This window comes from Nocardia callitridis, from assembly GCF_039543305.1.
Taxonomy (GTDB): Bacteria; Actinomycetota; Actinomycetes; order Mycobacteriales; family Mycobacteriaceae; genus Nocardia; species Nocardia callitridis.
Genome location: NZ_BAABJM010000002.1, coordinates 1 through 57,671 on the forward strand (window position 1 = coordinate 1; position 57,671 = coordinate 57,671).

The 57,671-nt window shown below is 67.2% G+C and carries 48 protein-coding genes, 1 rRNA gene, 1 pseudogene and 1 riboswitch (1 of these 51 running past the window's edge); of the genes and pseudogenes, 22 read left to right on the top strand and 28 right to left on the bottom strand.

The features are described 5' to 3' along the window. Positions 1–115: ribosomal RNA gene (rrf, locus tag ABEA50_RS08820) — 5S ribosomal RNA — on the top strand; the annotation flags it as partial. A 60-nt stretch (positions 116–175) separates the two neighbouring features. Here rrf and ABEA50_RS08825 read toward each other — a convergent pair. Continuing rightward, positions 176–1,054, bottom strand: coding sequence for a helix-turn-helix domain-containing protein (locus tag ABEA50_RS08825; protein WP_345494740.1), 879 nt, complete (start codon positions 1,052–1,054; stop codon positions 176–178). Positions 1,055–1,171: 117 nt separating this feature from the next. Here ABEA50_RS08825 and ABEA50_RS08830 point away from each other — a divergent pair, with 117 nt between their 5' ends. Next, complete coding sequence (locus ABEA50_RS08830; RefSeq protein WP_345494741.1) at positions 1,172–1,963, top strand: SDR family oxidoreductase; 792 nt, start codon at positions 1,172–1,174, stop codon at positions 1,961–1,963. 1 nt (position 1,964) lies between these two features. Further along, entirely contained in the window at positions 1,965–3,047 is a 1,083-nt protein-coding gene (locus ABEA50_RS08835) for an NAD(P)H-dependent amine dehydrogenase family protein (RefSeq protein ID WP_345494742.1), read from the top strand. Positions 3,048–3,267: 220 nt separating this feature from the next. On the opposite strand, the gene ABEA50_RS08840 is transcribed toward ABEA50_RS08835, so the two are convergent. Continuing rightward, positions 3,268–3,840 carry a TetR/AcrR family transcriptional regulator gene (locus ABEA50_RS08840; protein ID WP_345494743.1) on the bottom strand — a complete coding sequence of 191 codons (573 nt, stop codon included), beginning with the start codon at positions 3,838–3,840 and terminating at the stop codon, positions 3,268–3,270. Positions 3,841–3,902: 62 nt separating this feature from the next. Here ABEA50_RS08840 and ABEA50_RS08845 point away from each other — a divergent pair, with 62 nt between their 5' ends. Next, positions 3,903–4,877 (top strand): SDR family NAD(P)-dependent oxidoreductase, encoded by a 975-nt coding sequence (locus ABEA50_RS08845; protein ID WP_345494744.1) that lies wholly within the window; start codon positions 3,903–3,905, stop codon positions 4,875–4,877. Positions 4,878–5,153: 276 nt separating this feature from the next. Here the strand turns inward: ABEA50_RS08845 and ABEA50_RS08850 are convergent, their stop codons facing one another. The 5 genes from ABEA50_RS08850 to ABEA50_RS08870 all read right to left on the bottom strand — a co-directional run bounded on the left by ABEA50_RS08850 (position 5,154) and on the right by ABEA50_RS08870 (position 10,219). Continuing rightward, positions 5,154–6,203, bottom strand: coding sequence for an aminotransferase class V-fold PLP-dependent enzyme (locus tag ABEA50_RS08850; RefSeq protein ID WP_345494745.1), 1,050 nt, complete (start codon positions 6,201–6,203; stop codon positions 5,154–5,156). A 58-nt stretch (positions 6,204–6,261) separates the two neighbouring features. Beyond that, positions 6,262–6,741 (bottom strand): nuclear transport factor 2 family protein, encoded by a 480-nt coding sequence (locus ABEA50_RS08855; RefSeq protein WP_345494746.1) that lies wholly within the window; start codon positions 6,739–6,741, stop codon positions 6,262–6,264. Positions 6,742–6,811: 70 nt separating this feature from the next. Next, positions 6,812–7,741: a hydroxymethylbilane synthase gene (gene hemC / locus ABEA50_RS08860; protein WP_345494747.1), complete on the bottom strand. Its 930-nt coding sequence runs from the start codon at positions 7,739–7,741 to the stop codon at positions 6,812–6,814. Between the two features lie 58 nt (positions 7,742–7,799). Then, on the bottom strand, positions 7,800–9,506 hold the full coding sequence (locus tag ABEA50_RS08865) for an FAD-binding dehydrogenase (RefSeq protein WP_345494748.1): 1,707 nt from the start codon (positions 9,504–9,506) through the stop codon (positions 7,800–7,802). A gap of 2 nt (positions 9,507–9,508) precedes the next feature. Next, positions 9,509–10,219, bottom strand: coding sequence for a TetR/AcrR family transcriptional regulator (locus tag ABEA50_RS08870; RefSeq protein ID WP_345494749.1), 711 nt, complete (start codon positions 10,217–10,219; stop codon positions 9,509–9,511). Positions 10,220–10,437: 218 nt separating this feature from the next. On the opposite strand from ABEA50_RS08870, the gene ABEA50_RS08875 reads away from it, so the two are divergent. After that, positions 10,438–11,454: a zinc-binding alcohol dehydrogenase family protein gene (locus ABEA50_RS08875; protein ID WP_425577631.1), complete on the top strand. Its 1,017-nt coding sequence runs from the start codon at positions 10,438–10,440 to the stop codon at positions 11,452–11,454. Positions 11,455–11,694: 240 nt separating this feature from the next. Here the strand turns inward: ABEA50_RS08875 and ABEA50_RS08880 are convergent, their stop codons facing one another. Beyond that, entirely contained in the window at positions 11,695–13,368 is a 1,674-nt protein-coding gene (locus tag ABEA50_RS08880) for a bifunctional metallophosphatase/5'-nucleotidase (RefSeq protein WP_345494751.1), read from the bottom strand. A gap of 127 nt (positions 13,369–13,495) precedes the next feature. Further along, on the bottom strand, positions 13,496–15,202 hold the full coding sequence (locus tag ABEA50_RS08885) for a threonine/serine exporter family protein (protein ID WP_345494752.1): 1,707 nt from the start codon (positions 15,200–15,202) through the stop codon (positions 13,496–13,498). 121 nt (positions 15,203–15,323) lie between these two features. On the opposite strand from ABEA50_RS08885, the gene ABEA50_RS08890 reads away from it, so the two are divergent. After that, complete coding sequence (locus tag ABEA50_RS08890) at positions 15,324–16,172, top strand: LLM class F420-dependent oxidoreductase (RefSeq protein ID WP_345494753.1); 849 nt, start codon at positions 15,324–15,326, stop codon at positions 16,170–16,172. A 31-nt stretch (positions 16,173–16,203) separates the two neighbouring features. On the opposite strand, the gene ABEA50_RS08895 is transcribed toward ABEA50_RS08890, so the two are convergent. From ABEA50_RS08895 to ABEA50_RS08905, 3 genes are read right to left on the bottom strand one after another with little or no spacing between them, the layout of a single operon-like run. Beyond that, the gene (locus tag ABEA50_RS08895; RefSeq protein ID WP_345494754.1) at positions 16,204–17,835 is read right to left on the bottom strand and encodes an ABC transporter permease; all 1,632 of its coding nucleotides are present in this window, start codon (positions 17,833–17,835) and stop codon (positions 16,204–16,206) included. Then, complete coding sequence (locus ABEA50_RS08900; RefSeq protein ID WP_345494755.1) at positions 17,832–18,773, bottom strand: ABC transporter ATP-binding protein; 942 nt, start codon at positions 18,771–18,773, stop codon at positions 17,832–17,834. The genes ABEA50_RS08895 and ABEA50_RS08900 overlap by 4 nt, the downstream gene beginning before the upstream one ends. Continuing rightward, positions 18,773–19,426 (bottom strand): TetR/AcrR family transcriptional regulator, encoded by a 654-nt coding sequence (locus tag ABEA50_RS08905; RefSeq protein WP_345494756.1) that lies wholly within the window; start codon positions 19,424–19,426, stop codon positions 18,773–18,775. Before ABEA50_RS08905 ends, ABEA50_RS08900 begins: the two co-directional genes overlap by 1 nt. A 118-nt stretch (positions 19,427–19,544) precedes the next feature. On the opposite strand from ABEA50_RS08905, the gene ABEA50_RS08910 reads away from it, so the two are divergent. Next, positions 19,545–21,521 carry an acyl-CoA dehydrogenase family protein gene (locus tag ABEA50_RS08910; protein ID WP_345494757.1) on the top strand — a complete coding sequence of 659 codons (1,977 nt, stop codon included), beginning with the start codon at positions 19,545–19,547 and terminating at the stop codon, positions 21,519–21,521. 5 nt (positions 21,522–21,526) lie between these two features. Here the strand turns inward: ABEA50_RS08910 and ABEA50_RS08915 are convergent, their stop codons facing one another. Both ABEA50_RS08915 and ABEA50_RS08920 read right to left on the bottom strand, forming a co-directional pair. Beyond that, positions 21,527–22,177 (bottom strand): phosphatase PAP2 family protein, encoded by a 651-nt coding sequence (locus ABEA50_RS08915; RefSeq protein ID WP_345494758.1) that lies wholly within the window; start codon positions 22,175–22,177, stop codon positions 21,527–21,529. Positions 22,178–22,236: 59 nt separating this feature from the next. Beyond that, positions 22,237–23,133: a nuclease-related domain-containing protein gene (locus tag ABEA50_RS08920; RefSeq protein ID WP_345494759.1), complete on the bottom strand. Its 897-nt coding sequence runs from the start codon at positions 23,131–23,133 to the stop codon at positions 22,237–22,239. A gap of 375 nt (positions 23,134–23,508) precedes the next feature. Between ABEA50_RS08920 and ABEA50_RS08925 the strand changes: the two genes are divergently transcribed. From ABEA50_RS08925 to gcvP, 7 genes are all read left to right on the top strand, one after another. Then, a complete protein-coding gene (locus tag ABEA50_RS08925) occupies positions 23,509–24,147 on the top strand; it encodes a CDP-alcohol phosphatidyltransferase family protein (protein WP_425577578.1) in 639 nt (212 codons plus the stop codon). Positions 24,148–24,249: 102 nt separating this feature from the next. Continuing rightward, on the top strand, positions 24,250–24,648 hold the full coding sequence (gene gcvH / locus ABEA50_RS08930) for a glycine cleavage system protein GcvH (RefSeq protein WP_345494760.1): 399 nt from the start codon (positions 24,250–24,252) through the stop codon (positions 24,646–24,648). A gap of 172 nt (positions 24,649–24,820) precedes the next feature. Further along, positions 24,821–25,306, top strand: coding sequence for an oxoglutarate dehydrogenase inhibitor Odhl (gene odhI, locus ABEA50_RS08935; RefSeq protein WP_345494761.1), 486 nt, complete (start codon positions 24,821–24,823; stop codon positions 25,304–25,306). A 170-nt stretch (positions 25,307–25,476) separates the two neighbouring features. Next, complete coding sequence (gene ftsR / locus ABEA50_RS08940) at positions 25,477–26,232, top strand: transcriptional regulator FtsR (protein WP_345494762.1); 756 nt, start codon at positions 25,477–25,479, stop codon at positions 26,230–26,232. A gap of 132 nt (positions 26,233–26,364) precedes the next feature. Continuing rightward, positions 26,365–26,838 (top strand): bifunctional nuclease family protein, encoded by a 474-nt coding sequence (locus tag ABEA50_RS08945; protein ID WP_345494763.1) that lies wholly within the window; start codon positions 26,365–26,367, stop codon positions 26,836–26,838. A gap of 204 nt (positions 26,839–27,042) precedes the next feature. Beyond that, positions 27,043–27,600, top strand: a complete 558-nt coding sequence (locus tag ABEA50_RS08950) for a MerR family transcriptional regulator (protein WP_345494764.1) — start codon at positions 27,043–27,045, stop codon at positions 27,598–27,600. Positions 27,601–28,100: 500 nt separating this feature from the next. After that, a riboswitch (glycine riboswitch) is annotated at positions 28,101–28,202 on the top strand. Between the two features lie 168 nt (positions 28,203–28,370). Next, a complete protein-coding gene (gcvP, locus tag ABEA50_RS08955; RefSeq protein ID WP_345494765.1) occupies positions 28,371–31,187 on the top strand; it encodes an aminomethyl-transferring glycine dehydrogenase in 2,817 nt (938 codons plus the stop codon). 20 nt (positions 31,188–31,207) lie between these two features. Here gcvP and ABEA50_RS08960 read toward each other — a convergent pair. Further along, positions 31,208–31,373, bottom strand: a pseudogene (locus tag ABEA50_RS08960) (FAD-binding protein); the annotation flags it as partial. A 273-nt stretch (positions 31,374–31,646) separates the two neighbouring features. Between ABEA50_RS08960 and ABEA50_RS08965 the strand changes: the two are divergent. After that, positions 31,647–31,997 (top strand): transposase, encoded by a 351-nt coding sequence (locus ABEA50_RS08965; RefSeq protein ID WP_345494766.1) that lies wholly within the window; start codon positions 31,647–31,649, stop codon positions 31,995–31,997. Here ABEA50_RS08965 and ABEA50_RS08970 read toward each other — a convergent pair. The 6 genes from ABEA50_RS08970 to ABEA50_RS08995 all read right to left on the bottom strand — a co-directional run bounded on the left by ABEA50_RS08970 (position 31,975) and on the right by ABEA50_RS08995 (position 38,577). Continuing rightward, a complete protein-coding gene (locus ABEA50_RS08970; protein ID WP_345494767.1) occupies positions 31,975–33,657 on the bottom strand; it encodes a substrate-binding domain-containing protein in 1,683 nt (560 codons plus the stop codon). The genes ABEA50_RS08965 and ABEA50_RS08970 overlap by 23 nt on opposite strands. A gap of 111 nt (positions 33,658–33,768) precedes the next feature. Next, the gene (locus ABEA50_RS08975) at positions 33,769–34,059 is read right to left on the bottom strand and encodes a WhiB family transcriptional regulator (protein WP_345494768.1); all 291 of its coding nucleotides are present in this window, start codon (positions 34,057–34,059) and stop codon (positions 33,769–33,771) included. Between the two features lie 27 nt (positions 34,060–34,086). Next, positions 34,087–34,638 (bottom strand): HNH endonuclease, encoded by a 552-nt coding sequence (locus tag ABEA50_RS08980; RefSeq protein ID WP_345494769.1) that lies wholly within the window; start codon positions 34,636–34,638, stop codon positions 34,087–34,089. Between the two features lie 956 nt (positions 34,639–35,594). Beyond that, on the bottom strand, positions 35,595–36,884 hold the full coding sequence (locus ABEA50_RS08985; RefSeq protein WP_345494770.1) for an acyl-CoA dehydrogenase family protein: 1,290 nt from the start codon (positions 36,882–36,884) through the stop codon (positions 35,595–35,597). Between the two features lie 2 nt (positions 36,885–36,886). Then, the gene (locus ABEA50_RS08990; protein ID WP_345494771.1) at positions 36,887–37,531 is read right to left on the bottom strand and encodes a TetR/AcrR family transcriptional regulator; all 645 of its coding nucleotides are present in this window, start codon (positions 37,529–37,531) and stop codon (positions 36,887–36,889) included. After that, complete coding sequence (locus ABEA50_RS08995) at positions 37,528–38,577, bottom strand: zinc-binding dehydrogenase (protein WP_345494772.1); 1,050 nt, start codon at positions 38,575–38,577, stop codon at positions 37,528–37,530. The genes ABEA50_RS08990 and ABEA50_RS08995 overlap by 4 nt, the downstream gene beginning before the upstream one ends. Before the next feature lie 273 nt (positions 38,578–38,850). Here ABEA50_RS08995 and ABEA50_RS09000 point away from each other — a divergent pair, with 273 nt between their 5' ends. Beyond that, positions 38,851–41,028: a malate synthase G gene (locus ABEA50_RS09000; RefSeq protein ID WP_345494773.1), complete on the top strand. Its 2,178-nt coding sequence runs from the start codon at positions 38,851–38,853 to the stop codon at positions 41,026–41,028. A 616-nt stretch (positions 41,029–41,644) separates the two neighbouring features. Here the strand turns inward: ABEA50_RS09000 and ABEA50_RS09005 are convergent. Further along, positions 41,645–43,120, bottom strand: coding sequence for an MFS transporter (locus ABEA50_RS09005; RefSeq protein ID WP_345494774.1), 1,476 nt, complete (start codon positions 43,118–43,120; stop codon positions 41,645–41,647). A 93-nt stretch (positions 43,121–43,213) separates the two neighbouring features. Here ABEA50_RS09005 and ABEA50_RS09010 point away from each other — a divergent pair, with 93 nt between their 5' ends. From ABEA50_RS09010 to ABEA50_RS09030, 5 genes are all read left to right on the top strand, one after another. Further along, positions 43,214–43,819 (top strand): TetR family transcriptional regulator, encoded by a 606-nt coding sequence (locus tag ABEA50_RS09010; protein ID WP_345494775.1) that lies wholly within the window; start codon positions 43,214–43,216, stop codon positions 43,817–43,819. 244 nt (positions 43,820–44,063) lie between these two features. Continuing rightward, the gene (locus ABEA50_RS09015) at positions 44,064–45,347 is read left to right on the top strand and encodes a serine/threonine-protein kinase (protein ID WP_345494776.1); all 1,284 of its coding nucleotides are present in this window, start codon (positions 44,064–44,066) and stop codon (positions 45,345–45,347) included. Then, positions 45,344–46,435, top strand: coding sequence for a hypothetical protein (locus ABEA50_RS09020; protein ID WP_345494777.1), 1,092 nt, complete (start codon positions 45,344–45,346; stop codon positions 46,433–46,435). Before ABEA50_RS09015 ends, ABEA50_RS09020 begins: the two co-directional genes overlap by 4 nt. Next, positions 46,432–48,045 carry a tetratricopeptide repeat protein gene (locus tag ABEA50_RS09025; RefSeq protein WP_345494778.1) on the top strand — a complete coding sequence of 538 codons (1,614 nt, stop codon included), beginning with the start codon at positions 46,432–46,434 and terminating at the stop codon, positions 48,043–48,045. The genes ABEA50_RS09020 and ABEA50_RS09025 overlap by 4 nt, the downstream gene beginning before the upstream one ends. A 7-nt stretch (positions 48,046–48,052) precedes the next feature. After that, positions 48,053–49,297 carry a CHAT domain-containing protein gene (locus tag ABEA50_RS09030; protein ID WP_345494779.1) on the top strand — a complete coding sequence of 415 codons (1,245 nt, stop codon included), beginning with the start codon at positions 48,053–48,055 and terminating at the stop codon, positions 49,295–49,297. A 598-nt stretch (positions 49,298–49,895) separates the two neighbouring features. On the opposite strand, the gene ABEA50_RS09035 is transcribed toward ABEA50_RS09030, so the two are convergent. Then, complete coding sequence (locus tag ABEA50_RS09035; protein ID WP_345494780.1) at positions 49,896–50,606, bottom strand: MmyB family transcriptional regulator; 711 nt, start codon at positions 50,604–50,606, stop codon at positions 49,896–49,898. Between the two features lie 784 nt (positions 50,607–51,390). Between ABEA50_RS09035 and ABEA50_RS09040 the strand changes: the two genes are divergently transcribed. Beyond that, positions 51,391–51,969, top strand: a complete 579-nt coding sequence (locus ABEA50_RS09040) for a hypothetical protein (RefSeq protein ID WP_345494781.1) — start codon at positions 51,391–51,393, stop codon at positions 51,967–51,969. A 6-nt stretch (positions 51,970–51,975) separates the two neighbouring features. Here ABEA50_RS09040 and ABEA50_RS09045 read toward each other — a convergent pair whose 3' ends face one another. The 5 genes from ABEA50_RS09045 to ABEA50_RS09065 all read right to left on the bottom strand — a co-directional run. Further along, a complete protein-coding gene (locus ABEA50_RS09045) occupies positions 51,976–52,632 on the bottom strand; it encodes a DUF305 domain-containing protein (protein WP_345494782.1) in 657 nt (218 codons plus the stop codon). Next, complete coding sequence (locus tag ABEA50_RS09050; RefSeq protein WP_425577579.1) at positions 52,629–54,206, bottom strand: LVIVD repeat-containing protein; 1,578 nt, start codon at positions 54,204–54,206, stop codon at positions 52,629–52,631. Before ABEA50_RS09050 ends, ABEA50_RS09045 begins: the two co-directional genes overlap by 4 nt. 147 nt (positions 54,207–54,353) lie before the next feature. Continuing rightward, positions 54,354–55,286, bottom strand: coding sequence for a polysaccharide deacetylase family protein (locus tag ABEA50_RS09055; RefSeq protein ID WP_345494783.1), 933 nt, complete (start codon positions 55,284–55,286; stop codon positions 54,354–54,356). Between the two features lie 33 nt (positions 55,287–55,319). After that, positions 55,320–56,384, bottom strand: a complete 1,065-nt coding sequence (locus ABEA50_RS09060; protein WP_345494784.1) for a hemolysin family protein — start codon at positions 56,382–56,384, stop codon at positions 55,320–55,322. Then, positions 56,377–57,671 carry the 3' portion of a hemolysin family protein gene (locus ABEA50_RS09065; protein ID WP_345494785.1) on the bottom strand. The gene runs 106 nt beyond the window's last position, so 1,295 of the gene's 1,401 nt are visible here — the last part of the coding sequence; the start codon falls outside the window, past its right edge; its stop codon occupies positions 56,377–56,379. The genes ABEA50_RS09060 and ABEA50_RS09065 overlap by 8 nt, the downstream gene beginning before the upstream one ends.

The window sequence follows — 57,671 nt, forward strand, 5'->3', positions numbered from 1 at the left end:
CGGTGGTTATAGCGGTGGGGAAACGCCCGGTCCCATTCCGAACCCGGAAGCTAAGCCTGCCAGCGCCGATGGTACTGCACTCGACAGGGTGTGGGAGAGTAGGACACCGCCGGAACAATTTTCACGAATGCCCCCCGACTTCGGTCGGGGGGCATTCGTCGTTTCCCGAGATTACCTAGGACCGCATTGCCGCGGACAATACTGCGCTTACCTCGCGGGCCGTGCTCGAAGTCGCCGAGATGTATTCGTCGCGCTCGGATTTCGTCGTCTCCGCGCGCAGCGGTCCAAGCTGCACTTCGTAATTCGCGATTCCGGACGCGTCGAGGACCGGCGCCGCGAGATAGCTCAACGGGAGTAGGTCCTCGGCGTCCAACTCGGCGATAGTGAACGGACGCGCGGTGAGTGTGGCCAACTGCCGTAACGCGCGTGCGCGCAGATTGGGTTGCAGTAACTGGGTACCCACCGCGCCGAGTAAATCGGCGAGCAACTCCACGGTTCCCGCGTCGTCGACCCGGGGGCGAAAAACAGCGACGCCGCGCTCACGCACCAGCGTGAGCAAGGCGCCCGCGCTCCGCTTGTCCTCGGCCGAAGCAGTTCTCAGCCAGGCGTTCTGCTCGTGGGCCTTGCGCCATGGCATCACACTCGCGCCCGCCGGGAACTGGAGCGGAATGCGCTGTCCGACAGGGAGTCCGGGGATGTTCCTGTCCGGGCCGTTGCGCACATCCAGGACGGTCAGGTGCCGGGGTTCGATGCGACTGAATGTGGCGCCGTGGCCGGTGCGTTCGGCCAGTCGGGTCAGGAGTTCGCCCACTCCGTGGGGGAGGGTGAGCGTTGCTATACCGGCGAGCGCTGGCCCGACCGTGTAGCCACGGTCCGGCATGCGTACCACCCACGACACCGTCGTGAGCTCATCGAGGATGGCGGCGGCGGTCGCGCGGGCGATCCCGAGGCGACCGGCGATGGCCGCGACACCGATCGGTTCTTGGGCACCGGCGAGCAAGGTGACGATCTCGGTGACGCGGCGGGTGGGCGGCGAAGCGGATCGGAGGGACATCGGCCATTCCTCGGTCTGGGGTCGAGCGGACAACCTACGATGTCGAATATTAGTCCGATAGACGACGAATATTCGACGGTCGAGGCAAGTTGCCCGACCGTCGGGGTGGGAGCACGGATGATTCTGGATCGGTTCCGTATCGACGGGAAGGTCGCGGTAGTGACCGGAGCCGGACGCGGGCTCGGCGCCGCGATCGCGGTGGCCTTCGCCGAAGCCGGTGCGAATGTGGTGATCGCCGCGCGGACCGAGAGCCAACTCGAGGCGGTGGCCGAACAGGTCGCGGCTACCGGGCAACAAGCGCACGTGGTCGTCGCCGACCTGAGTGACATCGAGGCGACCGCCGCGCTGGCCGAGGCGGCGGTGCAACGCTTCGGACGACTGGACATCGTGGTGAACAACGTAGGCGGTTCCTTGCCGAGTCCGCTGCTCGACACCACCCCGGAGGCATTGACCAGTGCCTTCGAGTTCAATGTGACCACAGCGCATTCCCTCGTGCTTGCCGCGGTGCCGCGCATCCTCGACACCGCGGGTGGCGGCTCGATCGTGAATATCACCTCGACCATGGGTCGATTGCCGGGCCGTGCCTTCGCCGCCTACGGCACCGCGAAGGCCGCGCTGGCGCACTACACGAAACTGGCCGCCCTGGATTTGAATCCGCGCATCCGGGTGAACGCCATCGCGCCCGGTTCGATCCTCACCTCGGCGCTGGAGATCGTCGCGGGCAACGACGCGATGCGGACCGAGCTCGAATCGAAGACCCCGCTGGGTGGTCTCGGCGAGCCCGCCGATATCGCGGCGGCGGCGCTCTATCTCGTCTCGCCCGCAGGCAAGTATCTCACCGGCAAGGTGCTCGAACCCGATGGTGGCTTGATCGCACCGAACCTCGACCTCCCGATTCAGGACCTGTGACATGACATATCGCGTAGTGCAATGGGGGACAGGCAATGTCGGTAAGCACGCACTGGCGGGGGTGATCGCCCACCCCGAGTTGGCGCTGTCCGGTGTGTGGGTCTCCGGGCCCGCGAAGGACGGGACGGACGCCGCGGTGCTCGCCGGACTCGACGAGACCGTCGGCATCACCGCGACCACCGACACGGCGGCGATTCTGGCTTCGCGTCCGGACTGCGTCGTCTACTGCTCGATGACCGACAACCGGCTGCTCGAAGCGGTGGATGAACTCACCCGCATCCTGCGAGCAGGCATCAATGTCGTCGCCTGCGCGCCGGTGTTCTTCCAATATCCCTACGGCACACTGCCGGACGAACTGCTGAAACCCGTGCAGGAGGCCGCGGCAGAGGGTAATGCATCGCTGTTCGTGAACGGGATCGATCCCGGCTTCGCCAATGACCTGCTCCCACTCGCGCTCGCGGGCACCTGCCTGCGGGTCGATCAATTGCGTTGTGTCGAGATCGTCGATTACGCCAGCTACGACAACCGCGAGGTGATGTTCGACATCATGGGTTTCGGCAAACCCATGGATGAGATCCCGATGCTGCTGCAACCGGGTGTGCTCGCGCTGGCCTGGGGTGGCACGGTGCGCCAACTCGCCGCGGGCATCGGCGTCACCCTCGACGAGGTGACCCAGACCTATGAACGGGTGCCCGCACCAATGGATTTCGACATCGCCTCCGGGCACATCGCCGAAGGAACCGCGGCGGCATTGCGTTTCGAGGTCAGAGGCATGGTCGGCGATCGGATGGTGACGGTGCTCGAACACATCACCCGACTACACCCCGACCTGTGTCCGGAGTGGCCGCAGCCCGCGCAGCGGGAGGGTTCTTACCGGGTGGAAATCACCGGTGAACCGAGCTACGGCATGGACCTGGTGACCTCGAGCCGCAACGGTGACCACAACTACGCGACGCTGGTGGCCACCGGCATGCGGATCGTGAACGCGATCCCCGCAGTCGTGCAGGCCCCGCCAGGTATCGTCACGGCGCTCGATCTGCCGCTGATCACCGCGCCCGCGGTGCACGAGGTCGGAAAGCGCTGAGAGGTCGGAAAGCGCTGATGCGGACGGGGTTCGGATGATCGAGTCCGCCCCGCACGGTCATAGCATCATCCTGGTGGTCTGGTGGTCTGGTGGTCTGGTGGTCTGGTGGTCTGGTGGTCTGGTGATCTGGTGATCTGGCGAGCGGTCTGGCGGCGCCGTCGGTTCCTTCGCTATGAGTACGCTCCGGCTTCTCGGCATGCTCGACCAGGCAGCGCGGCGCTCAGGGCACCAGGAGATCTACGGCGACCGCGAAGCGTTCGAGGTAGAGCTCCCGTGACGAAACTTGGTGTTTGATACCGATCGACGCGCTGATCATCGTCGGCGCTATCTTTGCGGCCGCCGCCGCACCCAGCTCGGCGGCGACCGCGTCCGTGATCAATTCTTCGAATTGTCGTGGCTTGGTCTCGATGATGGTGCCGAGGAGGTCGGGATCGTTCTCGATCACGGTCGCGACATCGCGGGTCATCGGACCGATGTAGCGACCGGCCCAGCGGTCGAACGAATCCAGCAGTCGGTCACGAAGCGACCGTTCGGGCTGCCCCAGAATCCGCGTGACGTCAGCGAGGTCTTGCTCCAGCGCCTGGACTACGGCGGCGCGGAAGAGTTCCGCCTTGGACGCGAACAGAAAATAGAGACCGGGGCGCGAGATGCGTGCCGCCTTGGCAACGTCTTCCATCGATGTCTTGCGGTAGCCGAATCGCGCAAAGGTGACGAGCGCCGAATCCAAAACGGACACACGACGATCCGCACCGTCGGTCGCGGTGGTCTCGCTGGGCGATTCCCGAGTGCTCATGGACTGATTCTATGGCGAGTAGTCCAACTGTACAGAAATGGCCTACTCAGTATAGTTGCGATATGACCTCCTCGGCTCTCATCACCACCTCTTTCAGCGCCGCCACCACCGCCGAAGAGGTACTCGACGGCATCGACCTCGGCGGCCTACGCGCGGTCGTCACGGGCGCCTCCTCCGGACTCGGTGCCGAGACGGCCCGCGTGCTGGCCGCAGCGGGTGCCGAGGTGGCACTGGCGGTCCGTAATCGTGCGGCGGGAAATGCCGCCGCGGACGAGATCGCGCGGTCGACCGGAGCGAGCCGACCGCGCGTAGTTCTGCTCGATCTCGCGAACCGCGGCACCGTCAGCGCGTTCGTCGACGCATGGCGCGGCCCGCTGCACCTTCTGGTCAATAACGCGGGGGTTGTCACTAGCGGCGTCGAGCGCACCGCCGAGGGTTGGGAGCTCCAGTTCGCGACGAACCACCTCGGCCACTTCGGGCTTGCCATGGGACTGCGGGATGCCTTGGCGCGAGGAGCCGAGGAACGCGCCGGGGCGCGGATCGTCTCGGTCAGCTCGACGGCGCACATGCGCTCCGGCATCGATTTCGACGACCTCCACTTCGAGCGCCGAAGCTACGATCCCCAGACTGCCTACGCCCAATCGAAGACCGCGAACTCTCTGTTCGCCGTGGAAGCGACCCGGCTCTGGGCGTCCGACGGTATCGTCGCCAACGCGGTGAACCCCGGCGGTGTCGCGACCGGGTTGCAACGCAACTTCACGACGCAGCAGAAGGAGTCGCTCGATGCGGCCGAGGCCGCCGGGGTTTTCACGTACAAGTCTGTCGGACAAGGGGCCGCGACCAGCGTCGTCGCGGCCGTCGCCGAACAATTCGCGCACACCGGTGGGCACTATCTCGATGACGCGCAGGAGGCATACACCGTGCCGAACGACGCCGAACTCGCTCGGCACCCGCACGGTGTGAAGGAATGGGCGCTCGATCCCGCTGCCGCGCAGCGCCTCTGGGCGGTCTCGACGGACCTTCTGCAAGGACCGTAGGTCGGTATACGCCTGTTCTGCGTCCGGAGACATCGACGGTTCTCGCGCCTGCTTGCCGCACGGCGACAAGTAATGCGAACAACCAGGTAACAGCCGCCGGTGCACTCCGCTCGTTTGTCCGACACTTCGATGGGATCGCCTCGGGATGTCGTCGCACGCACCTGTTCCTCGACACCGCACCGCCGCCGAGGGCTCAGGCGTGGGCGTCGCGGTATACCGCAGCGCGGATGCTTCGGTCGAGTCCGGAAGCGGTTGACGCCGAGAAGGTTCCGGTGATCAGTTCGCGCCGAGGACGTCCAGCGCGTGGTCGACGTCGGTGTCGTCGTTGTAGAGGTGGAACGAGAACCGCAGCCTGTGTTCGCGGGCGGAGAGCACGATGCCCGCCGCGCGCAGTCGGGCCGCGTCGTCGGGAGTGCCGGTGACGGAGACGATCGGTGCGGGGCTCGGGACGTGGTCCAGGCCGAGGGTGGCGAGCCCGGCGCGGAAGCGGTCGGCCAGGGCGAGGTCGTGTGCGTGGATGCGTTCGACGGTCAGCTCCCGCAACAGGGCCAACCCCGCGTGCGCGGCGATCACGCCCAACCAGTCGGGTGTCGCGTCGAATCGACGGGCGGTGGGCGCCAACTGCTTCGGGTCGTACATGTCGGCGGCGCGATCATTCGCGGAGTACCAACCGGGGGCGAGCGGCCGAATCGATCCCGCCGCGTGCGACCCCGCCGCGAAGAACGCGATGCTGCGCGTGCCGACCAGCCATTTGAACGACGCGCACACCCAGTAGTCGGCGTCGGTGAAACGCATCGGCAGCCAACCTGCCGACTGGGTGACGTCCACCAGCAGTCGTGCGTCGTTCGCGAGGGTGGCGGCACGCAAGGCAGGTAGGTCGACGGTGCGTCCGTCCGCGGACTGCACCGAACTCACCGCGACCAGCGCGGTCCGCGGACGCACCTGCTCGGCAAGATCCTCCAGCGCCACCGTGCGCACGGCCAGGTCGCCGCGGGTAAGGAAAGGCAGGGGGACGGAAGCGAATTCACCTTCGACGACCAGCACTTCGGCCCCGCTGGGCAGCGCCGCGGCAACCGGGCCGATGAGGCTCGCGACACTGGGGCCGATCGCGATGTCGTCGGCGCTGGCGCCGTCGAGCAAGTGCGCGAAGGACTCCCGTAATTCGGGGACGAGGGGGTCGTGGCCCCTCGGCGTCTCCAAGCCCGCAGCCCACCGCGTGGTGACAGTGTGCACGGCCGCGACCGCGCGTGCCGAGGGCAGGCCGTGCGAGGCGGTGTCGAGATAGGTGGTCTCGGGACTGAATTCGGCGGGAGCCAAGGCGGACATCCTGAAAGCCTCCGCCGTGGCCGAGCCGTCGTCCAGCACCACCGCCGCGAAAGTGGCCCTACTGTTGCGGCGCCGCCCACATATTGGTCAGCAGCCGGTGGCTGGGCGTGTCCGCGAGAGCCTGCATGGATTCGTAGATGCGTTCGTATTCGGTGGCGCTGATCCGCCAGTTGCCGTCGTCGTCGCGACGGTAGGTGTCGGTGTAGTACCCGGCGCCGCGAATCAGGATGCCCGGCTCGGTCGCGATGACGGTGTCCTCGAAAGCCCATGACCCGGTGGCGGTGTCGCCGGTCACGGTGATTTCCGGGTGGTTGGCGATGTGCACCGTGACGATCGCGGGTCCGATGTTCTCCCGCATGAAATCGGTGATCGTGTCCCTGCCGTCCAGGCGAAGCGGTGCTCCCAGTGCGTGGGTGCCGTAGTGGCCCACCGCATCAGCGATGAGCGTGTCGGCGAATTCGTCCCAGCGTTTCAGGTCGAGTGTGCGGAAATAGCGGTACTTCACCTGACGGACGGCTTCGATGGCGGAGTGATCCATCAGCACAGCGTGGCATGTGAACGTGGGCCGGGTGTCCGCAATCGCGGGGATTTCCCGTGCGCGGGACGAATCAGTGCGCGGTGGACTCGATGATCGCGCGTGCGCCCTGGCGAAGCAGGTCGGCGCCGACGAAGAAGCCGAGCGCCTGGGGGTCTTCGGGCACACCCCAGTGGTGCGCGTCCAGCCACCGCGTGCCGTCGGCATTGAAGACCTTGCCACGCAAGGTGAGTCGGCCGGTGCGTTCGGTGGTGGCCACACCCGCGATGGGCGAGTTGCAGTGCCCCTGCAGGGCGTGCAACATGGCGCGTTCCGCGTCGGCGTGCCGGTGGGTTTCGGCGTCGTCGAGTTGCGCGCCCAGTTCACGCAGCTGGGTGTCGGTATCGCGGCATGCGAGCAGGATGATTCCCGCGCCGATCGGCGGGCACATCGTCTCGAGATCGAGCGTCTCGGTGATGCGGTGCTGCTGTCCCACCCGGTACAGGCCGGAGACCGCGGCGATCAGCACATCCACATGCCCCTCGGCGAGGCGCTCCAAGCGGGTGTTCACGTTGCCGCGCAATGGCTTAACCCGCAGGTGCGGATAGTGCAGCCGCAGCTGCGCGCTGCGGCGCACCGAGCTGGTGCCGACGACGGAGCCTTCCGGCAGTTCGGCCAACGGCGCGCCGGTGCCGGTGATGATGGCGTCGTGGACGTCGTCGCGCGCCAGGTAACCGGCGAAGGCGATGCCCTCGGGCACCGGCACGTCGCCGGGAATGTCCTTGAGGCAGTGCACCGCCAGATCGGCCTGGTCGGTGAGCAGCGCGTGGTCGATCTCCTTGACGAACGCACCCTTGCCGCCGAGCTTGGCGAGGTCGCCCATCCACCGGTCGCCGGCGGTGGTGACCTTCACAAGCTCGTTGTCCACGCCTAATGCGGTGAGCGAAGCCGAAACCTGCTCGGCTTGCGCCACGGCCATCGGGCTGGAGCGGGTGGCGATACGGATGGTGCGCGCGCGCGACATTCCCGCAGTCTACTACCGACAGACGTAGACTTCGCGGCCGGTATCAGCCGGAGCTGCTTCAGGCGCGCTTCGCGGCCAGCGCTCGTCCCGCCGCGCGGCCGGAGAAGATACAGCCGCCGAGGAAGGTTCCTTCCAACGCGTTGTAGCCGTGCACGCCGCCACCACCGAATCCTGCGACTTCACCCGCCGCGTACAGGCCGGGGAACGGGCTGCCGTCGGGCCGCATGACCTGCGAGTCGAGATTTGTTTGCAAGCCGCCAAGGGTTTTGCGGGTCAGGATGTTCAACCGGACGGCGATGAGCGGGCCCTTGGTGGGATCGAGAATGCGGTGCGGTGCGGCCACGCGACCGGCCTTGTCGCCGAAGTACTTGCGCGCGTTGGTGATCGCCGCGAGTTGACTGTCTTTGCTGAACTTGTTGTCCAGTTCGCGATCACGCGCGACGATCTGCCGTTCCAGTGCTTCGTAATCCAGCTGCGGGCCGCGCGCGATCTTGTTCATACCGTCGACGAGCTCGTGCAGCGTGTCGGCGACCACGAAGTCGACGCCGTGCTGTTTGAACGCCTCCACCGGGCCGGGAGCGCCTTGGGCGACACGGCTTTTCAGGGTGAGCTTGAGGTCCTTGCCGGTGATGTCGGGATTCTGTTCGGAGCCTGAGAGCGCGAACTCCTTCTCGATGATCGCCTGGGTGAGTACGAACCAGGAGTAGTCGTGGCCGCTGGCGAGGATCTCGCGCATCGTGGCCATGGTGTCGAAGCCGGGGAAACACGGTGCTGGCAAACGCTTTCCGTTCGCGTCGAACCACAGTGACGAGGGGCCGGGAATGATACGGATCGCGTGGTCGGGCCACACCGGATCCCAATTCACGATGCCCTCGGTGTAGTGCCACATGCGGTCCCGATTCACCAGTGCGCCACCCGCGGACTCGGTGATGGCGAGCATGCGTCCGTCGACGTGCGCCGGAACCCCGGAGATGAGCGTTTCCGGGCACGGGCCGAGTCGCTCGCTGGGCCAGTTGCGGCGGATCAGTTCGTGATTGTGGCCGATGCCACCGGAGGTGACCACGACGGCTCGGGCACGGAACTCGAACTCCGCCACGGTGGTTCGCGAGGAGGCCCGACCGCGTTCGAGGTCGCTGGGTTCCAGTACTTTGCCGCGCACGCCGACGACGGCGCCGTCCTCGACGATCAGCGCATCGACGCGGTGGCGGAACTGGAAATCGACGAGGCCGCGTCGCTCGCCGTCGAGCACCGGCTCCGCGAAAACCCGCACCACTTCCGGGCCGGTGCCCCAGGTGATGTGGAAGCGCGGCACCGAATTGCCGTGGCCGTCGGCGAAGCCACCGCCGCGCTCGGCCCACCCGACCATCGGCGTCACTCGTAAACCGAGTTCGTGCAGGTAATCGCGCTTTTCGGTAGCCGCGAACCGCACATAGGCTTCCGCCCATTTGCGGCCCCAGTGATCTTCGGCAGCACGGTCGAAGCCGGCGGAGCCGAGCCAGTCCTGCAGGGCGAGATCGTAGGAGTCATGGATGCCGAGGCGACGCTGCTCCGGGGAATCGACGAAGAACAGCCCGCCCAGCGACCAGAACGCTTGTCCGCCGAGGTTGTCGCGGTTCTCCTGATCGAGAATTCGTACCCGGTGACCCGCCCGCACGAGCTCATAGGCGGTGACCAGACCGGCAAGGCCCGCGCCGACCACGAGGACATCGAAATCCGCTGTCGCGTCGGTGGATCGGGCGTCGGCGGCTTCGGGATTGTCGGACATGCTCATCCTTGGGGTTCAGTGTTCGTGGGTTCGGTGTTCCCGGTGGCGTCGGGGGAATCGCGGGTGATGTCGGTCTCGGCACTGTAGGCCAGCACGACGTGGCGCAACAGGGTGGCGCGACGTCGCCGCACCACCTGGTTGTCCGGTTCGAGCAAGACCTGGACGCTGGTGCCGTCGTGGATGGCGACGAGCGCCTGTCCGAGCGCGACGGGGTCGGGCACGGTTCTGCCGATTCCGTGCAGCGCGCTGACGATCGGGGGCATGAGGGCCTCGACGATGGAGTCTTCGCGCACGGCCATCACCCGGCGCAGCGCGGGCTTGCGCAGCGCGTGCGCGGTGAACTCGGCGGTGATGCGATACCAGTCCTCGTCGACGGGCACGGCGCTCTCCAGTCGCGTGATCGCGGTGTCGATGCCGTCGGCGGCTTCGAGTCGAAGCTCGGCGGTCGCGGCGAGTACGGCACGGACGTCGGCGAGCATCGCCTGCGAGCGCTGCTCCCACATGGCGAGGAACAGCTCGTCGAGTGACCCGAAATTGGAGTAGAAGGCGCCTCTGGTGTACCCGGCCCGCTCACAGACGCGTTCGACGCTCGCGCGGCCGAAGCCTTCCTCGGCGAACGCCCGATACGCGGCGGTGAGCAGGCGGTCTCTGGTCTGCGCGCGGCGGCGGGTGACTCGAGGTGCTGGGTGCGCGTTCGAGGTCGTCGATGCCACGGTCGCGCCTTTCGGTGTTGGTCGGTCGAAGATGTGTCCGACCAGAGCGTTCTGCCAGCCGAGTGGCAACGGATACAGAAGTGTATCGAATACAGAAAAGCATCGGAAGCGATTGCCCGACGCGGTGGGTAAACTGACGTCGACACCTCGACCGAGTCCGCGCAGTCCGCGAGGAGTGAGCGATGAACGACGTTCGGAGTTCGGGTGCGACCACCTCCATGGTCGGCTGGCGAGTACGGCGACCAGGGCCGATCGAGACGAAGCCACTGGATCTGGTGCGCGAGGTGATTCCAGGCCCCGGCGCCGACGAGCTGCTCGTCCGCGTGCTCGCCTGCGGGGTATGCCGGACCGACCTGCACGTCGCCGAGGGCGACCTCGCCGTGCACCGCGCGGGGGTTGTGCCGGGCCACGAGGTGGTGGGTGAGGTGGTGGCACTCGGGACGCAGGTCGATGAGCGCAGGCACCGCGCGGCGTTCGCGGTGGGCGATCGGGTGGGCATCGCCTGGTTGCGCCGCACCTGCGGCGAATGCACCTACTGTCTTCGCGGGGCGGAGAACCTGTGTCCGCGCTCGGTGTACACCGGGTGGGACGCCGACGGCGGATACGCCGAATTCGCCACCGTCCCGGCCGATTACGCGCTGCACCTGCCGGACAACTATAGCGTTTCGGAGACCGCGCCGCTGCTGTGCGCGGGCATTATCGGCTACCGAGCGCTCGAACGTGCCGCGCTGCCGAAAGGCGGTCGTCTCGGTATCTACGGATTCGGCGGCAGTGGCCATATCGCGGCGCAGGTCGCGGCCGCACGAGGCGCGGAAGTGCATGTGATGACCCGTGATCCCGCCGCCCGCGAGTTGGCCACCGAACTGGGTGCGGCCTCGGTCCAGGAATCGACACAACCACCACCCGCGCAATTGGATTCGGCCATCCTCTTCGCACCCGTGGGCACACTGGTGCCCACCGCGCTCGCGGCTCTCGGCCGCGGCGGCGTGCTTGCCATCGCGGGTATCCAGCTCAGCGCCATCCCGGAACTCGACTATCAGCGCCATCTCTTCCAGGAACGCGAGATCCGGTCGGTTACCGCCAATACCCGCGCCGACGCCACCGAATTCCTCGCCTTCGCCGCCGCACACCGAATACGGGTGACGGCAACGGACTACCCGCTCGACACCGCCGACCGCGCGCTCGCCGACCTCGCAGGCGGTCGGTTCACCGGGACGGCGGTGCTCGTGCCGTAACGCCGAAGTGCTGTCACCGCACGTCGGGGCAGTGCTGCGCGCACGCGTCAGCGCGGGGCGAGCGCAGCACGCGACGTTGGGATCAGTGACGCGGACCGGCTCTTGCGCGCCCGCGGCGTTCGGTGAATGTTCACCTCGCCCGCGTCAGGACGACAGCCCAGCAGGTTGACGTCGATGGTGCGTGGATTCGCGCCGCCCCGGTGACCGGATCCGGCCGGTCGGCGTCGGAACAGTGCCCGTCTACTTCTGTTCGACGCGCGCCGCCGGTGCGGCGATCGTGGGGTTGCGGTTCAAGAACGCCTCGAAGGCGTCGAGATCGGAGGGGCCGGGCACATTGTCGCGTCCCTCGGCGAACACACTGAAGCCGTCGCCGCCGGAGGCGAGGAAGCTGTTGGTGGCGATGCGGTAGGCGGCAACGGGATTGAGGGGTTGTCCTGCGATGCGCACGCTGTCGGCGATCACCTTGGCGCCCGGTGCGGCGGACGCCGAGTAGGCGTAGGTGAGCCCCGAGGTGGACAGCACGGTCGGCTCGGCGGGGTCGGCCCACTGCTGTTCGAGCAACCGCAGGATCTGTGCTCCGGTCAGCGTCGAGGTCACCACCTGGTTGCCGAACGGCTGGGCGGTGAAAATGTCACCATAGGTGACCGGTCCCGCGGGCAGATCCGCGCGCACGCCACCCGGATTCATGAATGCCGCGACCGGGTGGTCGCCCGCGGTCGCGCTGAGCATCGAGTCGGCGATGACGTCACCGAGTGGCGAGGTCGGGGCCGCGCCCGCGGCGCGCGGCAGCGGGTTCGTCGCGGTGCCGACCACCCGCTGGGCGCGCGGGCGCGATTGCTCGTCGTAGAAGGCCACCAGGTCTTCGGTAGGCCGATCGGGTTCGACGTCGCGGGTGACGACCCGATTGACCGCGGCGGCGTGCACACCATCGGATCCGAAGCGCAGCGTGAGGTCGGTGATCAACCGGCCGTAGGAGGCGCCCTGGGTGATCACCTTGCCGTCGATGGTGCAGACATACGACTGATGGCTGTGCCCGGACAGAATCGCCGACACCGCAGGATCGGCGCGGCGCGCGACCGTGGCGACGTCGGGGGAGATGTTCGCGCACCCGTTGTAGTCGAGCGCGTCGGCGTCGCCTCGTTGGCCGCCGCCGTTGTGCAGCAGGGCGACCACTGTTTCCGCGCCGGCGGCCCGCATCTGCGGCACGTAGTGATTGATCGCGTCCACTTCGTCACCGAAGGAATATCCCCGAATACCTTCGGGCAGCACGATGCTCGCGGTCTCCTGGGTGACCGTGCCGACGACGCCGATCTTGTGTCCGCCGACATCGAGCATCGTCCACGGTCGCAGCTGCGGTGGCAGTGCGCCCTCGGCGTCGGTGACGTTGGCCGCGAGGTAGGGGAACGCGGCGCCGGTGAACGGCGCACCGGGGGAGCAGCCGTCGGGCGCGCAGCCACCACGCTGGATTCGCGCCAGTTCCACGACGCCGTCATCGAACTCGTGGTTGCCTACCGCGGATGCGGTGACGCCGATGTTGTTGAGGAAGTCGATCGTCGGCTCGTCGTGGAACAGGGCCGAGACCAGCGGGCTCGCCCCGACATTGTCACCGACCGAGACAACGGCCCCGGCGGGGTACGCGGCGCGAAGCCGCGCGAGGTGGGTGGCGAGGAAGGCCGCCCCGCCCGCGTCGTGCCCCGCGATCTTTCCGGTGGATCCGCCGGGTGGCTGGAGGTTGCCGTGGAGATCGTTGAACGCGAACAGGTGGACCTCGTCGCCCTCGGCCGCGGGGAGGTCGTCGGTGGCGACCAGGGGGATCGCGTCGGGTGCGGACGGTGGGGTGGGACCGTCGTTGTTCGCGCAGCCTGCGAGCAATGCCGCCGCCGCGAGCACGACGGCGAACCGATGGGGCCTCATGCGGCAACTTTCCCATGCGCGCGGTGCGCGCGCAGCCCCGGATTTGGGAAGGCACAGGCGATCTCGCCGACCGCCGACGAATGTTCTTCTCGAAGACGACGGGCGGTCGGATCCTGTTGGCTCGCGGTTAGCGCGGGCGGTTGGTCCGCGGCGGGTTGCTGCGCGGTGGCATGTTGCTTCGTGGTGGGGTGACTGTGCGCGGTGGGGTGTTGATGCGATCGGCGGCGCGGGTGGGTCGGCGTAGTTGCTCGGGACGTGGTCGTCGGACGAGGTCGATGCGGGGTCGGCGCACCAGGTCGATCCGTGGCCGCCGCACCAGGTCGATGCGCGGACGCCGCGCGGGGCGGCGGCGCACGATCGGCCTGCGTAGTTGTCCGAAGCGGCGCAGAATACGCGGTTTGCGGATGGTGCGGTCGATCCACTCACCGAGGGTGACCCCCGCGGCGAGCGCGCACCCGACGCCGAACGCGGACAGCAGTTGATTCGCGCCGAGCGGCAGGTTGTTGTTGAGCATCGCGTACAGCCCGCGGTAGACGCTCAGGCCGGGCAGCAGCGGGGTGATCCCCGCGACGGCGACGACCAGCGGCGGGGTGAGCGCACGGCGGGCCATCAGACCACCGGCGAGGCCGACGACGGTGGCGGCGAAACCGGAGGAGATCACCACGCCGAAGTCGGCATGCTGGAACAGCAGAAAGCAGATGGTGCCCGCGGCGCCGCTGCCCGCGGCGGCGGCCAGGGCGCGACGCTCCGCGTAGCAGGCGAAGGCGAAGCCGAATGCCGCGATGGCACCCGCGATGATCTTGACGGGCAAGTCGGTGATCGTGCGAGCTAACGTCATGTCGATCGGGGCGACGGTGACGTCGAACATTTCGCCGACCCGCATCGCCAGCGCGATACCCGCGATGATGCCGCCGGTCATCATGATCACTTCGAGCATGCGGGCGGCCGCGGTGATCGGCGCGCCGGTTATCGCGTCCTGTACCGAGCCGACCAGCGACAAACCACTGAGCAGCACGGTGATTCCGGCCGCGACGACGAGGGTGGGGTTCACATCGATGCCGAGTGGGACCGCCAAGGCGGACAGGGCGATCGCGGGTGCGGAGGCGACCGCGCCACCGACCATGTGTTGGAAGAAGAACGGCAGGCTGTAGCGGTTGAGTACACGGCCGACCCGGTCGATCACCGCCGTCGTCACGAAGCTGATGGCGCCGACCAGTGGGCCGCCGCCGAGCAGGGACGCGATCGCCGCGGCCATGAGCGACCACGCGAAGGTCGCACCCCAGCGGGGGTAGGGGTGTGGTGCCTTGACGATGGCGTCGAGCGCGGCGCGCGCTTCCTCGGGGGTGACGAATTGCGCGCGCAGTCGGCGGGCTAGTCGATCGACGGCAGCGAGCCGGGTGAAGTCCATGGCGCGATAGCGCACGACCCGCATGGTGCTCGCGGGCGGAAGTGCGGGGCCGCGGTCGGCCCAGATCCTGATCGAGTCGTAGGTGACGTCCACGTCGCAGCGCGCCAGACCGTAGGTGGCGGCGATGAACTGGATCTGGGTGGTGGTGTCGGCGACGCCGGTGCCGGAGGCGAGCACGACCTCACCGACGCGCACCGCGATGTCGAGCACCTCGGCGACCTGCGCGTCGTCGGCGAGGTTGATCGGCTGCCACGGTGCGGGAGCGGCGACGATGGTGTCGGCGCTAGCTTGTCGATCGGCGACGAGGGCGCCGATGGCTTTGCCGACCGGAACACGCAATCGCTTGGTCAAGCGGGACCGCCGTCGGCCCAGTTGTTCGGCGCCAGCGCCCGTGCTTTCTCCTTCCGGAGCCTCGCCACTTCCCATGCACGCGAAGGTAGTCCACTACCAGGTGTTGCTCCCAACCGGCTGGCCGGGGTTCGCCCCTTGGAAGCTCGCCGGAAAAATGGTAGAACTTGTTCTAATTTTGGCGTTGGGAGTAGTAGCTGTGCGGTACGGAATTGTGTTGTTTACCAGCGACAGGGGCATTACGCCCTCCGATGCGGCACTGGCCGCCGAGCGTGCCGGTTTCGACACGTTCTTTGTGCCCGAGCACACACACATCCCGGTGGTACGTGCCGCGGCTCACCCCACCACCGGCGACGCGAGCCTGCCCGACGACCGATATCTGCGCACCCTCGATCCGTGGGTCGCGCTGAGCGCCGTCGCCGCGGTCACCGAACGAATCGGGCTGTCGACCGCGGTCGCGTTGCCCGCCGAACATCATCCGATCACGCTGGCCAAGACGATCGCCTCGCTCGACCATCTCTCCGGCGGGCGGGTCCGCCTCGGCGTCGGGTTCGGTTGGAACACCGACGAACTCGCCCATCACGGGGTGCCCGCGGGCAAGCGTCGGACGGTGCTGCGTGAGCACCTGGACGCGATGCGCGCGCTGTGGACCGAGGAGGAGGCGAGCTTCGACGGCGAGTTCGTCCGCTTCGGCCCGAGTTGGTCGTGGCCGAAGCCGATCAGCGCGCCGATCCCGGTCCTGCTCGGTGCCGCGGGTGGGCCGAAGTCGTTCACCTGGTTGGCCGAGCACGCCGACGGCTGGATCACCACGCCCACCGAAACGGGACTGGCGGACAAGATCGAGTCACTGCGCGAGGCGTGGCAGGAGCAGGGCCGCGACGGGGCGCCGGAGATCGTGGCCCTCGCCGGTCGACACAATGCCGAACAGTTGGCGCAGTGGGCCGATCTGGGTGTCACCGAGGTCGTCTTCGGTCTGCCCGATCGCAGCACCGACGAGGTGCGTGGCTACCTCGACCACCTCGCGGGCAAGCTCGGCATCGCGGGCTGAGCCTGCCCGAGGGGCTGGTTCGCCGGGTGCCTCAGCGCAGGTCGCGCCTGCGGAATCCGACGACACCTACCGCCAGCGTGCCTGCCGCGATCGCGAGCAACCACAACAGCGGCGTCGCCTCGAACGGTCCGCCGGGCACCTTCGGCGCGTGCACGAACGGGACCAGGTCGACCACCAGATGCGGGAGAGCGTCGAGCGACCCGACGAAGAAGATCACCACCATGGCGCTGAGCACTCCCCACGCCACCGGCGTCCACCGAGGTGTCAGGCCGTAGAGCGCGACCGTGATACCGGTGACCACCCAGATCGCCGGGATTTGCACCGCGGCCGCCGCGATCGAGTCGGCGATCCCCGTGGCGAGGTCGCCGGTCGAGGCCCCGTAGAGCACCCCGATGGCCGCGCCGGCGACCAACATGGCGACGGCGGGGCCCAGCAGCGCGAAACCGAGGTGGCTCAACGCGTACCGGGTGCGTGCGACCGCACCCGCGAGCGTGGCTTCCACTCGCGAGCTGGTCTCCTCCTCGTGCAGCCGCAGCGTCGCGGAGATCGAGTAGGCCGCCGCGGCCGCGGCGAGCATGGTGAGCGCGTAGGTGATAAACGACTGGCGGAGATCTTGGGAGCCACCCATGGTGGCGACGGCGTCGCGCATCGTCGCGCTGCCGTCGAGCAGGTCGCCGACGCTGTCGACCGCGCCGCCGATCAGCAGGCCGTAGAGCGCGAAGCCGATCGTCCAGGCGAGGAATGTGCCGCGCTGCAACCGCCACGCGAGTCCCACCGGTCCGGCCAAGGAGTCGGCCGCGTGTGCCGGTCCCTGACGTTCGGCCAGCAGCCCGGCTCCGGTGTCGCGCTGGCGAAGCAATTCGTACGCGGCGCCGGTCGCGAGCACCGTCAGCGCGCCGAGTGGCAGCAGCACCCACCACCGTTCGTCGGCGTAAGGGCGCAGTTGCAAACACCAGCCGAGCGGCGAGAACCACGACAGCACACCGTTTCCCGCGTCACCGGCCGCGCGGAGCGCGAACATCGCGCCGAGCGCGCCGAACGCGACCGTGCGCGCCACGCGTGCTCCGCTGCTCACCTGTGCCGCCACGGCGGCGAGGGCACCGAAGACGAGGCCCGCGGCGGCCAGCGCGGCGCCGAACGCGATCGATCCAGCGCCGGGAAGGTCGGCGGCGCGCAGGGAGACCGCGCAGAGCACGCCCGCGACCGCGCAGCCGCCGAAGGTCATCAGCAGTGCCGCGGTGAGTCCGGCATAACGGCCGACGCTGGTGGCGCCGATCAGTTCGGCGCGGCCGGTCTCCTCCTCGACCCTGGTGTGTCTGATCACGGTGAGGACCGCCGCGATGGCGATGACCGTGTACATCGCACCGGCTTTCCAGGTGCCGATCGAGCCGAGCGCCGCGCTGAAGACCGGGCCGTACATCGCGAGCAGGGCCGGGCTGCCCGCCGTCGACGCGGCCAGGCCGTCGAGCTGTGACTGGCTGGCATAGAGGTCTTTGATGCTGACGATCTGGATCGCGGGCATCAACCCGATCAGCAGTACCCACAGCGGCAGCACCACGCGGTCGCGGCGCAGCGCGAGCCGCAGCATGCCGCGGGTGCCGGAGAATTCGCCGCGACCGAGAATGCTTGCGGGAAGCGGGCTCTCGTAGGTGGCCGTGGTCATGCCCGCACCTTCTCGGCAGTGGTCGCGGTGTCGGACGATTCGGTGCCGTCGACGTGGTAATGGCGCAGGAACAGCTCTTCCAGGGTCGGTGGCGCACTGGTGAGGCTGCGCACGCCGATGTCGCCGAGCACGCGAATCAGTTCGCCGAGATGCTCTTGGTCGACCCGGCAGTGCAGCGTCGCGCCGTCCCTTCGGATGTCCTCGACGCCGGGAATGCGACCGAGATCGCCGGGGTCGCCCAACAATTCGGCGGTGATCGAGGTGTGCGAGAGGTGTCGAAGCTGCGCGAGGGTGCCGGTTTCCACGGTGCGTCCCGCGCGGATGATCGTGACGCGGTCGCAGAGTGCTTCCACCTCCGACAGGATGTGGCTCGACAGCAGCACCGTGGTCCCTCGCTGTTTGGCCTCGGCCACGCATTCCCGAAAAACCTGTTCCATCAAGGGGTCCAGGCCGGACGTCGGTTCATCGAGGAGTAAGAGGCGCACGTCGGAGGCGAGCGCGGAGACCAGGGCGACTTTCTGCCGATTGCCCTTGGAGTAGGTACGTGCCTTCTTGGTGGGGTCGAGGTCGAAACGTTCGATCAATTCCGCGCGGCGGGTGGTGTCGATGCTGCCGCGCATCCTGGCCAACAGGTCGATGGTCTCGCCACCGGACAGCGACGGCCACAGCGTGACATCGCCTGGGACATAAGCGAGTTGGCGATGCAGTGCGACCGCGTCGGCCCACGGATCGCTGCCGAACAGTTCCGCGCGTCCCGCGCTGGCCCGCAGAATACCGAGCAGCACACGAATGGTGGTGGACTTGCCCGCGCCGTTCGGGCCGAGGAAGCCGTGGATCTCACCGTCGTCGACGGCGAGGTCGAGTCCGTCGAGGGCCGTGGTGTGGCCGAAAGTCTTTCGCAGACCGTGGATCTCGATAATGCGCGAAACGTTGGACATCATCTCTCCTTTTGGAAGGTGTCCACAACGGTGGGATCGGTGAACAAGCCTTGGGAATACAGTTCGACGGCGGGGAAGGCGAGGGTTTCGGTGAGATCGCGAATGGCCGCGCGATAGTCGACGTCCTCGCCGCGTTGGAGGCGTAGTTGCAGGTAGAGCATGCTCGCGCCGACGTTGAGCAGGGTCAGGTGTCGTGCGCGTGCCGCGGGGTCACGGCTGGGTTTGATGGTGCCGAGTGCGACGCCCTGCTCGAGGTAGTCGGTGGCGTCGGAAATCATGTGTTCGAGAAGGGATTCCGCCAGCTGCCCCCCTGTGATCAGGCTGCGCACCATGTAGCCGATCAGGGGGCCGTATTCCTCGACGTCGGCCATGGCGGCGAGCAGGCCCGAGGTCGCATCGGTTGCGGTGGCCGCCTTGGTCCGTTCGTCGCGGATCAGTTGCAATACCCGTTCGTCGCAGGCGATGCGCAGGCCGTCCTTGGAACCGAAGTGATGATTGACCAAGCCGGGGGAGACTCCGGCGGCTGCGGCGATCGCGCGGACGCCGACGCGGAATCCCGCTGCGGCGAAGAGCTCGATCGCGGCGTCGCGGATGCGGGCGGCGGTATTCAGGTCCGTGGCGGACCCTTGCTTATCGGACTGGTTGTTAAACACATGTTCAGTATATTAAACGCATGTTCAATCGTTGGCAAGAGCGGGTCGCGTGTCGAAGAGAGCGAGCTCTCGCGAGTTCCCGACCGCCGACGCGGCGGCGTCCGGCTATCGTCGGGTTATGACTACCGGCACGGAATCGACGGCAGATCACCTACGCGCGGCGCTGGACGGGCCGTGGGGCGCGGTGCGCGAACAAGCACGAGTCCAGCTGGCTGGTGACGAGTTCAGCGGCGATCCCGCACTCGACCTCGGTGCGGCCCGCGCTCGCGTACTCGACCAGATGCGTGCGATCACCAGCCTCGGCTTACCCGAGATGGGATTTCGTCGTGAACACGGGGGAACCGGCGAACCGGGTGCCGCGGTGGTGGGTCTGGAGATGCTCGCCTACGCCGACCTGTCCCTGTGGGTCAAGGCAGGCGTGCAATGGGGCCTGTTCGGCGGCGCGGTCGAGAACCTCGGCACCGAACGCCACCGCGAGTTCATCAAGCAGCTGATCTCGCTGGAGCTGCTCGGCTGCTTCGCGATGACCGAGTCCGGCCACGGCAGTGACGTCGCCCACCTGGAAACCACCGCGACCTACGACGCGAGCACCCAGGAGTTCGTCATCCACTCGCCGACCCCGTCGGCGCGCAAGGACTACATCGGCGGCGCGGCCGAACACGCCCGCATGGCAGCCGTTTTCGCGCAACTGATCACCGGCGACGGTGCGGGCCACGGCGTGCACTGCCTGCTGGTCCCGATCCGGGACGAAAACGGTGCCGACCTGCCCGGCGTCACTACCTCCGACGACGGTCGCAAAGGTGGCCTGCCCGGCGTCGACAACGGCCGCATCGTCTTCGATCACGTCCGCATTCCACGGGAGAACCTGCTCAACCGCTACGCCGACGTCGACCCCGACGGCACATACACCTCGGAGATCGAGAATCCGAGCAGGCGCTTCTTCACCACCCTCGGCACCCTGGTGCGCGGCAGGGTCAGCGTGGGCGGCGCGGCGGCGGCGGGTGCGCGCGTCGCGCTGAGTATCGCCGTGCGTTACGCGTTGAAGCGCAGGCAATTCGACGACCCCGACACCGGACGCGAGACGGTGCTGCTCGACTACCGCAGCCATCAGCGTCGGCTGCTGCCGTTGGTGGCGAAGTCCTACGCGCTGGCGTTCGCGCAGAACGATCTGGTGCGCCGCATGCACCTGGTGCAGACCGGCCAGGATCTCGACCCCGGCGCCCAGCGCGCGCTGGAGAAGCGTGCCGCCGGGCTGAAGGTGGCCCAGACCAAACACGCGACCCGCGCGATCCAGGAATGTCGCGAAGCCTGCGGCGGCGCGGGCTATCTCACCGAGAACCGGTTGGTGACCCTCAAGGCCGACACCGACGTGTTCACCACATTCGAGGGCGACAATGTCGTGCTCACCCAGTTGGTGGCGAAGGAACTGCTCACCTCCTACTCCGACGAGGTGCGCGACCTGGACGCCCTCGGCTGGGTGCGCTTCGCGGCGACCATGGCCGGTGACGTGGTGCGCAAGCGTTCCGGCGTGCGTCAGCTGATCCAGACGCTCAAGGACCGCTCCGACGACACGGTCGACGACGGCGACCTCGCCCGACGCTCGACCCAGCTGGGGCTGTTCGCCGACCGCGAGGACTACCTGGTGCGCACCGCGGGACACCGGTTGCGTGCGCGCGCCTCCGACACCAGCCCGTTCGAGGCGTTCAACAACGCGCAGGACCACATCCTGACCGCGGGCTCCGCGCACATCGATCGGCTGGTGCTGGAAGCGTTCATCGAGGACATCGCGCTCATCCAGGACCCCGAGGCGCGTGACCTCGCCGAAACCGTGTGCGACCTCTTCGTCTACTCGACGCTGGAGGAGAACCTCGACTGGTACATCATGCATCGGTTCATGTCGGTGGAGCGTGCCAAGGCGGTGCGCCGCGGGGTCAACGAACTCGTCGATCGGTTGCGGCCGGACGCGCTGACCCTGGTGGAAGGGCTCGGCGTGCCGGAGTCGATGCTGCGCGCGGCGTTGCTCGACGACGCGAGCGTGTTCGATCGGGAAGCCGGTGTCGCGCAAGCGGAGCCGGAGAAGGCCTCGGTCGACTGACGGAGTTACCCGGTGGCGGTCGGTCGGCGATGCTGTCGGCCGACCTTCCGTGTCTTTTCGGTATGGAGCTTTTCGGCACCGACGCACAAAGCCGTGGTCAGGGCGATCGCCGCCGCCGCGCCGCCGAGAATATCGGTCGGAAAGTGGTAGTCGAGGGCGATCATCCCGATCGCGGCCGCGAGGAAGCAGATGATCCCCATGACCAGCACCGACCATCGCGCGCCCGGTGTCCGGGCGAGCACCACGAACGCCGTCACGATCGCGACAAGATGCACGGTGTGGCCACTGGGATAGGCGAGATAGTCGTGTAACCGCCTGTCCCAGAGCGGCTTCAGCAGCCAGGTATTGATCGCGACGACCAGTTCCGGCGCCACCAGCATGAGCGCGGCGCGAACGAACTCGCGCCGCGCCGCGAACCAGACACAGCCCAGTACCAACAGCGGAAGCAGAACATAGGCGTTGCTCACCACTACCAGCACCTCAGCGATGCCGCGGTGCGCGTCCAACGTCGAGTGGATCGGTTCGGCGATGACGCGATCGAGTCCGGTAGGGCCGCCCTCGTCGGGGAAGGTCGTCGGCAGTATGTAGGCCGACATCGCGCCGACGGCGATCGCGGCCGTCGCGGCGGACGCGGTGGCGCCCCGGGATCCCAACACCGCCCGATGGTATCGATCCGTTGGCGTGATCACCGGATCAGCCCCGGCAACCGCCGCGATCAGCCCGGTCCGTAGGTGACGATCGCGGTGACCACGAACCAGAGGATCCAGACGACGGCGATCACCATGCCGACCGCGAGGCTGATCCGCATGAAAGCGCGCCCGAAGTCGATATTGCCCGACTCGCGCGGATACAGCCTCCACGGGCTGTACCACGGCGAGGTGACCGCGTGATACGGCCGGTGGCGTGCGAGTTCGGCCTGTTTGAGCTCCTCGTCGTACTGCTCGGCCTGCGCCTGCGTGGGGCCGCCGTGCCAGAGCGTCACGTCGACGGGCCCGATGAAACCTTCGTCCAACAGTTCCTGTGGCGACGGCAGGAATGCCAGTAGGCCGAGACCACGGAAGGCGATGGCCACGTCGTTGACCGTCCAGAGCTGCTTCTCCTGGCTGGCCAGCACCTGGAAGTAGTGTTCGAGCCTGCCGGGGTCGTCGCCGAGGACCACGTCGAAACTGGGATCGCTCCACGCCTGATCGATCTTCAGGCTGGTGCCGTTGGGGGGTACCACCACGGCGAGGCCGTGCACCGCGCGCTGTCCCAGTCCGCGTGCGGCCAGCCAGCTCTGCAACGCGAAGGTGTGATCGCGTGATTTGTCCAGCGGCGTGCGCTGGTCCTTGCTCACGATCGGCGCCGGATCGCCCTCTAGCATCCACGGGCCGTTGAGCGGGATCTCGAGCACCCCGTCCTTCGCGGCGCTGAGCGTTTCGCTCTCGATGATGACGCAGCTGGTCGGCGTCCAGACCACGGCGTCGAACTGGTGCGGCTTGTTCTCGTGGAACAGCCCGCAGTTGATGGTTGCCACCCCGTGGGGGCTGCCCGGCTCCGTCCAGGTGCGCAACCACTCGATCAGCGCACGCTCGGCATCGGTGCCTGCGGCGTTTTGCACTCGCACGAGCATTCCGCGACCCGCCCTTCATGTCGACATTCGACAGAGCACAGGATACGAGGTTCGAGGCCGAGTTCGCTGCCGCCACGGTGAAAATGGGCGTGTTGGTGGTCATGGCAGGGGTTTTGGCGTGCGGTCCAGGGCTCCCGGGTGATCTCGCACACGAAACTCGGTGCAGGAGCGAAGGATCCGTGCTGTACGGCGAGTGCGTCGAAAGGTGCAGTCGGACAATATGTTCGACGTGGCGATAGGTCAGGTTCGGCAGATGTTCGCATTCGGCCCCCGAACGTTCGCGCGCTCGACCCCTGGTCGCTGCGCCGCGACCGGGGGAGCGCGAATCGCCGGGGCGGCTGGCGACGAGGTGGGGGTGTGCGGTAAGCACGGGTTGTGACAACCGAATCGGGCGCGCCGCCGCCGGAGGAAAAAGCCGCCCGCGCGGACGCGGGTGGTGTCTTCGACGACCGTGTGTTGACGGTTCCGAACGTGCTCAGTGTGCTTCGCCTGCTGGGTGTGCCGCTGTTCATCTGGTTGCTGCTCGTCGTGCACGCCGACGCGTGGGCGTTCGTGCTGCTCATTCTGAGCGGGTTCACCGACTTCCTGGACGGCAAGTTGGCCAGGTTGTTGGATCAGTCCTCGCGCCTGGGCGCGCTGCTCGATCCGTTCGTCGACCGGTTGTATCTGGTGACGACGTTGGTCACCTTCGTCATCCGCGGGCTGATTCCGTGGTGGGTCGCAGTGATCTTGGTCGCTCGTGATCTGGTGTTGATGCTCACCCTTTCGGTGTATCGCCGCCGTGACCTACCTCCGCCGGAGGTCATCTACCTGGGTAAAGCGGCGACCTTCGCGTTGATGTCCGCGTTGCCGTGGTTGTTGGCCGGTGAGATAGATTGGGCCGCAGCAGGTTTCGGACGTGCGTTCGGCGGGGCATTACTGGTTTGGGGCACGGTCGCCTATCTGTGGACCGGCTTGCTCTACGTGGGTAAGGCCATCGCGGTCGCGCGGGCGATACCGCCGGTGCCCCAGTGAGCCGGGTAGTCAACTCTGATTTTCCAGGCTGGGGTCGGAGTGGCCACGGTCGCTCGCATAGAGTTGCGGCACTGTCGAACAGAGACGAAGAAAGGATGGCGCGTGACCCAGCTTCCCGACGATCTGCGCTACACCGTTGAGCACGAGTGGGTGCGCCGCATCGGGCCTACCAGTGTGCGGGTCGGCATCACCGATTACGCGCAGTCTCAACTCGGTGACGTTGTCTACGTCAGCCTCCCGGAGGTCGACCGAAGCGTCGAGTCCGGCGAGTCCGTCGCCGAGGTCGAATCGACCAAGAGCGTTTCCGACATCTACGTTCCGTTGACCGCGAAAATCATTGCGGTCAACGAGAAATTGGTGAGCGAGCCGGAGACGCTGAACGCCGATCCCTACGGCGAAGGCTGGCTGTTCGAGTTGGCGGTCGAGGACGCCGCGGCGCTCGACGCGACCCTCGCCGAACTGCTGGATGCGGCAGGTTACCAAGGAGTTATCGAGGGCTGATTCAGCCTTCCCAGTTCTACCTGCACGGGCACGCCCTGGCAGGGTACGGTCAATGCCAACAGATGCCCCGGTGGGTTGTGCCGGGAATCTTTTGGACTCGACGGCAGGGTCGTGGTGCCACGAGCACCTCACCTGCTTGTAGGAATAATCAGGTTCGAGGAGGAGAGAAACGGTGAGCGAGAACAAAGACCCGGGTTACGGGGAGACCGCGGCCGAGACGACGTCGGTCTTCCGCGCGGATTTCCTCAACGAGGTCGACGCGTCGCGCTCCGCAGAGCCGGCCGGCGAGCAGCCGGTCCAAGGGGTCGAGGGCCTGCCCGTGGGTGCGGCTCTCCTGGTTGTGAAGCGTGGGCCGAATGCGGGCTCGCGGTTTCTGCTGGATCAGCAGACGACGACTGCGGGTCGTCACCCGGACAGCGATATCTTTCTCGACGATGTCACCGTCAGCCGTCGGCACGCCGAATTCCGGCAGGACGACGACGCGTTCCAGGTCGTCGATGTGGGCAGCCTGAACGGCACCTACGTGAACCGGGAGCCCGTGGATTCCTCCGAGCTGCAGAACGGCGACGAGGTGCAGATCGGCAAGTTCCGTCTGGTGTTCCTCACCGGTCCTCGTGCCGAGGCGTCGGATTCGTCCTCGGGTGCCGGAAGCCTGTGAGCAGGTCGGCGCCGAGCCCGTTCGCGGAGTGTCGCGAGGGGCTCGGTGGCCGAATTGTGCTGTGGCTCATGGGGAGTCCGGTGTTCGTGAAGGACTCGGTAGTGTGAAGGATTGTGTTTCGTGATCGGCTCGGCGCTGTGACAGGCGCAGCGCAGTGGGCGCGGGGAGGCATGTCGATCGGCTCCGTGCTCGATCTGCTGCGCCCGGATTTTCCCGATGTCACCATCTCGAAGATCCGGTTTCTCGAAGCCGAGGGGTTGATCCGCCCCGAGCGCACCCCATCGGGGTATCGCAGGTTCTCGATCGCCGACTGTGAACGTCTGCGATTCGTGCTGACCGCGCAACGCGATCAGTACCTGCCGCTGAAGGTGATCAAGGAACAACTCGAAGCGATCGACAGCGGTGCGGCGACCCTCGGCGTGCGTGAGGCCCGCGCGAAGGCCGACGGCCCGGGGCAGTCCTCCGCGGATTCCGGCGCGCGGCAAGTGAATGCGCCCCGTAGGCTCGGCGTCGTGCCCACCGAGATCTCACCGGATGATCTGCGGTTCGACCACGAGATTCGGCTGACCCGTGCCGATCTACTCACCCAGGCCGGGATCGATGAGAAGTTCCTCGTCGATCTGATCCGTGCCAATCTGATCACACCCGGCGCCGCGGGATTCTTCGACGCCGAGGATGTGACGCTCGCCAAAACCGCCAGTGCCATGGCCGAATTCGGCTTGGAGGCACGGCATCTGCGCGCGTTCAAGCTCGCGGCGGACCGGGAGGCCGCACTGATCGCGCAGATCGCGGCCCCGATCGCCAAGAGCAGGGACGCCGGTGCGCGTGCACGCGCCGACGAGACCGTGCGCGAATTGGCGGCGCTGTCGTTGACCTTGCATACCTGTTTGGTGAAGTCGTCGGTGCGTTCGTCGCTCGGTGGCTGACTTGTTGATCCAACACGCCGATTTCGGCGGTGGCTGTGCATCGCGAGTAGCGGCGACGTTCGCCTAGACTCGTGTTACGGCGTGCTCTGCGGTAGTCGGTTCGAGCCGTCGGCGAATATGGGAGGCAGTGCGATGAGCGAAATGCGTGTGATCGGCATCCGTGTCGAACAACCACAGAACCAGCCCGTGCTGCTGCTCTGCGAGGCGTCGGGGGATCGGTATCTGCCGATCTGGATCGGCCAATCCGAGGCGACAGCGATCGCGTTCGTACAGGAAGGGGTCACGCCGATTCGGCCGTTGACCCACGACCTCATCAAGATCATGATCACCGACCTCGGGCACACGCTCAAAGAGGTCAGGATCGTCGATCTTCAAGAGGGCACCTTCTACGCGGACCTGGTGTTCGACAACGACGTGCGCATTTCCGCGCGACCCTCGGATTCGGTGGCGATCGCCTTGCGCGTCGGCTGCCCGATCTATGCCGAGGAGCCGGTGCTGGAAGAGGCGGGCCTCGTGATGCCGGACGAGCGCGAGGACGAGGTGGAGAAGTTCAAGGAATTTCTCGAATCGGTCTCACCCGACGATTTCAAGGCCACCGACAGCTGACCGGCCGTACCGCCCTGAACTAGAGGTCGAGGGTTTTACCGCGCGTCGCGTTTGGCTCGACGATGCCATGACCGCGACAATCAAGGGGAGTAATCTCGACAGTCGGATCGCGTCCGTTTCGGCCGGATCAGCAGCAAGTCGGTCGGTTCGGAGCCGGGTCATTGATGAGGCTGAGAATGCGTCGGCGAGGCAAGGGAGTGGTCAGTGGCAGAGCAATCGCAGAATGTGGTACAGCCCGGCCTGTTCCCGGACGACTCGGTACCTGACGATTTGGTCGGTTACCGGGTGCCGAGCGCCTGCCAGGTGGCTGGGATCACCTATCGGCAGCTGGACTATTGGGCCAGGACGGGGCTGGTGGTGCCGTCCATTCGCAGTGCGGCGGGCTCGGGGAGCCAGCGCCTGTACTCGTTCAAGGACATCCTGGTCCTGAAGATCGTGAAGCGGCTGCTCGACGCGGGTATCTCGCTGCAGAACATTCGTATCGCCGTCGACCATCTACGCAGTCGCGGTGTGCAGGATCTGGCGGGAATCACCCTGTTCTCCGACGGCACATCGGTCTACGAGTGCACCTCGGCCGAGGAAGTCGTCGATTTACTGCAGGGTGGACAGGGCGTCTTCGGCATCGCGGTCAGTGGCGCCATGCGCGAACTCACCGGTGCCATCGCCAACTTCCCCGCCGAGCGTGCCGCGGCGATCTCCGAGCGCCCCGAGGACGAACTGTCCTACCGGCGCAAGGCGCGGATGAACCGCAAAACGGGTTAGGCCAACGCCTTCGGCGTATTGCCTGGTTTGGCCAACGCCTTCGGCGTATTGCCTGGTCGGGGTTGGGGTTCGAGAGGTGACTCGCTGGGTTGGTGTATTGCCTGGTCCGGATTAGACGTCGGAAAGTGGCTCCGGTGGGCTGGCGCCTTTGGGATGTTACGGGTGCGGGCTGGGGCTGGCCTGGCCAGTGCCTTTGGTGTACTGCCTGGCCTGGGTTAGAGGGTCGGGGAGTGGCTGGCCGGGCTGGCGCCTGTGGCGTGTTACCTGTTGGGGCTCGGGCTGCGTCTGGGTGGGCTGGCGGCTTTGCTGTATTGCCTGGTCGGGGTTGCGGTCGGGAAGTGGCCGGGGGGTAGGGCTCCGGCGGGGCTAGGGGCTTTGGGGTATTTCCTGGTCCGGGGAGCTGGGAGGGGCTGGCGTATTCGCTGGTCGGGGTGGGGTTGGCAGGATGCGCGCGCTGGTTGGGCGGGTGTGGTGGGGTGACGGTAAAATAGCTGCTGCGTCGCCGCCGTGCGGGAGAGTTCCGGGCCTCGGAAGGGGTTCGGGCGCCGAAGGAGCAGCACCTCCCCGTCAACCTCTCAGGCACCAAGGACCGTGCGGGCTTCGGCGCCTCTGGAAAGCGGTGGCTTCGGGCTGCCCGCCCATGGGGAAAGGGAACTCGACCACGGCCGGGTTTTCCGAAATCTCTCAGGCGCCACGACAGAGGGGGAGGGCAGGTACCCGTCGACCGACGAAGCCCGTCGCAGTCGATCCGCCCTACCCTTGGAGTTGACGTGACCCGCTCATTCGCCGACCGACACATCGGACCGGACCGAGGCGAACTCGCCCGCATCCTCGATGTCGTCGGCGTCGCCTCGCTCGACGAGCTGGCCACCAGCGCACTTCCCTCGGGCATCCTCGATGATCCCGCTACCTCCGGCGCGGCCGAATTACCGTCGGCGGCAACCGAACACGAAGTGCTCGACGAACTCGCCGCACTCGCGCAATCCAACACCGTCGCGACCTCGATGATCGGTCTCGGCTACTATGACACCCTCACCCCGCCCGTACTGGTGCGCAATCTGGTGGAGAACCCGGCCTGGTACACCGCGTATACGCCGTACCAACCGGAGATCAGTCAGGGCCGGTTGGAGGCGCTGTTGAACTTCCAGACGATGGTGTCGGACCTCACCGGACTCGACGTGTCCAATGCTTCGATGCTCGACGAGGCGACCGCCGCCGCCGAGGCGATGACCCTGATGCGCAGGGCGGGACGGGCGAAGTCGCCGAGGCTCGTGCTGGACGTCGATCTGTTTCCGCAAACCAAAACCGTGTTGCGGACCAGGGCCGAGCCGTTGGGCATCGAGTTGGTCGAGGCCGACCTCGCCGCCGACGGGTTGCCCGGAGGGGAGTTCTTCGGAGTCATCGTGCAGGTGCCGGGCGCTTCGGGGCGCATTGTGGACTGGGCGCCGGTGATCGCGGCCGCGCACGACCGTGGCGCGTTGGTGGCGGCCGGCCTGGATCTGTTGGCCGCCACGCTGATCACGCCGCCGGGGGAGCAGGGCGCCGACGTGTGTTTCGGCACCACGCAGCGCTTCGGCGTGCCCCTGGGTTTCGGCGGTCCGCACGCCGGTTACCTCGCGGTGCGCACCGCCCACGCACGCCAGTTGCCGGGACGACTGGTCGGTGTCTCCGTGGACGCCGACGGCGACCTGGCCTACCGGCTCGCATTGCAGACCCGCGAGCAGCACATCCGGCGCGAGAAGGCGACCTCGAATATCTGCACCGCGCAGGTATTGCTCGCCGTCCTTGCCGCCATGTACGCCAGCTATCACGGCGCCGACGGATTGCGTGCGATCGCGCGACGGGTACACGAACACGCCGCGGCGCTCGCCGCGGGTCTCGGCGAGGCCGTGGTGCACGAGAACTTCTTCGACACGGTGCTCGTGCGGGTGCCTGGCAACGCGGAAGCCGTGGTGGCCAAGGCGAAGTCGCGCGGCATCAACCTGCGTCAGGTGGACCCCGACCATGTCGGGATCGCGTGCGATGAGGCGACGACGTCGACCCATGTCGCGGGCGTGCTCGAATCCTTCGGTACCGCACAGCCTTCCGCGCCCTCAGCCGCGCCCCTGCCGACGATCGAGACCAGGGCATCGGAATTCCTCACCCATCCCGCGTTCACCAGCTACCACACCGAAACCGCCATGCTGCGCTATCTGCGTGCGTTGTCGGACAAGGACATCGCGTTGGACCGCAGCATGATTCCGCTCGGTTCCTGCACGATGAAACTCAACTCCACCGCCGAGATGGCGGCGATCACCTGGCCGGGTTTCTCCCGCGTACACCCGTACGCGCCGGTCGAGGACGCGCCGGGAACACTCGCGCTGATCGGTGACCTGGAGCGCTGGCTGACCGCCATCACCGGCTACGACTCCGTGAGCCTGCAACCCAATGCTGGTAGCCAAGGCGAATACGCCGGTCTGCTCGCGATCCGCCGCTACCACCTGGACCGTGGCGACACGAGCAGGGACACCTGCCTGATCCCGTCGAGCGCGCACGGCACCAACGCGGCCTCGGCGGCCATGGCCGGATTGCGCGTCGAGGTGGTCAAGTGCCGAGACAACGGCGACGTCGACCTCGACGACCTGCGCGCCAAGATCGCCGATCACGCCGACCGGCTGGCCTGCATCATGATCACCTACCCCTCCACGCACGGTGTGTTCGAGCACGAGATCGCGCAACTGTGCGCGCTGGTGCATGATGCGGGTGGTCAGGTGTACGTGGACGGCGCCAACCTGAACGCGCTGGTGGGACTGGCGCGACCTGGGCGCTTCGGCGGCGATGTCAGCCACCTGAATCTGCACAAGACCTTCTGCATCCCGCACGGTGGTGGCGGTCCTGGCGTCGGTCCGGTCGCGGTGCGCGAACACCTCGCGGCCTACCTGCCGGGTGATCCGCTGGAACCCGGCTCGCACGCCGTCTCGGCCGCGCAGTACGGTTCCGCCTCGATCTTGCCGATCACCTGGGCCTACATCCGGATGATGGGCGCCGAGGGCCTGCGCGCGGCGACGCTCACGGCGATCGCGTCGGCGAACTACATCGCGCGCAAGCTCGACGAGTACTACCCGGTGCTCTACACCGGTGAGCACGGAATGGTCGCCCACGAGTGCATCCTGGATCTGCGTGGGATCACCAAGCAGACCGGTGTCACCATCGACGATGTCGCGAAACGATTGGCCGACTACGGATTCCACGCGCCGACGATGAGTTTCCCGGTCGCGGGCACGCTGATGGTGGAGCCGACCGAGAGCGAGAACCTCGCCGAACTGGACGAGTTCTGCGCGGCGATGATCGCCATCCGCAAGGAGATCGATCAGGTCGCCTCGGGCGTGTGGCCGGTGACCGACAACCCGTTGCGCGGCGCGCCGCACACCGCGGCCAGCCTGGTCCGGGAATGGGAGCACCCCTACAGTCGCGAGCTCGCGGTGTATCCGCGCGGGCTCGGTCACGCACGCGCGAAGGTGTGGCCGAGCGTGCGGCGGATCGACGGCGCCTACGGTGATCGCAATCTGGTGTGCTCGTGCCCGCCGTTGTCGGCCTACGCCGAGTGAGCGGTGTGCCGGTAGGCGCGGCCCGGCCACACCCACCATCGCGTGGCCTACCGCGAACAGCCCCGGCAACACCGTCCCGTCGACATGCGGCACACGACCGTCGGCGTCGGTACGTTGACCGCTCTTGGTCCCCATCGCACCCACCGTCACCGGTACCGCGTCATGGGGGTCGGTATCGAGCGGGCCCGAGGGTGCGATTTGGCGCGGTTTCCCCGTTCCGGGTGAGCGTCGTCGAGTGAGTACGGGACCAGCGTTCCCGCGCTCCTCGACGGCGTCCGCGATCTGTTCAGGGGGTGCCCGCGACTAGGTTCTGTCTCGAAGTGAGTGATGGGGTGGCACCGCGCAGCGGTGCCACCCCGTGAGTATGTTCGGCCGAAGCTGTTGCCCGCGTTGGCATATAGGCGAGGTCTCCGGTTTCGGATTAGCGACCAAGCGAATCTGAATAGCACCGGAGACCTCGTGGCGAGCGTAGCGGTGGCGGGGCGAGCGGACCTGACCGATGCCCAATGGGCTCGGCTGGAACCGTTGCTGCCCTGCGGGAAGAAGGCGGGACGCCCGTCGAAGTGGACGAAACGGCAGCTCATCGACGGGATCCGGTGGCGGTGCCGGGTCGGGTCGCCGTGGCGTGACGTTCCCGCCGAATACGGGTCGTGGCAAGCGGTGTATGGGTTGTTCCGGCGGTGGCAGCGGGCCGGGTCGTGGGCCGCGATCGTGACATCGCTGCAGGTCATGGCCGATGCTGCCGGGGTGATCGACTGGCAGGTCAGCGTCGATTCCACGAGCGTCGCTACGGTGTCGTCATCGCCTTGACGACCGCGGAACCGAACGCGATGTCGTCGGTGCTGGGGACCACCGTGTAGCTGCCCGCGGTGCGGTCGGCGATGCCCTTCAATGTTTGGGCACCGCCGCCCGCGCCGATGACGACGACGTCGATCCGGATCGGATGTTCGGGCGTGATGGCCGCGGCGACCTGATCGGTGAGCTGCGCTCCGGTGAGCGCGGAATCGTCCTCGGGACCGTCGGTGATCACCAGGATCGAATTGGTGAGACCGGGCGTGTAGTTCTTGCTCGCGTCCCGCACGGCCGCGAGCAGGCTGGGATACACCTGGTCGGCCTGGAGTTCGCCCGCGTGTACCGAACCCAGTGCCGTGGTGATCTTGCTGCGTTGGGTGTCGGTGAGCGGCGCGGTCGCCGCCTGCACCTGATACGGCGTGTTGCCGTCGAGGTTCTTGCCGAACGTCCACAGGCCGAGCCCGAAATCCGGGGGCATGACGCTCAGCGTCGAGCCGAGCGCCGCCACGGTGTTCGTCAGGCGCGTGGTCGCCCCGTCGGCGGTCGCCATCGACGACGAGACATCTACGAGCACGGTCGAGCGCACGCCGAGCACCGGATTCGCGAGCGTCGCGCGCACCTTGTCCAGCGCCTGCCTCGGCGGTGTCGCCGGTGCGGTGGCGGGGGGCGCGGCGAACCCGGCGTCGGTGAACTCCTCGGTCTGCTCGGGCGCGCGCAGATAGTCGGCGAACATTCCGGCCATCAGGTTCTGCGTGCGATCCACCCACGGTCCCGACATCAGGGCGGCGGGGTGATCGGCCAGCACCTGCGGACCGGCGGGGGTGAACATCGCGACGCCGGGATGGCTCACGATCTGCTGCTCGGTGGCGGCCACCGCGTGTATCGGGGCGCCCTGTGGCTGCCTGGCATTGGCGATGGTGTCCAAGGCGGCATCGGTGTTCTCGGACTCCGGTGCCTCGGCGGCCAGTCCGGAGATCGCGGCGATCACCTGACCGGATTGCGCGGCCTTGGCGTCCAGCGGTTCGGCACCGGAGACGGCCGAACCCACCTGAGTGGCCGCGGTCAACGAGCCGTCACCGTCGGGCAACGTCATGCGCAGGCCGCCCCAGCCGGAAAGGCCGAGCTCGTCGAGTGTGCCCTGTTGCAGCTGCGGCAGATCCGACCAGCCGATCTTCGCGGTGTCGAGTGCGGCACGCAGATCCTCGGGGACACCGAGCATGATCGGGCTGGTGGCGATCGGTGTCGGCGCCCCCTCGATCAGGCCGGGGACCCGCATCGACTCCACCGAGCGCGTCGAATCCGGAATCCACAGTGCGGGTTGTGGCCCGAGTGCCGCGTCGTCCCAGGGCTTTCCGCTGACGAAGGCGGCGACGATCGCACTGGACGGCTGCGCGGTGACCGCGACTTGCGCGCAGTAGTCGCGGACGCGTGGTTTGGTCGCGTTGTAGCGTTCGGCGAGGGTGCTGACCTGGTCGGCGATACTCGGGTCGACGGTCACCGCGAGCGTCGCCGGTCCGGAAACACACTCGGCGGCCGCCGCGGAATCCTGATCGGCCGACTGGGAGCGAAGTTGGAACCAGGCGACAACTCCCGCGATCAGCAAGACGACGACGGCTATTGTGATAACCGGTCCTTTGCTGACGCCACGGGAACTCTGTCCGCTGCGATGTGTGCCCACGGCGCACAGTCTATGGTCAGTGCCGCGGCGGTGATCGGGCGAGTCGGGCACCCCGGGTGGGGACACAATGCGCGGCGATCGTCGTCGTGACCACGCACGACGACGATCGGTTCAGCGCCGGATCATGCGCCCGCGATCGAACTCCCGCCCACCCCACACGCCGGATTGCCCGGTGCGAGCGGCGAATTCGCCGCACTGCGCGCGGATCGGGCAGCCGGAGCAGATTTCGCGCGCGTACGCGAAGTCCTGTGAGGGGTAGGGAAACCAGGCTTCGTGATCGGCGTCACCTCGACAGGCTGCCCGGTGCCAGACCGGGGAGTCCGAGAGCGGGAGCAACTCGGCCAGCGTGTGGTCCTCGGTCGCGGTGCTCCCGGTGCGCAGGGGCAGTGCGTGAACAGACATGACGTTTCTCCTTTCTCGGATCGGTGTTCATGCGTGACCGGCGGCGAGTTGTCGCCAGATCTTGCGTTGCTGCTTGGCGCGGTGGGTGGGTGCTTTCGGTTGCCACAGCAACCGCATGCCGACCTCCTCCGGCGTGTGGTCGGCCTTGGCGGTATTGCATGCCACGCAACAGGCCACGAGGTTGTCCCAGGTATTCGGCCCGCCACGACTACGAGGGCGGATGTGGTCGACAGTCCGTGCCCAGCCCGCGCAGTAGCCGCACCGGTGCCGGTCGCGACGTAACACCCCCGCGAGCGTCGCCCTCGATTGGTCGCCGCCGTGCGGCACATGCTCGATGTAGACGTAGCGGCGCAACCGAATCGTTTGGGGCAGGGGGACTTCTACTCGAGTCGACCGTATGGCGAAATACGACTCCCGATCGGCGATCGCCTCGGCCGCACCGCCGATGATCAGCACCACCGCACGATCGGCCGCGATCTCGTCCAAGGCCTCGTAGGAGGCATTGAGCACGAGCACCGAGGTGTGTATCCAGTTGTCGGCAGTGACGGCCACCGGATCGGCGGCATGGCGGAACGTCATGGGAATCACCATGTTTCGTGAAGAACGGAGCAGGAAAGGGGACGAGCGGCCGTGGTGGGCCGATCAGTGGTCGAGCTGGAGGCGGCGGATCTGTCGTAGCGACATGCTCGACGTCGGTCGAGGCTTCTCGGCAACGGTCGATTCCCGTTGCGCCGTAAACACTTTCGTGTAGTCGGTCCAGATCACAGCCACCCTCCTCTCCGGTGCTCGACGGCCGCGACGGCGGTGCGGCCTGGTGAGAACATGGTGGCACGGCGGGAGTTGGGTTGTCTGGTGGTTTTTTGCCAGGGCATTGCTGGGTGGGTCGGGAGGTCTGGACGGTGTGGGTGTGGGGGTTGCTGAGGTAATGGTTGGATGCGCGCGTACGGAGTGATGAGCGACGTGGTCTCGACCGAGCGGGGCCCGCTGCGGGTGCGAAGCGAGCGCTGTAAGCACGACTTTCGATACCCAGCCGAAATGACGCGCAGCCCCTATGGGCGCCAGTACGCGGGCTACACTTTAAATGAGGCCGACACGGGGGGATCGAGCATGTCCGGCACGCAGAAAATCCTGGTTACCGGCGCAGTTTTGAGCGCGGTATTCGGTGTGGTCACGCCAGGGGGAGTGAGCGCGTTCTGGTTCGTCATCGCTGTGGCACTGCTCGTGCTGGCGATCAGGCAGGGCGAGCGCCACACTCCCGTTGAGCGACAGCGGCGCTATCAACAGGTCCAACGCCGATATTTCCTCCGCGAGCAGCGAAAAGCGCAGCGACGGCGCAATTGGAGCGCCGGTGGGCGAGGCGGAGGTAGCGGCGGCTGCAGTAGTGGAAGTGGCTGCGGTGGTGGCTGCGGTGGTGGCTGCGGTGGTGGCTGACCGCAGCCGCTCGCTCGGGATACTGTCCGGTCACAGGCCGACTGTCCACAAGACGGGGTGGATCATGTTGGGGTCGTGGGTGTTCAATGACCGCCGGAAGTGGGTCAGAGGTTGCCGACTATGTGTTCGAGGCGTTGGGCTACCAGGTCTCGGGCTTGCTCGCGGAGAGCGGGCCGGTAAGCGCTCGGATACACGGGGTCGCCTGGCGTGTAGTCCTCGAGGACCTCCTTGGCCAGGGTGATCTTGTGTACCTCGGTTGGCCCGTCGGCCAGGCCCATGACCTCGGCGTAGTTGAGCATGTCGACGAAGGGCAGATCCGAGCTGACACCGATGGCGCCGTGCAGGTGGAGGGCGCGTTGGGCGATGTCGTGCATCACCTTGGGCATGGCGACCTTGATGGCGGCGATGTCCTTGCGGACCTTGCGGTAGTCCTGTTCCTTGTCGATGCGCCACGCGGTGCGCAGCACCAACAGGCGGAACTGTTCCATTTCGATCCAGCTGTCGGCGATGCGTTCCTGGGTCATCTGGAAATTCGCCAGGGTGCCCTTGCGGGTGGGGCGGGAGACGGCGCGCTCGGCCATCAGGTCGAAGGCCTTGCGTACCAAGGCGACCGTGCGCATGGCGTGGTGGACGCGACCGCCACCGAGTCGGGTCTGGGCCACGACGAAACCCTGGCCTTCGGCGCCGAGTAGATGGTCGGCGGGCACCCGGACGTCGGTGAAGCGTAGGTGGCCTTCGTTCTCGCTGAAACCGGGAACGTGGAAGTTCTTCACCAGTTCGAGGCCGGGCGCGTCGGCGGGCACGATGAACATCGACATGCCCTGGTAGGGGCTGACATCGGGGTTGGTCACCACCATCACGATGTGGAAGCTGGCGTGCTTGGCGTTGGAGTTGAACCACTTCTCGCCGTTGATCACCCAGTCGTCGCCGTCGCGCACCGCGAGGCTCCGGAACTGCGTCGGGTCGGAGCCGCCGGTGGGTTCGGTCATCACATAGCAGGAGCCGATGTCACCGGCGAGCAGCGGCGCGAGGTAGCGCTGTTTCTGCTCCTCGGTGCCGTAGTGGGCGAGGATCTCGGCGTTTCCGGAATCCGGTGCCTGGCAACCGAATACCGATGGCGCCCAGACGGATGTACCGAGTACCTCGTTGAGCAGCGCGAGCTTCATCTGGCCGAAGCCGGGTCCGCCGAGTTCGGGGCCGAGGTGGCAGGCCCAGAGCCCCTTGTCCTTCACCTGCTGCTTCAGCGGGCCCATCAGGGCCATTGCGTCCGCGTCGGCGCGGTCGTAGGGGTTGGGGTAGAGCAGATCCAGCGGCTCCACCTCGGTGCGGACGAACTCCGCTGCCCAGTCCAATTTCTTCTGGTACTCCGGGTCGGTCTCGAAATCCCACGCCATGGTCAGCCTTTCGTATGCGGGTCGGTGGTGGTGCTGATGCCGTCGAGGAGGGTGGTGGCGAGCAGGTCGGCGATCTGCGCGGGGGAGCGGTCGCCGTGTGGTCGGTACCAGAACGCGACGGTGTTGAGCATGCCGAGGATTCCGTTGGTCACCACGTGGTCGGCGCTGCGCAGCGCACCCGAGCGCTGGCCGTCATCGATGACGCGTTGCCAGCAGTGTTGGATGCGATCACGCAGTGTCTGCAATTCGGCACCGCGCGCACCGGCGAGCGCGCCGACATCACGCAGCTGGATGGCGACCTCTCGTTGATGGTCGATGATCAAACGCACGTGGCTGCGAATCAGCCTGCGCAGCTTGGCGACCGGCGGGTCGTCGGTCTCGACGATGTGTTCGGCCGCGGTGAGCATGAGCGCGGTGTAGTCGCGCAGGATCAACCACAGCAGCTCCTCTTTTGAGCCGATGTGGTAATACAACGCGCCCCGTTGCACGTCGGCGCGCGCCCCGATCTCCGCCACCCCGGTGCCGTGGAATCCCTGTTCGGCGAACAGGTCGATCGCGGCGCGCAGGATTCGGTCGCGGGTGTCGCCCGGCGGCGCCTCGGCGGCGGGTGGGCGGCCGCGGCGGCGGGCTGGTGCGGTGCCGGTCATCGGGTGGGGTCGAGCACGATCTTGCTGACGCCGTCGCCGCGCTCGGCGAACAGTTGGTAGGCGCGTGCGCCTTCGGACATCGGGAGCCGGTGCGAGACAATGACTTCGGGTCGCAGGCGGCCCGCGGCGGTGAGTGCGAGCAGTGCGGGCAGCTCGTATTGGATCGAGCAGAGCCCGATGTGGAATTCGAGCTCCTTTACCTGGGCGACGGGCATAGGGAACGGGTAGGCGCGATTCTGATTGACGCCAACGACAGTGACCCGTCCTCGGTGGCCGACGGCGCTGATCGCCAGTTTGACGGTGGCGTCGGCGCCGACGGCCTCGATCGCCACATCGGCGCCGCCGCCTGGCAGTTCGCGCAGCACGGATTTCGGGTCGTCGGAGTCGATGGCTTCCGCGCCCAACGCGGTGGCGATGGCACGGCGTTCGGGTACGAGGTCGACGGCGAACACGCGCGCGGCCCCCATGAGGAAGGCGGCCTGCACTGCCATCAGGCCGACCGGGCCGAGGCCGATCACCGCGACCGTCTCCCCGGGTGCGATTCTGGCGCGGCGGGCGCCGTACCAGGCGGTGGGGGCGTTGTCGGTGAGGATCACGGCGGCTTCGTCGCTCACGCTGTCGGGCAGTGGGATCAGGTTCCCCGCGACGTTCGTGACGGCGAGTAGCTGGGCTTGCGCGCCGGGGAGCGATCCGCCGAGGCCGTAACAGGCGTCGATCGGCTTGGGTGCGCGCACGCAGGCCGCGACCAGGCCCGTGCCGCACGGTGTGCAGTGCCCGCATCCCACGGAGGCGGGCACGAGAACGCGCTGGCCCACAGTGAAATCTTCGACGGCGCTACCGAGTTCGACGATTTCGCCGACCGCCTCGTGGCCGACGCTGTAGCCGAGCCGCTCGGAGAAGCCGTGGCCACCGTAGATATGTAGGTCGCTGCCGCAGATACCGGTGGCGGTGACGCGGACGATCGCGCCTTCGGGTCCGGTGAGCACCGGATCGGGAACCTCGGAATACCCGATCCGCTTCGGTCCGTCGTAGGTCAGTGCGCGCACAGGCTGCCTTCCGGTCCGGCACACGAGCCGGTGGGCGTCGGTCGATAATGTTCCGATCAGTACATTAATTCCTCCTGTCGATACAATCAAGGACGATGTCCGGCCGACCGCCGACAACGAACGACGCGCCGACTGATCGACCAGTTCACGATCGTCGCGCCGTGCAAGGCAATCGACGAAACGGCGTGTCGACCCGACGAGCGGTTACTCCGCTACCGATGGGTAACATGGACGCGTCTTTTCACCCGGCTTTCTCATGAATTGAGGCAGTAGATGACAGAGCGGATTCAGGTCGGCGGGCTCCAGGTGGCCAGCGTTCTCCACGAGTTCGTCGAGAACCAGGCGTTGCCGGGGACCGGCGTGGATTCCGCCGCGTTCTGGGCAGGAGCCGAGGGGATCATCAACGACCTCGCGCCGCGCAACCGTGCCCTGCTGGCCGAACGCGACGAGATCCAGGGCAAGGTCGACGCGTGGCACGCCGAACATCCCGGCGTCGACTACGACAAGGCCGCCTACAAGAAGTTCCTCACCGAAGTCGGCTACCTGCGCCCCGCGCCCGCCGATTTCCAGATCACCACCGCGAACGTCGACACCGAGATCAGCGAGACGGCCGGTCCGCAGCTCGTCGTCCCGGTGAGCAACGCCCGCTTCGCGATCAACGCCGCGAACGCACGCTGGGGCTCGCTCTACGACGCCCTCTATGGCACCGACGCGATCTCCGAGGACAATGGCGCCGAGAAGGGCACCGGGTACAACCGGGTGCGCGGCGACAAGGTCATCGAGTGGGCGCGCAACTTCCTCGACGACGCCGCGACGCTGATCACCGGCTCGCACATCGGCTCGACCTCCTACAAGATCGTCGACGGCGAGCTGGAGGTCGGCCTGGAGGACGGCACCGAGATCGGCCTCGCCGATCCGTCCGCGCTCGTCGGTTACATCGGTGACCCCGCGTCGCCGACGTCGGTCCTGTTGCGCAACAACGGTTTGCACATCGAGATCCAGATCGATCCCGAATCGCCGATCGGCAGCACCGACACCGCGGGCGTCAAAGACGTCGTGCTGGAGGCCGCGGTCACCACGATCATCGACTTCGAGGACTCCGTCGCCGCGGTGGACGCCGAGGACAAGGTGCTCGGGTACCACAACTGGCTCGGCCTGATGAAGGGCGATCTCGCGGAGGAAGTGCGCAAGGGGGAGAAGACCTTCACCCGCACCATGCGCCCCGACCGCACCTACACCACCCCCGACGGCGGTGAACTCGTGCTGCACGGCCGTTCGCTGCTGTTCGTGCGCAACGTCGGTCACCTGATGACCTCCGACGCGATCCTCGACGCACAGGGCAACGAGGTTCCCGAGGGCATCCTCGACGGCCTGATCACCTCGCTGGTCGCCAAGCACAGCGTCAACGGCGACAACAAGTTGAGCAACAGCCGCACCGGCTCGGTGTACATCGTGAAGCCGAAGATGCACGGCCCCGACGAGGTCGCGTTCACCGACGAGCTGTTCGCACGCGTCGAAGACGTGATCGGCGTGCCGCGCAACACGCTCAAGGTCGGCATCATGGACGAGGAGCGACGCACCACCGTCAACCTCGCCGCCTGTATCGCCGCCGCCGCCGAGCGCGTGGTGTTCATCAACACCGGCTTCCTCGACCGCACCGGCGACGAGATCCACACCTCCATGGTGGCCGGACCGATGATCCGCAAGGCCGAGATGAAGGCGCAGCAGTGGATCAAGTCCTACGAGGACCTCAATGTCGACACCGGTATCGCCACCGGCTTGCCCGGCAAGGCGCAGATCGGTAAGGGCATGTGGGCGATGCCCGATCTGATGCACGACATGCTCGAGCAGAAGATCGGCCACCCGCGCGCGGGCGCCACCACCGCGTGGGTGCCCTCGCCGACCGCGGCGACGCTGCACGTCACGCACTACCACCAGGTGGATGTGTTCGAGCGGCAGCAGGAGATCGCCAAGGGTGGCGCGCGCGCGAGCGTCGACCAGGTGCTGGAAATCCCGCTGGCCGCGGACACGAACTGGTCGGAGGAGGACAAGAAGCAGGAGTTGGACAACAACTCGCAGTCCATCCTCGGCTACGTGGTCCGCTGGATCGACCACGGTGTCGGCTGCTCCAAGGTGCCCGACATCAAGGACGTGGCGCTGATGGAAGATCGTGCGACGCTGCGGATCTCGAGCCAGCTGATGGCGAACTGGCTGCGCCACGGCATCGTCGGCGCCGACGAGATCGTGGCGAGCCTGGAGCGGATGGCACCCGTGGTGGACCGGCAGAACGCCGGTGACGCGAACTACCGTCCGCTGGCACCGAACTTCGCCGACAACATCGCCTTCCAGGCGGCCAAGGAGCTGATCCTCGAGGGCGCCAAGCAGCCCAACGGCTACACCGAGCCGATCCTGCACCGCCGTCGCCGCGAGGCGAAGGCCGCGCAGAAGTAGTGCTGTTCAGTGATTGAAAAGTAGCTTCGGACAGCTCTTTTCGAAATGAGGCCCCTCGCCTGGACCACCAGGTGAGGGGCCTCTGTATTCACCGGAGATCAGGTGGATCCCGGCCCGTCACGCTCACAACGGTCACACGCGGAAGGTAGTCGGTGTCAGAAAGCGATGCTCTACCAGCGCCGATGGCTGCCGCAACCCTTGATGAGTATGCGAAGGTGTGAGATTTTGGTGGGCGGCCGATGGTGCGTCGCTCAGATACCGTGGATCGGCCACCGCGTCAGTGGTCCACCGCCGGAATGAGGTCCGAGCGTCAACCACTTCCGCGACCGGCACTGCCGCGCAACTCACCGATTATGTGCTTCCGGCGTGCCGTCGCGCCGTCGAGCTGACGAATTTTCGTGACAGCTATCTCTGGCCATCTTCGTGATTGGGTGCTGCCTGGTTCCGGGGTCCGACAGCTCTCGATACTGGAGCAGTACATGCAACAAGACCAGACCATTGCTGGCCTGCCCGACCCGCTTGCCGAGTTGTCGAGCACGACTTGGCCTTCGGATCGGTGGGCTGACCGCTCGGGTCCCGAGCGGTCAGCCCAGCCTGTCAGCTCAGTGCTGCCAGATCACGGGAGCTCGATCGCGCCCTCTTGATCCGCACGTGGACGCGGGATGAACGCCGCGACGATCACGCAGACTATGGCCGCACCGAGCCCGAGCATGAGTGTGAGCAGGAAGCCGCCCTCGCTCGGTCCGGTCACGCCGCCGACCGTCGTGATGGACTGAGCGAGGATCGCGCCGGTAGCGGCCGCGGCGATGCTCGTGCCGAGCGAGCGCATGAGCGCGTTGAGCCCGTTGGCCGCCCCGGTCTCGTTCGCCGGCACGGCCTGCATGATGAGCGCGGGCATCGCCGCGTAGCCAAGACCGACTCCCGCGCCGAGCACGACATTGACGACGAGAATCTGCCACGCCTCGGCGTGGAAAATCAATGCGAGCCCGTAGGCGAGGGCGAGCACCACGGCGCCGATGATGAGCAGCGGCTTCGCGCCCCAGCGCCGCGCGACCTTGCCGGCGACGGGCGACAAGGCCATCATCGCCAGGCCCGAGGGCGCGAGGATGAACGCCGCGACCGTGAGCGTCAGCCCCAGCCCGATGCCAGTCGCCCGCGGTAGCACGAGCAACTGCGGAAGCACCACGGTCGACGCGAAGAGCGCGAAGCCCATTGCGACCGAAGCGAGGTTGGTGAGCAGGACCGGTCCACGCGCACTGACCCGCAGGTTGATGAGCGGATCCTGCACGCGCAACTCGATCACGCCCCAGATCAACAGCACGACCACGCCGCCGAGCAGAAGTGTCAGGGTCCGCGCATCCCGCCATCCCCACTCGCCGCCGCGCGACACGGCGACCAGCACGCCGACGAGCCCGAGCGCGAGCCCGATGATGCCGACGATGTCGATGCGTCCGGGTGAGCGTTGCGTGCTCGAAGGTACGAAGACCGCGTAGGCGATGAAGGCGAGTACAGCGATCCCGGCCGCCACCCAGAACAGCGCGTGCCAGTCGAAGTTCTCGGCCACGACCGCGCTGAGCGGCAGACCGAGCGCGCCGCCGATGCCGAGCGTCGCACTGACGAGAGCGATGCCCGAACCGAGTCGCTGCGGCGGCAGCACGTCGCGCAGGATCGAGATGCCCAACGGGATGACGCCGGCAACCATTCCCTGCAATACCCGCGCGATGATCATGGTCACCACATCATCCGAGAGCGCGGCGAGGATCGTGCCGACCGCCTGCAGCAGCAGCAGCGCCATGGCGATCCGGCGCTTGCCGAACATATCGCCGAGCCTTCCTGCGACGGGCGTGCAGATCGCGGCAGCCACCAGGGTCGCGGTGATCACCCACGCGGTGTTGTCGCTGGTGGTGTTCAGCAGCTGCGGCAGCTCGCCCTGGATCGGAATGAGGATCGTCTGCATGAACGACGCCCCGAGGCCCGCGAAGGCGAGCACGGCAATGATCGTCCCCGCGCCGGGTTGGCTCGTGCTCGCACTTTCGGATCCGTTCGATCCGCCGCCTTCAGTGGAGGCCAGGGTGCCCTGGGTCTGGGTCATCGGTCGTTCATCCGTCTCTTCTGGTCGTGATCGGCTCGGTTATGAGACTGAGTCTCATTGTGTAGACAGAGTATCATTGCATAGACTCGAGTCATGTCCAACGAGGTGCGTGCTCGCAGCCGCGAGGTTCTGCGCGCCGAGTTCGCGGATGCCGCGGCCACCTTCTGCGCCGAGCACGGCTTCGACCAGGTCACCGCAGACGAGATCGCACATGGCATCGGCGTCTCGCGCGCGACCTTCTTCCGTTATTTCGCCTCGAAAGAGGATGCGGTGGTCTCCGCCGCACGCAGCTCCGCCGCACGCGACGGCACCTTCGCGCAGCGCGTCGCCGAGACCGCCGACGCGGCCGAGCCCGGCACGACCGTATGGGCGATCATGCGCACGGCCGCCGAGCCGATGATCGACACAGCCGAGACGCGCGGAGACCCGCTGCGGGCGCGCATCCGCATGATCACCGACGTGCCCGCGCTCAAGGGACACCTGGCCTCCCAACGGCGCGGCGAGCAGTCGGCCGTCGCCGACGTGCTGCGCGAGCGTCTCGGCGACGACCGCGCTGCCCGCGCCCTCGCCGCCGCTGGCGTTGCCGCCGCCGACCTCGCCTGGCAGGAGTGGGCCCGCACGCCCGACTCGAAGCTGCGCCCCCTGCTCGACGCCTACTTCACGGCGCTCGGTGACGTCGCGACGACGAAGCTCGGCTGAGCCCCGGCGGCATGGTCGGCCGCTTTGGGGCTGGTCCATGACGCCCTGACGTCGCAGTCGCCAGAAAGCGCGTTGATCGTGACGAGGATCAGGCTGGCAAAGCCTATGCAGACGTCAGGTTGGGCCTGACTGCCGACATCGTCTCCAGAGTGGTGCACCACCCGGGTTCGCGGCGCTCCTTGCGGGACGAGACCGGGTCTTGTGGGCGGGAAGATGTCTCCTGGCCCAGGCTAAACTCCGAGAGGTGAGCAGCACCGCACCGTCCCCCCGAGTCACCGAGCGGGACGTGCCCCGGAGTCGCGTGATCGCGGATATCTGGTCGGAACTCTCGGGTGTCGAACCGTTTACGGGGCGTTGTGGGATGCCACTCGCCCGTACGGTCAAGCTGATCCTCGATCCGCTCGTCATCAGGCCGGCGCTCAACCCGCATTTGTCCGGCGCGCTGCTTTCGGTCGAGGCTGCGGCCGAGCTGCGCGGGCTCCTTGTCGCAGCAGGGGACCGAATCGCCGACGCGGCAGCCTGGTTCACGCTGATCAAACGGGCGCGCAGACAAGCAGGCATCACCGCGGGCAACCCGCAGGACCTGTACTTCCAAGTCGCCTACGAACTCGCCCACCTGCGCGGCACACCGGGCGCCGACGCGAAGGCCGTGGCCGCGGGGGTGCTCGCGGAAGTCCACGATGGCTCCCGCCCGACGCTCGCCGAACTGCGCGACTACGTCACCGATCCGTGGGTCGCCGACGAGCTGCGGCGTGCCATCGATCTCGCCTGGCCGGCTGCTGACCGTGGTGGGGGAGATGTGCCGCACGACATCCTCGTCCGCTTTCTCGATGCCTGCGCCGAGAACGGCGCCGTCGAGGAATTCGATGCGCTCGTAGCGAAGCGCAGCGGGTCGGCGAGCACATCCGAACTCGAGGCAGCCGGGGCCGCGCACCGGCTCGGCCTCACCGACCGAGACCGGCCGACACCACCCGAGCCAGGCATGAACGCCTCGAAGGCGACGCTACCCCCGCCGTTCGACCGCTCCGTGTTCGAGCGCCTTTTTGCCTCGTTCGCCGCGGTGTCCGACAGCGGCGAGGAGATAGCCGCTGTGGTGCGCGCGGAAATTGCCCGCTCGGCCGGAGGCTGGCAGCTCGCAGAGGAGGCGAGCCGCGTGCTGTTGCTCGCCGCGACCCGCGCGACTGTTCCCTTCGCCGGCGACGAAGCCGTCGAACGCGAGGGCGCCGACAACAGGAGGTCCGCCGCCTCGACCGACGCGGCGAAGCGCATGCTCGCGCGCTGGTTGCGTGAGCCCTTCGTCCATCGGGCTCTGCGCCTCGCCGATGCGAACCCCGAGACCCAGCATGTGCGAGAAGCCGTGATGCGGCGGCTCTGGGTCCGTTTGCACGGGCGGGAATTGCGCGGCGAGCCCGTGACGGCCGCCGAGGCATGGGGGCTGCTCGACGGCGCTCTGCGCTCGGTGATTCTCGACCGCCGAGACAGGGTGAAGGCGGCCATCTGGCGCAAGGCCGTTGGAGGTACGCCATGACTTCGACAGTGACGCGCACCGCGGACGGGCTGGTGCTCGGCAACCCGCCCGAGCGCCAGGAACGCACGGCGCTGCTCGAGGCCGCAGGGGCAATGCTGGTGTGGGACTGCGCCGTCGACGGTCTCCCCGCGGCGTTCGTCTGGGATCCGGGCCTGGCCCTCGACTGGGCATGGCAGATCTACGGTCCCGAGGTCACCCCGGCCCTCACCGGCGAGACCGAAGCGTTCTTCCCGGCGCCGGGTCCCGCGGCCGGGCCCGCCCGCCTCGCGGCAAGGGCCGGGTGGGCGCGGGCATGGTGGCCCGCTTCCGTGCGTGCCTCGATCCCGCCATTGGATCCGCGGCTCATCGCGCTCGAGCGTGCGTGTGCACTCGCCGATGTCGAGCATCTGCTCGATGACGACAATGCCGCTGCCGCGAGCTTGGCGGAGGGGCTGCGCGCGGCAGGTCGACTGCGGGTGGACGCGAGTCTTCCGACGGAAATTCGATCGTCTCTCGATGAGCTTGTCGAACGGGTCGAAGCCGCGGCCGAGGATCATGGTGTCCGCGCTGCCGAAGCGGACCCGGCGCCGAGCCAACCGGATTACGCGCTGGCCGCCGGAACGCTCTCGACTGTGAACGCCTCGACAGCAGGTGCCGGATCTCTGGATGCGCTCGCTTCGGGAGCTGTGCCACTCGATCTCTCGGCATTCGCGCCTGGCACGGTCGACGCGGCGGCGCGAGGCCACTGGAGCGTGGTCCGCGAGGGAGCCGACACCGTGCTCGAGGTCTCGGTCGCTCGCGCGCCCGTGCACCCCGCCGAGCGCGGTAATCCAGCCCCGCTCGAAGCGCGTTTCGCCGAGGTCGGCCTGCTCCTCGAGCCGGAGCCCTCGCGTTTCGCGGGCCGCACGCCGGTGGCCGCGACGATCCTCCTGACGCGACCCGAGAAGCGCACGCTCACGGTCGCTTCGCGCGGGTATGGCGGCGGCGGGCGTGTCGATGCCGCGGCGCTCATCGACGCCGCGCAAATCCTGCTCGGCCAGGCACGTGACACCGCGTGGCATGAATGCGCGATCCTGCTCGCCGAGCGAGCGGCGGCGCTGCGCCCATGATCGATGACGAGCCGATCGGTCTGCGTGGCCCCGGCGGCCTCACTACCCGCTGGAAGCATGTCGAGCCCATGTTCGTCGAGATGACGCGCGCGCAGGCTGCGGGCGGTCCGACGGCCTCGGAACCCGCCGCCCGACGCATCTACGAGGAGACCCTGGTCGACGACGTGGACGCGTTCGGTCTCGATATCCGCGCCCGTGCCCTCTCGAACCTCGCCGCGATCGCGGAGACGAAGGGCGATCTCGACGAGGCGATCTCGCTCGCGAACGAGGTCGTAGAGCTGTGCCTCGCGGTCGAGGCCCAGCTCGGCTCGGTGCGCCGGACCGGTGACGTGCGCATCGGCACCATCATCAACCGTGCACAGACCTATGCGCTTGTCGGGCGCGACACCGAGGGCATCGCCGACCTTTCAGCGGCCGGGGCGGAATTCGATGAAAATACTCCGCCACTCCTGATATGCAACTTGCACAACACGCTCGGCAACGCCTACCTCTCCATCGAACAGTATGAGCAGGCTGCGGCCGAGTTCATGATCGCGCGAGACGTCGCCCTGAATCATGAGCCCCGGCTCGCCTCGTACGCCTATTCCGGGCTGGCCTCCGTCGCGCACCGCACAGGCGACCGCCGACTCGCCCATGAGCAGATGAGCCTCGCGCGCGAGTTGCAGGCCACCGATGCGGCGTCGGCGGCGCGAGCCGATGAGAATCTCGCCCGCATGCTGCTGGAGCAGGGCGATGTGGACGGTGCCGAGGCCCACTTCGCCGCCGCCGAGCGGGGATACGTGCAGGGCGGAGATCCGCGCGGGGCAGCGGGGTGCAGCTACGGACGCGCCGCGGTGTTGCTGGCCCGAGGCAAATTGCTGCCCGCACGCAAGACCGCGAAGCGGGCGCTCGCGGGTTTCACCGACCAGGGCGACCTGATCGCCCAGGTCTCCACTCATCTGTTGCTCGGCGATATCAACGCGAGTGCGATGCGCTTCGCCGACGCCGACGGCTGCTACTTACGAGCCCGCGAAGTCTGCGAGGCGCAGGGAACAATGCATGAGGTCGCCCGCATCGACGTTCGTCGCGCCGCGGTCGCCCACGGCGCGGCCGGAGTGGCGATCCGCCGATCCGAGAAGCAGCGGTGCCTCGAGGGTGCGCTGAACCTTGCCCTTCCCGCCGCACTCGCGACGGATGCGATGCGCCAGCGGTTCGCCCCCGGGCCCATTCGCGAGCGTTGGGTCACCGGGGTCGCCTCGGTCGCGCTCTCGATCGCGTTGCAGGTGATCACGTCGTTGCAGCACACCAGACTCGCGGTCGAACTCTTGGAGTTCGTCTGCTCCTCGGCCTCGGTCGATGCGGGTGCCGTGACGGCCGACATGGCGAACCTGCCCGTGCTCGCGCAGACCGATTCTCCCTTCGACACGGAATACACGCAGGTCGCGACGGCTGCGGGCGGCACAGCGGTGGATATTGCGATGCTCGGGGGTTCGGCGCCAGGAGCACCCGCGCTGGCGCCGCGCGTACGCGCTGTGCCGGACGCCGGCGACGAGTTCCTGGTGTGGATTTCCGAGGCCGAGCGACGCTACCGCCTCGCGATCCGTTCCTCCGACCTGATCAACGCGTGGTGATGCGGTCATGACCAGACGCGACCGACGACCGCCCACAGACACCAGGGTGGTGCTGGGGCTCCTCAGCGGGCAACCGCGCGTGCAGGTCAAGTTCGTCGATGCGGGCGAGCTGTACCTCACCTGGCGCTGGGAACACGCCCCCGAGCAACCAAGGGCCTACGTCATCCCTCGCGACCTCGTGCAGCCGGTGCTCGACGAGCTCGAACAGGCGGTGCCTTCGCCGTTGCCCGGCGAAAATGTGCGCGCGGCGCTGCACCGCGCTTTCACCGGCCCGTTCGGCGCGCCGGATCGTGAGGCGGAGTTGGCCGCACGTCTAGCGGGCTCGCTCATCCCGTTCCCCCTCGCGGCAGAGCTCAACGAGGTGCTCGGGCGCGGTATCCGCCCGCACGTTCGCATCCAGCCGTCCGCGTCGCTCGGCCGGGTGCCGTGGGAGGCGCTGCTTGTCGACGAGAACCGACGGATGGTGCACGAGGCCGAGGTGTCGGTGCTCCAGCCCGCCGGGGTGTGGAAGGCTCCTGGCCGCAAGGTCTCGCCGTACGGTCAGGAGGGCGCGGTCGTCACGGTGATCGATCCGGTCGTGCCCGGTCGCGTGCTCGCGCCCGTACTCGGTTCGGGGTGGGCGGACACCCCCGTCGCCGAGGTACTGCGGCGGCTCGGATCCCGTCGACGCGGAACCGAGCCCGCGGTCGGCGGCGAGATCGACCGCGCCACCTTGCGTACATTGCTCACGGGCGCGTCGCGGTTGCTGTACGTGGGTCACGTGTCGAGCGCCCAGTACGGCCTCGACGTGCGAATGCACCTCTCTGACGGCGCCGACGTCCTTGGTCGTGCCGGGCCGATCGGACCGCACCGTCCCTTGACCGCCGCCGACATCGCGTTCGGATGGGAGGCGGAGGGGCCGTGGCACATCCCGTCGCGGGTCGCGCTCATCGCCTGCGATTCGGGAAGCGATACGCGGTTCGCCGAGCCGACAGCGCTCGTCTCTGTGATGGTGCGCGGCGGCGCCGAGCACGTGACCGCCGCCAGATGGACCCTCCCGACCGACGCCGGTTTCGCCGTCGCCGCCGGCGGCGAGGCTCCCGCTTTCAGCGCCGCCGTTGACGCCGTCGACGCAAGTCATGAGGCGCCCGACCCGGTCGCGGCACTCGGCGCCTGGCAGCGAGGACAGTCCGAGCGCTGGGCGCGCACGGGATCCCTCGAATACTCGCCGCTGGTCTGGGGCGCGCTCACCACCACCTGGGCTCCGCCCTGAGCAGGGAACACGGGCGGTTCGCGCCCTGCCCATGGACTCGCACGCGGAGAGCGACCGCCTAGCTGACGACGAAATCCCCTGGCCCATGTGCCGCGCAACACGCTCGAGGTCGGCATCATGTGGACGAGGAAGCCGAGGCCGCGGCAAGTGAGTGCTGTCCAGTGCTTGAAAAGTAGCTCCTGACAGCTCTTTTCGAAATGAGGGCCCGTTCCTGGAACGTCAGGGGAGGACCCTCTGCGGCTAAACCGGGCGGAGCGTATGCGGGCCGGTGATCTCGATTTCGGCGCCGGCCCCCAAGGACTGTCGTTATGTGGGGCTGGTCAGTGACGGTCTTCTGCTTTCTCATCAGCGGCGGTGCCCGATCCGATGACTAGATGAAATTCGCCGGTGGCGGAGTCGCCGATGAGGCAGAGCGGCTGCGAGCGCTTTTTAGGTGGTTGTTGGTCGGAGTGATTGCGAATACCGGGCGGGGGTTTCGTCAGCTCCGATGTCAGTGCTAGCGGATAATTGGGCGGCTGTACGGCATTCGGATGTGTGCTGTGCTCGGCGGTGCAACACAGAGGATTCGGTGTGTCGCACCGGAGTGCCGGAATTTCTTTCAAGTGTTGGCGGGGTCGGGTCCGGAGTAGTGCTGGCGGATGGCGGTAACCAGCTGGATGTGGCTGTTCTGGGTCAGGTCGGCGACGCTGATGCGCCAGGAGGTCAGTTCTTTTGTCTCGGGGTCGCGGCGGTGCAGTAGGTCGGTGATGTGGCGGCCGTAGGCTACCCGGGTGCTTTCGCTCCACAGGCGGCGGAAGTCGTTGTTGGGGCGCAGTTGTCGGATCAGGTCGCGGGCCTGTTCGGAGGTGCGATATCGCCCCAGTGCTGCCCGGACGACAGCGACGGTGCGGGTCGCTTCATAGGGCCAGTCGGTCAGGACTGTGTGGGCGCGCGGCCCGAACATCCATGCGCGCATGTTTCCGGTTTCATCGACACCGGCGAGCAGTGATCGGAACCCGTCGGTGGAGTCGAGCACGTTCCACAGCGGATCGACATAGGCTGCGCAGATGTCCCGTCCTTCCAGGTCACGCAGGTAGCTCCGGCCGACGGTGCCGTGTGCGCATCGGCGGAGGCGGTCTGCGGTAGGGATAGGTTCGGTCGGATTGGACAGCTCGTGTAGGTGCCGTCCGCGCATGGGATCGAGGCCGTACCCGTTAATGATCTTGTCGAGAGTCTCGGGTTTCGGTGTGGTGAGGCCCGCTTCGATTTTGAACAGGTAGCTGGTACTGATCCCGTGATGCTGGTAGGCGAGTCCTCTCGAGAGTCCCAACTCCCTGCGTATGTCGAGGCAGGTGCTGCCCAGGGTCGGGATATCGGGTGGTGACCCTCGTCCAGCGTTCGTGTGTGCACGATGTGCCGGATTCTGGCTCATTTGCCGAGCCCCCCTCTTTCTAGCGTCTTCCGCTACAGGTCGGACGGAGATATCTTGATTGGCTGCCCCCAATGATCCGTCTGTTCATACCAGAGGGTCTGTTGCGCGGCAAGCGATTCGATCCGAGCGTTCGCCGACCGCGCGGAGTACGCCACGACCTCCGTAACGCTCGGGTCGTGAGCGCGCAGTTCAGCAGCCTCCCGGAGCTTGTGGACGCATCGGAAGGCACACGCCGCGTCGACGACGAAATCCCCTGGCCGGTAAGAGGCCAGGGGATTTCGCTTTGCGACGCCGTTGTCGCCGAAGACACGTCCGGGACGTGTTCGGATCTAGGAAAGGATTCCCCGGCGGGCGTCGCTGGAAACCGGTCGGTCGTGGAGAGTGATCACTCTCGCAACCGAACCGAAATTCTATCGCCGGGATGAGTTCGTGTGGTAGTCGGGGGACTAGTGTGGCTCGGGCAAGTGATCTCGATGTGAGGAAGTTCGAATGGGAAGCACCGCCCTCGACGTGGCCAATCTGATCCTGCAGCGCGTAGGAGACTTCTGGAACTGGGCCTACACCGGTTCCGCCGGGTTCCCGCCCCTGTGACGACACGACGTTCTGGTCCGGTGGCGCGAAAGTGTCACCGGGCCGGCGGGTTTCGCCGCCGAGCGCGCGCACAGCCCCGTATCTTGATCCTGTGAGTTCCGCTGGACCCGAGGTCGACCGTGCCCGAGCGGGCGCCCCGCGTTGGTTCGTTCTCCTGATGAGTCTGCTGACGGGACTTGTCGTTGTCTGCTGTGGCGCGTTGGTATGGCAGATCGCGGTCGACGGCGCCTTTGGCACCCGAATCATCCTCTGGGTGATCCTCGCCGTGCTCGGCGCGTTCGCGCTGCCCCTCGGCCTGACGGGTCTGGCTCGACGGCGGGCCGTGCTGCTCAGCCTCGCCTCCCCGGTGATTATCGTGATTCTTTGCGCGCTGGTGCAGTTCCAGATCCCGGAATCGGTGGGCTGGCAACTCTCGCGCGGGATCTTGGCGGACCAATCCGTCGAGTGTGCCGATCCCGGCGGTCCCACCCGGCTCGGCGTGTACTCGATCACCGCGGTCGTCAGGCAGGACGGTGGCTGTCTTTTCTGGGTGCGCGGTGGTGAGTCGGATCCGCACGGCTTCGGCTATTTTCCCGACGGGCCGCCACCTACGGTCGGCGCCGCACCGACACCCGGCATTCGCTACGAGCCCTACGAACCGCACTGGTATCGGTTCACCGAACAGTCCTGAGGTAATTCACGGCAGCGGTGCCGCGTGGCGTTGGGTGAGTAGCATTCCCATCAGGCCCGCTTCTTGGCCCTGTTGCTGCACCATCGAACGGGCGAGTTCCTTGACCGGCCCCGACGGCAGGAGTTCGTCGGCGGCCGCGGCCATGGCCATGCCGCCTTGATGGTGGCGGAACATCAGTTGTAGGAAGAGCACTTCGGCGTCACGACCGCGTGCGGCGCCGAGCGCGTCCAGTTCGGCCATGGTGGCGAGGCCGGGCATGGCGACGACGGGGGCGTTTTCCGCCGGCGGCGTCGCCGAATGCTGATGGGACGCTGCGGTTTCCGTACCCATCCAGGCCATCGGCCGGGCAGAGGTGGGTGTCGCGTTCGCCAGCCGTAGCCACCCCAGCATGGTGCCGAGTTCGATCCGCTGGGTGGCGTCGAGTTGGTCGGCCAGGCGCGACACCGAAGGATCGACGCCGCGATCGAGGCGCTGCGCCATGATCAACGCCTGCTCGTGGTGGGCGGTCATGTCCTGGGCGAAACCGATCTCGACGGCATCGAGAATCGGTGCGGCCACCGGGTTCTCGGCGACGACCAACGGCCGCAGTGCCGCTCCGAGCACCAGCAGCAACAGCGCGACCGAGGCATACGCCGCCAGGCGTGACCACCGCGGCGACGTCATGACCCGACGGTCGATCGTTGATCGCTCGGCGGTGTGTACACCTCGTTGTCGAGTTGCAGGACCATGAAACCGTTGTCGGCGCACGAGACATACAGTTGGTCGCCGCGCCACTCCGGCGGCGAGAAGCACCAGTCGGTGGAGACGTCGCCGAAGGCGAGGCGCCCGGTGCGCGGGGTGGTGGCGTCGAGCGGATTGAACTGACCCTCCAGCACGGCGCGCACGGCCGAGGGGCCACTGATGATCGGGACTCCGATGATGGAGGCCAGTGCGTGCGGCGAGTTCCACAGCTCGAGGTTCTGTCCGGTGCGGGCGGGCGGGTTGTAGTAGGCGATCTCGTGGATATTCGCCGGGTCGCGCACATCGAAAACCCTGATGCCCGAGGAGATCCACCCGCAGGCCAGCGCGGTGGGGTTGTCGGGTCGGTCGGCGGCGCAGTAGTGCGATTCGTAGGCGAACACCGAACCACCCATGGACGAGCCGACATTGCTGTCGATGTGCTGCGGCAGATTGATCTCCAACTTGATCTTGTTCGCCACCTTGGGTGCGGTGTCATCGGAGACGTCGACGAGTTTCACACCGCCGGAACCCCCTTCGTCCACGGTGTAGAGGTAGGGCTTGCCGTCATAGGTCACCGGAATGCTGTGTTGGGTCGCCCACCCGTCGGTCCAGAACGTCCTGCCTAGGTGGTTGACCTGAGGATTCGGGTCGCGGCGTTGGACGGCGCTGACATCGAGGACGGTGAATCCGCCGAGCGCGGAGATGTACATGCGGTTGCCGTCGGCGCTGATGCCGAAACCGTGCGACTCGATTCCGGTCAAGCCCTGCCACACGACGTGCGGGTTGGCCGGGTCGGTGAGGTCGACGGCGCTGACGAAACCGGGTGCCAGGCCCGACGCCCAGTAGGTGTTGCCGTCGGGGGAGAAGCCGCCTTCGTGGGTGGTAATCGGCAACGGCATCGTGAGATTCGTGCCGGGACCGGGGTTGAGCAAACGGGGGTGCGCGCAGTCGGAGATGTCGTAGACCGAGAGAAAACCCGCGCCGGTGAGGAACGGAACACCGGTGCCGACGAGCAGCTTGCGTTCGGTGTTGACCTTCAGGCTCTCCCACGTGCCCGCCAGCATCGCGGGTTCGGTCAGCGTGGTTGTCGGTCGCGGATTCGCGGGGTCGGAGACGTCGAGCACCTGTACGCCACGACCTTCGCTGACCAGGTCGCCGGGAAAGAACGAACCCATGTACGCGCAGTGTTCGAAGCTGGTGGAGGTGATGCCGGCGCCGCGACCGGAATAGCCCCCGATGAACGACATATTGCAGTCGTATCCCTGGGTGCTGCGTCCGCTGTCGCGGTCGGCGGCGGTGACGTCGCCCTGCAACCCGTTCTCCGGCCTCGACCCTGGCCCGCAGTCGGCGCGGGGGACCGAAGTCCTTCCCACATCGAGGAACTCGTGCACCGACTGTTGAAGGTCGGATTGCAGGTCGGCCGAGGCGCTGCCGGGCAGCATCATGGTGGCGGCCAAGCCTACGGCGAGCAGGACCAACGGCCGTGCGCGGCGCAGGTCGGCGAATGGTCGCGGCATTGCGATCCCTACCTCGATCGGAGCCGACCCGCTGGCTGGGACAGCTGTCAAACTGACCGAATAGTAGGTTAGTTGGATTGTGTTGTGGGCCTTTTCGCCGAATGTATCGCGGCCGGATCGCGTCGAGTGAGGTCAGGGGCCCGCAGATTACCGGTCGAGGAGTTCCTCGCAGTACGCGAGCAAGCGAGCGCGCAGCGGCGCGGCGCGCTCGGCGAGCGCCGACTGCTCCCGGACGTATTCGGCACGCCCCGACGGTGTCTCGATCCGCACCGGCGCGTACCCGTACTCCGACAGCTCGTAGGGGCTGGCGCGCATATCCAGCTCGCGTGCGTCGCAGGCGAGTTCGAAGCATTCCAGCAGGAAATCCGAGGGGATGAGCGGCGCGAGCTTGAAGCCCCACTTGTAGATGTCCATGTTCGCGTGCAGACAACCGGGTTGTTCCCTGGCGATCTGTCCGTCACGGGTCAGTGCCTCGGTATTGCGGCCCACAGCATCCGGGGTGAAGAAGCGATAGGCGTCGAAGTGCGTGCAGCGTAACGACAACGATTCCACCACCGCGTCGGTGCCCGCACCACCGAGCCGCAACGGTACCTGCTGGTGGCGGATGTCGTCGGTGCGATACACCATCGCCCATTCGTGCAACCCGAAGCAGGACAGATGCGTGGGACGAGTGGCGGTGGCGCGCAACAACTTCGCGATATAGCCGACGGTATCGCCGCGACGGGCCAGGAATGCCGGGTCCGCGGTGAACGTCGTTGGCCAGGAACGGGGCTCGCCGGCTACCTGGACGGCGTGGTAGCCGCGCGCACCGTCGTACTCGCCTGCCCCGCGCAACGCCACGCCGAAACCGGGATGCCAGCGCCGCAGCTGCGCGGGCTTGTGCCCGTAATAGGTGAACAGGAAATCGATCACCGGGTGTGCACGGCCCTGCGCGCGACGGCGCACATACGGGCCGACCAGCTCGTCCACCTGTGCCCGGTGTGCGCTGGCCCGTGCGCGCCACCGCGTTTCATCGAGCACCTGCCCGGTGAAACGCGGTGGCGCGACATCGGGGTCGACCGTGGTGTCGTCGGTACTCATACGCTCACCGCGGCAGGTCGCGGTCCCGGTGCGTCATTCGATCACCCGGTGTGTGTTGTCGCGGACGGTGCCGACGAACTCCTCGACCAGATCCTCCAACGCCACGATTCCGGTGGTGTTGCCGCGCAGGTCGACCACCCGGCCCAGGTGACTGCTGGTGCGGCGCAGGCGGGCCAGCGCCTCGTAGAGGGTGGTGTTCACGTTCACCGTCGGTAGTGGTCGGATGTCGGTGCGCGGGATCGGCGTCGTGGGTCCCGCGTTCTCGTCGGCGACCTTGTCGAGCACGTCTTTCACGTGCAGATAGCCGACCAATGATCCGTCGGAAGCGCGGACCGGATAGCGGGAGAAGCCCGTCTCGGCGACCGCGGCCTCGATATCGCCGAGGGTGGTCCCGTTGCCGCGCAACGGCACCGACCTGGCGGTAGCGAGCGGGACGAGGACATCGCCGACCACGCGATCGCTGGTGCCGAGCGCCTGGGTGAGGCGTCGGTGCTCCTCCTCGTCGAGCAAGCCTTCCGACCTGGACTCGCCGATCATCTCGGCCAACTCCACCGACGACACCGTGGCATCGAGTTCGTCCTTGGGCTCGATGCGCAGCAGTCGCAGCGAACCATTGGCCGCGAGGTTGTACAACGCGATGAGCGGGCGAGCCAGACGCAGCCACATCAGGTGGATCGGAACCAGCAGCAGCGCACTGCGTTCCGGACCCGCCAGCGCGATGTTCTTCGGGATCATCTCGCCCAACAGGATGTGCAGGACCACCACCAACGCCAACGCGACCGCGAACGCCACCGGATGCAGGAACTGCTCGGGCAGGCCGACGAGCTCGAAGGGGACCTCCAGCAAATGCGCGATCGCGGGTTCACCGACCCGGCCCAGCAGAATCGAACAGATCGTGATGCCCAACTGCGCGGCCGCCAACATCATCGACAGGTTCTCACCCGCCTTGATCACCGTGTCGGCATTGCGTTTGCCCTGGGCGACAAGGGCTTCGAGACGGTCGCGGCGCGCGGAGATGAGCGCGAATTCGGCCGCGACGAAGAAGGCGTTGCCCGCGAGCAGCACCACCGTGAGCAGCACTCCGAAAAGGTCACCCATGGCTGTGCTCCTGCTCGGACCGGTGTTCGCGTTCCGCGAGTACCTCGGCGGTGACCGGGATCAGCCGCACCCGGTCGATGCGGCGCTCGTCCATGCGTTCCACCTTGGCGATCCAGCCGCCGGTTTTGCGCTGCTCGCCGCCCGACCACTGCTGCGAACGGTGGTTGGGCAAGACGATCTCGTCGCCCGCCACCGGGATCCGGCCGAGCCGGGTCAGCACCAAGCCGCCGAGCGTCTCGTATTCACCGTCGGGCGCCTCGTATCCGGTCGCCCGGGACACCTCGTCGATGCGCATCAACCCGGAGCAGTCCCAACCATCGGACACTCTGCGCACGTCGCGCTCTTCCTCGTCGTGCTCGTCGCGCACGTCACCGAGGATCTCCTCGATGACATCCTCCATCGTGACGATGCCCGCGGTGCCGCCGTATTCGTCGACGACCAGCGCGACCTGCATGCCGTCGGAGCGAATGCGTTCCAGCACCGAATCGCCGTCCAGGCTGGCGGGCACGATCGGCACCGTCTGCACCAGCTGGTGCAGCGGGGTGCTGCGCCGCACGTGTGCGGGGGAGGTGAACGCGTGCTTCACGTGCACCACCCCGAGTGTGTTGTCCAGGTCGCCGTCGGTGACGGGGAAACGCGAGTAGCCGGTGCGACTCGCGGCCGCGATCAGATCGGCGATGGTGTCGTCCTTGTCCAGCGACTCGATCTTCACCCTCGGCGTCATCAGTTCCTCGGCGCTGCGCTCACCGAACTGGAGTGAGCGGTCCATCACCTGTGCGGTGCGCTGATCGAGCGCGCCGCGCAGCGCGGACGTGCGCACCAGCGAACCCAATTCCTGCGGCGAACGTGCCGAACGCAGCTCTTCGGCCGGTTCGACACCGAGCCTGCGGACCGCCCAGTTGGCGGTGCCGTTGAGGAAATGAATCATCCACTTGAAGACCACCGAGAAACCCACCATCGGGCCGGCGGTCACCCGTGCGGTGCTCATCGCGGCGGCGATGGCGATGTTCTTGGGCACGAGTTCGCCGTAGACCATCGACAGGGAGGTGGCCAAGACCAGTGCGAACGCGAGTGAGAGTCCGCTCGCGGCGCCCGCGCTCAGACCGATCCCGTTGAACAGGGGATTCAGTAGTCGAGCCAGAACAGGCTCGGCGATGTAACCGGTGATCAAGGTGGTGATCGTGATACCGAGCTGCGCGCCGGAGAGTTGGAACGAGAGCGTGCGATGTGCACGACGCACCATCCTGGCACGCACATCGCCGTCACGGGCGTGTGCTTCGACGGTGC

Coding starts and splice junctions, on each gene's coding strand:
- ABEA50_RS08825 (WP_345494740.1), bottom strand. CDS start 1,054: ATGTCCCTCCGATCCGCTTCGCCGCCCACCCGCCGCGTCACCGAGATC.
- ABEA50_RS08830 (WP_345494741.1), top strand. CDS start 1,172: ATGATTCTGGATCGGTTCCGTATCGACGGGAAGGTCGCGGTAGTGACC.
- ABEA50_RS08835 (WP_345494742.1), top strand. CDS start 1,965: ATGACATATCGCGTAGTGCAATGGGGGACAGGCAATGTCGGTAAGCAC.
- ABEA50_RS08840 (WP_345494743.1), bottom strand. CDS start 3,840: ATGAGCACTCGGGAATCGCCCAGCGAGACCACCGCGACCGACGGTGCG.
- ABEA50_RS08845 (WP_345494744.1), top strand. CDS start 3,903: ATGACCTCCTCGGCTCTCATCACCACCTCTTTCAGCGCCGCCACCACC.
- ABEA50_RS08850 (WP_345494745.1), bottom strand. CDS start 6,203: ATGTCCGCCTTGGCTCCCGCCGAATTCAGTCCCGAGACCACCTATCTC.
- ABEA50_RS08855 (WP_345494746.1), bottom strand. CDS start 6,741: ATGGATCACTCCGCCATCGAAGCCGTCCGTCAGGTGAAGTACCGCTAT.
- hemC (WP_345494747.1), bottom strand. CDS start 7,741: ATGTCGCGCGCGCGCACCATCCGTATCGCCACCCGCTCCAGCCCGATG.
- ABEA50_RS08865 (WP_345494748.1), bottom strand. CDS start 9,506: ATGTCCGACAATCCCGAAGCCGCCGACGCCCGATCCACCGACGCGACA.
- ABEA50_RS08875 (WP_425577631.1), top strand. CDS start 10,438: ATGGTCGGCTGGCGAGTACGGCGACCAGGGCCGATCGAGACGAAGCCA.
- ABEA50_RS08880 (WP_345494751.1), bottom strand. CDS start 13,368: ATGAGGCCCCATCGGTTCGCCGTCGTGCTCGCGGCGGCGGCATTGCTC.
- ABEA50_RS08885 (WP_345494752.1), bottom strand. CDS start 15,202: ATGGGAAGTGGCGAGGCTCCGGAAGGAGAAAGCACGGGCGCTGGCGCC.
- ABEA50_RS08895 (WP_345494754.1), bottom strand. CDS start 17,835: ATGACCACGGCCACCTACGAGAGCCCGCTTCCCGCAAGCATTCTCGGT.
- ABEA50_RS08900 (WP_345494755.1), bottom strand. CDS start 18,773: ATGTCCAACGTTTCGCGCATTATCGAGATCCACGGTCTGCGAAAGACT.
- ABEA50_RS08910 (WP_345494757.1), top strand. CDS start 19,545: ATGACTACCGGCACGGAATCGACGGCAGATCACCTACGCGCGGCGCTG.
- ABEA50_RS08920 (WP_345494759.1), bottom strand. CDS start 23,133: ATGCTCGTGCGAGTGCAAAACGCCGCAGGCACCGATGCCGAGCGTGCG.
- ftsR (WP_345494762.1), top strand. CDS start 25,477: ATGTCGATCGGCTCCGTGCTCGATCTGCTGCGCCCGGATTTTCCCGAT.
- ABEA50_RS08945 (WP_345494763.1), top strand. CDS start 26,365: ATGAGCGAAATGCGTGTGATCGGCATCCGTGTCGAACAACCACAGAAC.
- ABEA50_RS08975 (WP_345494768.1), bottom strand. CDS start 34,059: ATGTCTGTTCACGCACTGCCCCTGCGCACCGGGAGCACCGCGACCGAG.
- ABEA50_RS08980 (WP_345494769.1), bottom strand. CDS start 34,638: ATGACGTTCCGCCATGCCGCCGATCCGGTGGCCGTCACTGCCGACAAC.
- ABEA50_RS08985 (WP_345494770.1), bottom strand. CDS start 36,884: ATGGCGTGGGATTTCGAGACCGACCCGGAGTACCAGAAGAAATTGGAC.
- ABEA50_RS08990 (WP_345494771.1), bottom strand. CDS start 37,531: ATGACCGGCACCGCACCAGCCCGCCGCCGCGGCCGCCCACCCGCCGCC.
- ABEA50_RS09000 (WP_345494773.1), top strand. CDS start 38,851: ATGACAGAGCGGATTCAGGTCGGCGGGCTCCAGGTGGCCAGCGTTCTC.
- ABEA50_RS09005 (WP_345494774.1), bottom strand. CDS start 43,120: ATGACCCAGACCCAGGGCACCCTGGCCTCCACTGAAGGCGGCGGATCG.
- ABEA50_RS09010 (WP_345494775.1), top strand. CDS start 43,214: ATGTCCAACGAGGTGCGTGCTCGCAGCCGCGAGGTTCTGCGCGCCGAG.
- ABEA50_RS09020 (WP_345494777.1), top strand. CDS start 45,344: ATGACTTCGACAGTGACGCGCACCGCGGACGGGCTGGTGCTCGGCAAC.
- ABEA50_RS09025 (WP_345494778.1), top strand. CDS start 46,432: ATGATCGATGACGAGCCGATCGGTCTGCGTGGCCCCGGCGGCCTCACT.
- ABEA50_RS09030 (WP_345494779.1), top strand. CDS start 48,053: ATGACCAGACGCGACCGACGACCGCCCACAGACACCAGGGTGGTGCTG.
- ABEA50_RS09045 (WP_345494782.1), bottom strand. CDS start 52,632: ATGACGTCGCCGCGGTGGTCACGCCTGGCGGCGTATGCCTCGGTCGCG.
- ABEA50_RS09050 (WP_425577579.1), bottom strand. CDS start 54,206: ATGCCGCGACCATTCGCCGACCTGCGCCGCGCACGGCCGTTGGTCCTG.
- ABEA50_RS09055 (WP_345494783.1), bottom strand. CDS start 55,286: ATGAGTACCGACGACACCACGGTCGACCCCGATGTCGCGCCACCGCGT.
- ABEA50_RS09060 (WP_345494784.1), bottom strand. CDS start 56,384: ATGGGTGACCTTTTCGGAGTGCTGCTCACGGTGGTGCTGCTCGCGGGC.